Genomic DNA, 55,761 nt, shown 5'->3' on the forward strand with positions numbered 1-55,761 from the left:
CAGGTTGATACCGGTGGTAAAGACCTGATGGTGCTGGACGTGCTGGCCCTGATCAAAGAGCAGGACGAAGGTTTCTCCTATCGTCGCTCTTGCCGTGAAGGTGTTTGCGGTTCCGACGGCATGAACATCAACGGCAAAAACGGTCTGGCGTGCATCACGCCGCTGTCTGCCGTCGTAAAAGGTAACAAGCTGATCGTTCGTCCTCTTCCAGGTTTGCCGGTTATCCGTGACCTGGTCGTCGATATGAGCATCTTCTACAAGCAATACGAAAAGGTTAAGCCATACCTGCAGAACGACACGCCGGCTCCGGCCATCGAACGTCTGCAGTCCCCGGAAGAGCGTGAAAAGCTCGACGGTCTGTACGAGTGCATCCTGTGCGCTTGCTGCTCGACTTCGTGCCCGTCCTTCTGGTGGAACCCGGACAAGTTCCTGGGCCCGGCTGCCCTGCTGCAAGCGTACCGCTTCCTGGCAGACAGCCGCGACACCAAGACGTCCGAGCGTCTGGCTTCGCTGGATGACCCGTTCAGCGTTTTCCGCTGCCGGGGCATCATGAACTGCGTCAACGTTTGTCCGAAAGGCCTGAACCCGACTAAGGCTATCGGTCACATCCGTAACATGCTGCTGCAAAGCGGCGTGTGATTCAGCTGCTGTACCCGTAGAACCGCTGTACCCGTAGATGCTACGGCGCAGGCTTCAACCGGCGCCGTAGTTTTAACCTGAGCAGCAGCCCATAAGGCTGCGGCTCTTATTTTGAAGAAATGAGACAAGCAGGGGCATCCGGGCTGGTACCCGGACTATCAGCGTGATCCTAAGTGGCTTGTTTTAGTCGCTGCATTCGGACTTCTGCAAGTTTGCTCGGTGTCGACGCCGGTGGTGTTCCCCTAACCGAGGGTGACCAAGCATGCAAGAAAGCGTGATGCAGCGCATGTGGAACAGCGCCTACCTTTCCGGTAGTAACGCTGCCTATGTGGAAGAGCTCTACGAGCTCTACCTGCACGACCCTAACGCTGTGCCAGAAGAGTGGCGCACCTACTTCCAGAAGTTGCCTGCTGATGGCAACACTGCCACCGATGTTTCGCACTCCACAATTCGCGATCATTTCGTCTTGCTGGCAAAGAACCAGCGCCGCGCCCAACCGGTTTCCGCCGGCAGCGTGAGCAGTGAGCACGAGAAGAAGCAAGTTGAAGTGCTGCGATTGATCCAGGCCTACCGTATGCGTGGCCACCAGGCAGCCCAGCTTGACCCGCTGGGGCTGTGGCAGCGTCCTGCACCTGCAGACCTGTCAATCAATCATTACGGCTTGACCAATGCCGATCTTGATACGACCTTCCGTGCCGGCGACCTGTTCATCGGCAAAGAGGAGGCGAGCCTACGCGAAATTCACGAAGCGTTGCAGCAGACATATTGCCGCACCATCGGCGCTGAATTTACGCACATCGTCGATTCCGAGCAGCGCCAGTGGTTCCAGCAGCGTCTGGAAAGCGTGCGCGGCCGTCCGACGTACTCCGCCGACATCAAGAGCCATTTGCTTGAGCGCGTTACCGCCGCTGAAGGCCTGGAAAAATACCTGGGCACCAAATACCCGGGCACCAAGCGTTTCGGTCTGGAAGGTGGCGAGAGCCTGATTCCGCTGCTCGACGAGCTGATCCAGCGTTCCGGTTCCTACGGCACCAAGGAAATCGTGATCGGCATGGCCCACCGTGGCCGTCTGAACGTGCTGGTCAACACCTTCGGCAAGAACCCGCGCGAGTTGTTCGACGAGTTCGAAGGCAAGAAGAAGGTCGAGCTGGGTTCCGGTGACGTTAAATATCACCAGGGCTTCTCGTCCAACGTCATGACCACCGGCGGTGAAGTTCACCTGGCCATGGCTTTCAACCCGTCTCACCTGGAAATCGTTTCTCCAGTGGTCGAGGGTTCGGTTCGCGCCCGTCAGGATCGTCGTAACGACCCTACCGGCGAGAAGGTTCTGCCGATCTCCATCCACGGTGACGCGGCATTCGCCGGTCAGGGCGTGGTCATGGAAACCTTCCAGATGTCGCAGACCCGCGGCTTCAAGACTGGCGGCACGATCCACCTGGTGATCAACAACCAGGTCGGCTTCACCATCAGCAATCCGGAAGACTCGCGTTCCACCGAGTACTGCACCGACGTCGCGAAAATGATCCAGGCGCCGATCCTCCATGTGAATGGTGATGATCCGGAAGCCGTATTGTTCGTGACCCAGCTGGCCATCGACTACCGCATGCAGTACAAGCGCGACGTAGTGATCGATCTGGTCTGCTACCGTCGTCGCGGCCACAACGAGGCCGACGAGCCAAGCGGTACCCAGCCTCTAATGTATCAGCAGATTGCCAAACAGCGCACCACCCGTGAGCTGTATGCCGATCGTCTGACCCAGAGCGGTGTACTGGACGCAGAGCGTGTTCAGGCGAAAGTCGACGAATACCGCAACGCGCTGGACAACGGTCTGCATGTTGTAAAAAGCCTGGTCAAAGAGCCGAACAAAGAGTTGTTCGTGGACTGGCGTCCGTATCTGGGCCACGCCTGGACCGCGCGTCACGACACTCGCTTCGATCTGAAAACCTTGCAGGAACTGTCCGCCAAGCTGCTGGAAATTCCGGAAGGCTTCGTGGTTCAGCGCCAGGTCTCGAAAATCTACGAAGACCGTCAGAAGATGCAAGCCGGCGGCCTGCCGATCAACTGGGGTTACGCTGAAACCATGGCGTACGCGACCCTGGCGTTCGAAGGTCACCCGATTCGCATCACTGGCCAGGACGTAGGCCGCGGTACTTTCTCGCACCGTCATGCGGCGCTGCACAACCAGAAAGATGCCAGCACCTACATTCCGCTGCAGCACCTGTACAAAGGTCAGCCGCGCTTCGATCTGTACGACTCGCTGCTGTCCGAAGAAGCGGTTCTGGCGTTCGAATACGGTTATTCGACCACCGAGCCGAACGCTCTGGTTATCTGGGAAGCCCAGTTCGGCGACTTCGCCAACGGTGCCCAGGTGGTTGTCGACCAGTTCATCACCAGTGGCGAGCACAAGTGGGGCCGTCTCTGCGGTCTGACCATGCTGCTGCCGCACGGTTATGAAGGCCAGGGTCCTGAGCACTCCTCGGCTCGCCTGGAGCGTTACCTGCAGCTGTGCGCCGAGCACAACATTCAGGTAGCCGTGCCGACTACGCCGGCCCAGATCTACCACTTGCTGCGTCGTCAGGTGATTCGCCCGCTGCGCAAACCATTGGTAGTCCTGACTCCGAAGTCGTTGCTGCGTCACAAGCTGGCCATCTCGACCCTGGAAGATCTGGCCGAAGGTTCGTTCCAGACCGTGATCCCGGAAATCGATGCGCTTGATCCGAAAAAGGTCACTCGCATGATCCTGTGCAGCGGCAAGGTCTACTATGACCTGCTGGAAAAACGCCGTGCCGAAGGTCGTGAAGACATCGCCATCGTGCGTATCGAGCAGCTGTATCCGTTCCCTGAGGACGACCTGATGGAGGCGCTCGCCCCTTACACCAACCTCGAAAACGTGGTCTGGTGCCAGGAAGAGCCGATGAACCAGGGCGCCTGGTACAGCAGCCAGCATCACATGCGTCGCAGCCTGACCAACCACAAACAAGGCCTGGTCCTGGAATACGCTGGTCGTGAGGCGTCTGCCGCACCTGCCTGCGGTTACGCTTCGATGCACGCCGAGCAGCAGGAACAACTGCTGCAAGATGCTTTCACTGTTTAACGCCTTCGCGCACCTGAAACCGAATTTAAGGACCCACAGATAATGGCTATCGAAATCAAAGCCCCCACTTTCCCGGAATCGGTTGCCGATGGCACCGTTGCCACCTGGCACAAAAAGCCGGGCGACGCCGTCAAGCGTGACGAACTGATCGTCGACATCGAAACCGACAAAGTCGTACTGGAAGTTCTGGCCACCGCTGATGGCGTGCTGGGCGCGATCGTCAAGAACGAAGGCGACACCGTTCTGTCCGACGAAGTTCTGGGCTCCATCGGTGAGGGCGGTGCTGCTGCCGCTCCAGCCGCCGCTGCTGCACCTGCCGCTGCTGCCGCTGCTCCTGCCGAAGTAGGCGAAGACGATCCTGTTGCTGCACCGGCTGCTCGCAAGCTGGCTGAAGAAAACGGCATCAACATCGCTTCCGTTGCCGGCACTGGCAAAGGCGGTCGTGTGACCAAGGAAGACGTGGTAGCAGCTGTTGCCGCCAAGAAAGCCGCTCCGGCTGCTGCACCTGCCAAGGCTGCCGCACCGGCTGCTTCGGCTCCGGTATTCGCTGCTGGCGACCGCGTAGAAAAACGCGTTCCGATGACCCGTCTGCGTGCCAAGGTTGCCGAGCGTCTGGTTGAAGCTCAATCGAACATGGCCATGCTGACCACTTTCAACGAAGTCGACATGACCGAAGTCATGGCCCTGCGTTCGAAGTACAAGGACCTGTTCGAGAAGTCCCACAACGGCGTACGCCTGGGCTTCATGTCGTTCTTCGTGAAAGCGGCTACCGAAGCGCTGAAACGCTTCCCGGCTGTCAACGCGTCGATCGACGGTGCCGACATCGTTTACCACGGCTACGCCGACGTTGGTGTGGCTGTTTCCAGCGACCGCGGTCTGGTTGTACCGGTTCTGCGTAACGCCGAACTGATGAGCCTGGCTGAAATCGAAGGCGGCATCGCTACCTTCGGCAAGAAAGCCCGTGACGGCAAACTGTCGATGGAAGAAATGACCGGCGGCACGTTCACCATCACCAACGGCGGTACTTTCGGTTCGATGATGTCGACTCCGATCGTCAACCCGCCGCAGGCTGCGATTCTGGGTATGCACAACATCATCCAGCGCCCTATGGCGATCAACGGTCAAGTCGTTATCCGTCCGATGATGTACCTGGCGCTGTCCTACGATCACCGTCTGATCGATGGCAAAGAAGCTGTGACCTTCCTGGTGACCATCAAGAACCTGCTGGAAGACCCGGCTCGTTTGCTGCTGGATATCTGATTTCGTTGCACGGGCCGTTCAATGATGGACGGCCCTTCTGTAATGACCAGCTTCGTCCCACGACGGTCCTCAAAAGGGGCCGTCCGGTTTGATTCGAGAAGGAATGACACATGACTCAGAAATTCGACGTGGTAGTGATTGGCGCGGGCCCTGGCGGCTACGTGGCTGCCATTAAAGCAGCGCAACTGGGCCTCACCACTGCCTGCATCGAGAAATACACCGACAAGGAAGGCAAACTGGCCCTCGGCGGTACTTGCCTGAACGTCGGCTGCATTCCATCCAAGGCGCTGCTGGACAGCTCCTGGAAGTTTCACGAAGCGCAAGACGGCTTCGCGATCCACGGTATCAACCACGCTGGCGTGACCATGGACGTGCCAGCAATGGTCGGCCGTAAAGCCAACATCGTCAAAGGCCTGACCTCCGGCGTTGCAACGCTGTTCAAGGCTAACGGCGTCACTTCGATCCAGGGCCACGGCAAACTGCTGGCTGGCAAGAAAGTCGAAGTCACCAAGCCTGACGGTTCGGTTGAAGTCATCGAAGCCGAAAACGTCATCCTGGCTCCGGGCTCGCGTCCGATCGATATTCCACCGGCTCCGGTCGACCAGAATGTGATCGTTGACTCTACCGGCGCTCTGGAATTCCAATCCGTACCAAAACGCCTGGGTGTAATCGGCGCTGGTGTTATCGGTCTGGAACTGGGTTCGGTATGGTCCCGTCTGGGCGCCGAAGTCACCGTTCTCGAAGCACTGGATACCTTCCTGATGGCAGCGGACACCGCTGTTTCCAAGGAAGCGCTGAAAACCCTGACCAAACAGGGTCTGGACATCAAGCTGGGCGCTCGCGTGACCGGTTCCAAAGTGAACGGCGACGAAGTCGTTGTGAACTACACCGATGCCAACGGCGAACAGAACATCACTTTCGACAAGCTGATCGTAGCCGTTGGTCGCCGTCCGGTGACCACTGATCTGCTGGCTGCCGATTGCGGCGTGACCCTCGACGAGCGCGGTTTCGTGCACGTTGACGATCACTGCGCCACCACCGTACCGGGCGTTTACGCCATCGGTGACGTGGTTCGCGGCATGATGCTGGCTCACAAAGCCTCGGAAGAGGGCATCATGGTTGTCGAGCGCATCAAGGGCCACAAAGCCCAGATGAACTATGATCTGATCCCTTCGGTTATTTATACTCACCCGGAAATCGCGTGGGTCGGTAAAACCGAGCAGGCCTTGAAAGCTGAAGGCGTAGAAGTTAACGTCGGCACCTTCCCGTTCGCAGCCTCTGGCCGTGCCATGGCCGCCAACGATACCGGTGGTTTCGTCAAGGTCATCGCTGATGCCAAGACTGACCGCGTATTGGGCGTCCACGTGATTGGCCCGAGCGCAGCAGAACTGGTTCAGCAAGGCGCGATCGGCATGGAATTCGGCACCAGCGCTGAAGACCTGGGCATGATGGTTTTCTCCCATCCGACCCTGTCTGAAGCCTTGCACGAAGCAGCGTTGGCAGTGAATGGCGGCGCCATCCACATCGCCAACCGCAAGAAACGCTAAGCGGATAATAAGAAACCACGGCGGTACGGCCCGTCGTGAGCCTTGCGAGCAAGACTCACCGCGGAATGTCCGCTGGACGCAGTCTTGCGTAGCTGCACCGGGTACCCGGAAAGGTTACGCAAGCAGCAGTCACAGGTGGTGCGGCACTTGAATGAGTGCAGCACCGAATGCGCAGTACCTAACGAAGACGGTAATAAGCATGAATCTTCACGAGTATCAGGGTAAGCAGCTGTTCGCTGAGTACGGCCTRCCAGTATCCACCGGTTACGCGGTAGACACCCCGGAAGCAGCAGCAGAAGCTTGCGACAAAATCGGCGGCAGCGAATGGGTTGTCAAAGCCCAGGTTCACGCCGGTGGTCGCGGTAAAGCGGGCGGCGTAAAGCTGGTTCGCAGCAAAGAAGACGCTAAAGCATTCGCACAGCAGTGGCTGGGCAAGCGTCTGGTGACTTACCAGACTGACGCCAATGGTCAGCCAGTCACCAAAATCCTGGTTGAATCGTGCACTGATATCGCTAAAGAGCTGTACCTGGGCGCTGTCGTTGACCGTTCGAGCCGTCGCATCGTGTTCATGGCTTCCACCGAAGGTGGCGTGGACATCGAGAAAATCGCTCACGACACTCCAGAAAAAATTCTGAAAGCCACTATCGATCCACTGGTTGGCGCTCAGCCATTCCAGGGTCGCGAGCTGGCATTCCAGCTGGGTCTGGAAGGTAAGCAAGTTGCTCAGTTCGCCAAGATCTTCGTAGGTCTGGCCAAGCTGTTCAAGGATCACGACCTGGCTCTGCTGGAAGTGAACCCGCTGGTGATCAAGGCTGACGGCGATCTGCATTGCCTCGATGCCAAGATCAACATCGACGCCAACGCCATGTACCGTCAGCCTAAGCTGAAGACTTTCCACGATCCGTCGCAAGACGATCCGCGCGAAGCGCACGCTGCCAAGTTCGAACTGAACTACGTAGCGCTGGAAGGCAACATCGGTTGCATGGTCAACGGTGCTGGCCTGGCCATGGGTACCATGGACATCGTCAACCTGCATGGCGGCAAACCAGCCAACTTCCTCGACGTGGGCGGCGGCGCTACCAAAGAACGCGTAACCGAAGCGTTCAAGATCATCCTGTCCGACACTAACGTCGCTGCAGTACTGGTCAACATCTTCGGCGGCATCGTTCGTTGCGACATGATTGCCGAAGGCATCATCGGCGCTGTGAAAGAAGTCGGCGTGAAAATCCCGGTTGTTGTTCGCCTTGAAGGCAACAACGCTGAGCTGGGCGCTAAAGTACTGGCAGAAAGCGGTTTGAACATCATCGCTGCTACCAGCCTGACCGACGCTGCTCAACAAGTTGTCAAAGCTGCGGAGGGCAAATAATGAGCGTCCTGATCAATAAAGACACCAAAGTTATCTGCCAGGGTATTACCGGTTCGCAAGGTAGTTTCCACACCCAGCAAGCCATCGAATACGGCACCAAGATGGTTGGCGGCGTAACTCCAGGCAAAGGCGGCACCGAGCACCTGGGTCTGCCAGTGTTCAACACCGTGAAAGACGCTGTAGCTGCCACTGGCGCCACCGCCAGCGTGATCTACGTTCCAGCTCCTTTCTGCAAGGACTCCATCCTGGAAGCAGCTTTCGGCGGCATCAAGCTGATCGTTTGCATCACTGAAGGCATTCCTACCCTGGACATGCTGGATGCCAAGGTCAAGTGCGACGAGCTGGGCGTAGTCCTGATCGGTCCTAACTGCCCAGGCGTGATCACTCCAGGCGAATGCAAGATCGGCATCATGCCAGGTCACATTCACTTGCCAGGCAAGGTCGGTATCGTTTCCCGTTCCGGCACCCTGACCTACGAAGCTGTGAAGCAGACTACTGACGCCGGTTTCGGTCAGTCGACTTGCGTCGGCATCGGTGGTGACCCGATCCCGGGTTCCAACTTCATCGACATCCTGAAGCTGTTCCAGGAAGACCCGAAGACCGAGGCGATCGTGATGATCGGCGAGATCGGCGGTTCGGCTGAAGAAGAAGCGGCTGCCTACATCAAGGCACACGTGACCAAGCCGGTTGTTTCCTACATCGCTGGTGTGACTGCTCCTCCGGGCAAGCGCATGGGCCATGCTGGTGCAATCATCTCTGGCGGCAAAGGCACTGCAGACGAGAAATTCGCTGCGCTGCAAGACGCAGGCGTTAAAACCGTGCGTTCGCTGGCAGACATCGGCAAGGCCCTGGCCGAGCTGACCGGTTGGGCCGTCAAGTAAGCCTCGCGCTTAACTGACGCTTCACCAAACAAAGGCCACCTTCGGGTGGCCTTTGTCGTTTGTGCGGATCAAAAGATCGCAGCCTTCGGCAGCTCCTGCATGGAATCGCATTCACTGTAGGAGCTGCCGAAGGCTGCGATCTTTTGATCTTCAAGGAAAATTAGATAGGTAAACACGACATTGAAATGTCGCGTATCGGATAGTTCGCCCTGTAATAGTGCGTTTGGCGGGCAAATTCGTTAGGCTAGCCGCCATTTTTGCGTTTGCGGCTCACAAGGCTGCGGCGCGCTAAACGGGTCAGTCCTATACGGATCGACAGCATTTCCCTCACCCATAAGGGAAATCCCTCTCTAAATTCCGATTCAGTAGTGTGGTATTTCCTTAATGAAAGTGTTGAAAGGCCAGGACATCCTGGCATTGGGCTTCATGACATTTGCCCTGTTCGTCGGGGCTGGCAACATCATCTTCCCGCCTATCGTCGGTTTGCAGTCCGGGCCTAATGTCTGGATGGCGGCGCTGGGTTTCCTGATCACCGCAGTCGGTCTGCCGGTGATCACCGTTGTTGCCCTGGCCAAGGTCGGTGGTGCAATGGATACCTTGAGCGGCCCGATCGGTAAAATCGCCGGTGGCCTGCTGGCAGCCGCGTGCTACCTCGCTGTCGGCCCGCTGTTCGCCACGCCGCGCACTGCGACCGTGTCATTCGAGGTGGGTTTGGCGCCACTGACCGGCGAAAGCCCGTTGGCGCTGTTTCTCTATAGCTCGGTGTACTTCCTGGTGGTGTTCTTCATCTCGCTCTATCCGGGCCGTCTGCTGGACACCGTAGGACGGTTCCTCGCACCGCTGAAGATCATCGCCCTGGCCGTTCTCGGCATCGCAGCGTTCGCGTTGCCGGCCGGTGACGTCGGCGTGGCGACCCCTGAATACGTGGCGGCACCGTTCTCCCAGGGCTTTATCAATGGCTACCTGACCATGGATACCCTGGGCGCGCTGGTATTCGGCATTGTCATCGTCAACGCGATCCGCTCCCGTGGCGTGGAGTCGCCGGTGTTGATCACCCGTTACGCGATCATTGCCGGGCTGATTGCCGGTGTAGGCCTGGCGCTGGTTTACGTCAGCCTGTTCCGTCTCGGTTCGGGCAGCCATGAAGTGGCCGCCGGTGCCTCCAACGGCGCGGCGGTATTGCACGCCTACGTGCAGCACACCTTCGGTTCTCTGGGCAGTGGTTTCCTCGCGGTGCTGATCTCCCTGGCCTGCCTGGTGACAGCGGTCGGTCTGACCTGCGCCTGTGCCGAATACTTCAGCCGTGTGCTGCCACTGTCCTACAAGACCCTGGTGATCATCCTGGCTGCGTTTTCCCTGCTGGTGTCCAACCTGGGCCTCACCAAGCTGATTGCGTTCTCGATCCCGGTACTGACCGCCATCTACCCTCCGTGCATCGCTCTGGTGGCCCTGAGCTTCTGCAAGGACTTCTGGCATGAGCAGGGCCGCATCGTCGGTCCGGTGATGCTGGTGTCGTTCATTTTCGGCATGATCGACGCCCTCAAGGGCGCCGGTCTCGCCGACTGGATGCCGGCTCAACTGGCTCACCTGCCGCTGAGCGAGCAGGGCCTGGCGTGGCTGGTGCCGTCGGTCATGACCCTGGTGGTTGCCGTGGCTTGCGACCGCCTGCTGGGCAAGCGCGAAGAAGCGCTGGCTTAAGCCGCTTCATGACCCGCCACAAGCGGGCTTGAGCTACAAATGGAAATGCCCCGTATCAATCGATACGGGGCATTTTTTATGCGCGTGATGCAGTGTCTTTTTCCTTGGGTTAACGTCGAAGCACTATCCGCAGGTTTCATCATCGTCTACACATCACAAGGAACTGCATGTCGTTCATCCACGCCAATCTGATCCACATCCTCGCCGCGCTCTGGTTTGTCGTCTGCTGGGGTGGCTACACCCGTTACGCGACATGGAAGGGCCGTGACACCGCATGCCTGGCCAGTGTGCTGCACCTGTACCGCGAAGACTGGATGCGCCGCATGCTGTTGCGCGACAACCGCATCGCCGATGCCAGCGTGATCGGTAACCTGGAGCGCAACGCCTCGTTCTTTGCTTCCAGCACATTGATTATCCTGGCCGGTATTCTCACGGTGTTGGGTGCATCCGAAAGAGCCGTGTCGTTGCTTGCGGATATCCCGATGGTGCAACAGGCTTCCCAAGGCATGTCGGAGATCAAGTTGTTGTGCCTGGCGCTGGTGTTTGTCTATGCGTTCTTTACGTTCAGCTGGTGCATGCGTCAGTACAACTTTGCGGCCATTCTCGTGGGTTCGGCACCGATGATCGGTGAGCGGCATGTGTCCGAGCAAGAGCGTAACGCCTTTGCTTCCCGAGCCGCCCGTGTCATCTCCATGGCGGCCAACCAGTTCAACTTCGGTCTGCGTTCCTATTACTTCGGCATGAGCATGCTGGCGTGGTTTGTCAGCCCCTGGTTGTTCATGTTGATGAGCGCCGGTGTCGTGTTGGTATTGTATCGCCGCGAGTTTCACTCCGATGTTCTTGACGTGATGGTCTATACACCTACAGAGGCGCCATTGCCTGAGCTGAACAAAGAGGCGGCTTGATGAGTATTCCATTCTGGTGTGTGTTTATCAGTGCTTTGTTGATTTTCCTGGCAAAGATCCCGGTGGCCAAAGCCATGAACGAGCAGGGCGGTTACAACAATCACCTGCCGCGTCAACAACAGGCGCAACTTACCGGTTTCGGCGCTCGGGCATTGGCGGCCCACCAGAACAGCTTCGAGGCGTTCATTTTGTTTGCGGTAGGGGTGTTGATGGCGCACACCACGCAAACGGCGGGATGGCTGATCGATACACTGGCGATCATCTTCGTGATCGCGCGCGTTATCTACTTACTGTGTTATTGGGCTGATCTGGCCTGGCAGCGCAGCCTGGTGTGGTTCGTCGGATTAGTGTGTTCGTTGTTGCTGATGATTAGTCCGACTTTTAGGACAATTTTGCTCTAAGACTGCGTTGCGAACAAAAGCTGCAGATAAAAGAAAACCCGCACTTGGCGGGTTTTCTTTTATCACAAAAAAACGCTTTTAGTTTTTAGGTGCTTCCGGCGCGGCTTCTTTTGCCGCTGCTGCGTTCGATTCGGCCTGAGCTTTGGCAGCATCGGCGTTTTCTTTCGCTGCCTCGTTCACTTTATCCTGAGCTTCGCTCATTTTTTCCTGAGCTTGCTCACTATGTTTGGCGGCATCTTGAGCTTTGTCCTCGGATTTTTTATCGCAGGCAGCGAGACCGAGGGAAGCGGTCAACATCAAGGCAATAGCTAAAGTCTTACGCATGGGGTGTTTCTCCTGATGGAAAATATCTACTGGCCTTTCGAGCACAGCGATCAGGGTTAAGTTCCTCAAATCACTCAGATATATAAGTTTGTTTTGCCACGGAACTTTTGCCCTTTAGCCTGCTACTTTGCCCGGACACTAAGGAGCGCTTTATCAAATGGCCGAAAACCCCGTTTTTGAGCGTGCGACGCGATTCCTGTCGGCGTTGCGCCATTGTCAGGTACTCGGCATGCGCGTTCACAGCGCCAGCGGCGAAGGGCTGACGGTAATTCTCCCGTACAGCCGGCAGATCGTCGGCAACCCGCAAACCGGGGTGATTCATGGCGGTGCGCTGACCTCGTTGATGGACACCGCCTGCGGCATGGCCACCCTCTGTGTGCTGCCCGAGTTCGAGGTCTGCCCGACGCTCGACTTGCGCATCGATTACATGCACGCCGCCGAGCCGCACAAGGACGTGTTCGGCTTCGCCCAATGCTACCGAGTGACCACTGACGTGATCTTCGCACGCGGTTTTGCCTATCAGGACGACCCCGAACAGCCCATCGCCCACGTGGTGGGCACCTTCATGCGCATGGGCAAGGGCGTCAAAGGTACTAAAAGCTTTGGCGGTGTCATTGCCGGAGGTACGAAATGACCGACACGTTTAAGGAACAGCTTCAACAGGCTCATGCGCAGAGGGACTACGCCGCGCTGCTGCAGCTGATTCCTTACGCCGAGCTGATCGGCGTCGAATGTTCGCGGGTAGGAGATGAGCTGCTGTTTCGTCTGCCGGCCAACAAAGACAACATTGGTAACCCTTTACTGCCGGCGATTCATGGCGGGGTGATTGCCGGGTTCATGGAGCTCTCGGCAGCGCTGCACCTGTTGATTTTCACCGGCTCGCCCGGCGTACCGAAGATTATCGACTTCTCCCTCGACTACCTGCGCGTGGGGCAGTTTCGCGATACCTGGGCTCGTTGCCAGGTTTGCCGGCAGGGGCGGCGGGTGGCAAACGTGGCGATTACCGCCTGGCAAAGCACTGAAGCCGAGCCCATTGCCATGGCCCGGGCGCACTTCAAAATCGAAGAGCCCTTGAAATCCTGATCTCAGCCCCCAACTCTGAGGACAACCCGCCGCCGACCCTCAAGGTCGCGGCCACTGCCATCTGATTGGAGTTTGATGACCATGAGTGTGGAAACTCAAAAGGAAACCCTGGGCTTCCAGACCGAGGTGAAGCAGCTGCTGCACCTCATGATCCATTCGCTGTATTCCAACAAGGAAATCTTCCTTCGCGAATTGATCTCGAACGCCTCTGACGCTGTCGATAAATTACGTTTTGAAGCGCTGGCCAAGCCTGAATTGCTGGAAGGCGGCGCTGAACTGAAAATCCGTGTGAGCTTCGACAAGGACGCTAAAACCGTCACCCTCGAAGACAACGGCATCGGCATGAGCCGTGAAGATGCGGTCACTCACCTGGGCACCATCGCCAAGTCCGGTACCGCCGATTTCATGAAGCACCTGTCTGGCGATCAGAAAAAAGACTCGCACCTGATCGGTCAGTTCGGTGTCGGTTTCTACTCGGCGTTCATCGTCGCCGATAAAGTTGACGTATTCAGCCGCCGTGCCGGCCTCGCTGCCAGCGAAGGTGTGCACTGGTCGTCCAAGGGCGAAGGCGAATTTGAAATCGCCACCGTCGAGAAAGCTGATCGCGGCACCCGTATCGTCCTGCACCTGAAGTCCGGTGAAGACGAATTCGCCGATGGCTGGCGTCTGCGCAACATCATCAAGAAGTATTCCGACCACATCGCTTTGCCGATCGAGTTGCCGAAAGAAGTGGCAGCCGCCGAGGGTGAAGAAAAGCCTGCCGTTGAATGGGAAACCGTCAACCGCGCCAGCGCCCTGTGGACTCGCCCTCGCACTGAAGTGAAGGACGAGGAATACCAGGAGTTCTACAAGCACGTCGCTCACGATTTCGAGAATCCGCTGAGCTGGAGCCACAACAAGGTCGAAGGCAAGCTCGAGTACACCTCGCTGCTTTATGTGCCGGCCCGTGCTCCGTTCGATCTGTACCAGCGTGAAGCGCCGAAAGGCCTGAAGCTGTACGTGCAGCGCGTGTTCGTCATGGATCAGGCCGAGTCGTTCCTGCCGCTGTATCTGCGCTTCATCAAAGGCGTGGTCGATTCCAACGACCTGTCGCTGAACGTGTCGCGGGAAATCCTGCAGAAAGACCCGATCATCGACTCCATGAAGTCGGCGCTGACCAAGCGCGTTCTGGACATGCTGGAAAAACTGGCGAAGAACGAGCCTGAGCAATACAAGGGCTTCTGGAAGAACTTCGGTCAGGTCATGAAAGAAGGCCCGGCAGAAGACTTCGCCAACAAAGAAAAAATTGCCGGTCTGCTGCGTTTCGCCTCCACTCAGGGCGACGACGGTGAGCAGGTTGTAGGTCTGGCCGACTACCTGACCCGTGCCAAGGAAGGTCAGGACAAGATCTACTACCTGACCGGCGAAACCTACGCGCAAGTCAAAAACAGCCCGCACCTGGAAGTCTTCCGCAAGAAAGGCATCGAAGTGCTGCTGCTGACCGACCGTATCGACGAGTGGCTGATGAGCTACCTCAATGACTTCGACGGCAAGAGCTTTGTCGACGTGGCACGCGGTGACCTGGACCTCGGCAACCTGGATTCGGAAGAAGACAAGAAAGCCGCGGAAGAAGTCGCCAAGTCCAAAGAAGGCCTGGTTGAGCGTCTGAAGACCGCTTTGGGTGAGTCCGTTGCTGAAGTGCGGGTTTCCCACCGCTTGACCGATTCCCCGGCGATTCTGGCCATCGGCGAGCAAGACCTGGGCCTGCAAATGCGTCAGATCCTGGAAGCCAGCGGTCAGAAGGTTCCGGATTCGAAGCCAATCTTCGAATTCAACCCGGCTCACCCGCTGATCGAGAAGCTCGACAACGAGCAGAGCGACGAGCGCTTCGGCGACTTGTCGCACATTCTGTTCGATCAGGCGGCCCTGGCGGCCGGCGACAGCTTGAAAGACCCGGCCGCTTATGTGCGCCGTCTGAACAAGCTGTTGGTTGAACTGTCGGTTTAACCACGTTGTATAAAAACCCGCTTCGGCGGGTTTTTTCATTCTGGTGCTTTTTTACTGGGAGTCAGTCATGAGCCAAATCACTGTTCGATCCGTCGCCTATCAGATCGACGGCCAATCGTATGAAAGCCGTCTGGCCTTCGATGCCGACCATAAAGGCCCGCGTCCGGGTCTGTTGATGGCGCCGAACTGGATGGGCGTCAGCGTCGGTGCCGAGGAGATTGCCAAATCGGTGGCATCCAAGGGTTATGTGGTGCTGATCGCGGATCTGTACGGGCAATCGGTTCGTCCGCAGAACGGCGACGAGGCAGGCGCGGCGATGATGCCGCTGAAGAATGATCGCGCCGTACTGCGCAAACGCATGCAGGCCGCCTTCGAACAACTGCAAGGGCAGGGCGAGGCGGCGGTCGATACCTCGAAACTGGCGACTTTTGGTTTCTGCTTCGGTGGTTGCTGCGCGCTGGAGCTGGCGCGTAGCGGTGCGCCGGTGAAGGCTGCGGTGTCGTTCCACGGCACGCTGGATACGCCGAATGTGAACGATGCGAAAAGCATCAAGGGTTCGGTGCTGGTGCTGCATGGCGCTGCCGATCCGTTGGTGCCGAAAGAGCAACTGCCAGCGTTTGAAGCTGAGATGGATGCCGCCGGTGTGGATTGGCAATTGCTGAGCTATGGCGGCGCGGTGCATTCGTTCACCGACCCGCATGCCAACGTGCCGGGCATGATGATGTATGACGCGAAAACCGCGGCTCGCGCGTTCACGTCGATGCATAACTTGCTGGATGAAGTGTTCAAGGGCTGATAGCTGCCCTCGGTCCGGACACTGATCGTTCCCACGTTCTGCGTGGGAATGCCTCCAGGGAAGCTCGCGGTGTGGAAACGATCAGACGATCAGTTACAGGGGCGTTGGCGGGCTTCGGTGTTTCGGCAACTCAATCCGCTCACTTTCCCCCGGCACCGTCGGCCAATCCCCGGCCGCCCAGCGCCGACGTGCTTCATCAATCAATGCCGGATCACTGGCCACGAAGTTCCAGTTGATCCGTCGTGGCCCGTCCAGTGGTGCTCCGCCAAACAGCACGGCATGGCAGTCACTCTCGGCGGACAGCGTCATCTCTTCCCCGGCCGGCAGCACCACTAGCGTGTAGGGCTCCAGCAGCTCGCCGTCAAGCTGCGCCTCGCCGCTCAACACATACAGCGCCCGTTCTTCATGCTCGGTGGGAATCAGCAGCGTCGTCGCCGTTTGCAGGTTCAATTCGGCATATAGCGTAGGAGAAAGCACCGGGACCGGTGATTCAAGGCAAAAGCCCGTCCCGGCGATCATTCGTATCTTCACGCCAAGGTTTTCGCTGACGGGCAGCGTGGCTGCTGGATGGTGGCTGTAGTGTCCTGGACCGTGCTCACGGTCCTTGGGCGAAGCCAGCCAGATCTGTAAGCCGTGCATCGTACCGCCACTGTTCTTCAAGGCTTCGGGCGTGCGTTCGACGTGGGCAATCGCACTGCCGGCGGTCATCCAGCTGACATCGCCGGCATTCACCACCTGATCGGAACCGAGGCTGTCCTTGTGCTGGATTTGCCCTTCGAACAGGTAGGTGAGGGTGGACAGGCCGATGTGCGGATGCTGACGGATGTTCATGCCTTTGCCTGGTGGATAACGGGTTTCGAGCATGTGGTCGAAAAACACGAAAGGCCCGACATTGCGGCATTTGGCTGACGGCAAAGGGCGAAGGATCGGCTGGCCTTCGACATCTTCGGCGCGGGGGCGGATCACGAGCGGAGTGTTCATGGTGCATTCCAGGCTGAGCGGGTGACGCAGGGAGCATAACCCGCTTGCGCAGCCGTTGCCGCTATTGGCTGAAGGCGCCTTCGGACAGATGAGTCTCGATGCTGACTTCAGAGGTGGTCATCAGCTTGTGTACCGGGCAGCGGTCGGCCACGCGGTGCAGCTCGTCGCGCTGGGCGTCGGTGAGCACGCCCTTGAGCGTGAGTTTGACGTGCAGGACATATTTGCCTTTCTGTTCTTCACTGTTGTCGCGCTTGACCTCGACCCCGACGCCGGTCAGTGGGATGCCCTTCTTCTTCGCATACAGTTTCAGGGTCAGGGCCTTGCAGGTGCCGAGGGCCGCGTCGAAATAGTCATGGGGCTCTGGCGCGGTGCCTTCGCCGCCGGACGACTTGGGAACATCGGCAAACAGTTCATGGTCATCGATCTGGACGCTGTGACGAAAACCTTCGGCGGAGACAGTATTGACGGTAACAGTCATGGGAAACCTCGCAGGGATCAGGAAAAGTCATTCGATCAAAAAAGACCCTGAATTTATAGAGTATTCCTCAAGTCGGGCGTTCCACTTTTTGATCCCTTTGGCGTTTCATGGTGTTCCAGAGTGATCGTCTACTGGCCCAGCAACGTTTTACTGTGCGCTGATCGCTCCAGCCCAACGAAACACCAGACGAAAAAAAGCCCCGCGTTTGCGGGGCTTTCATGTCGATCCGGATCAGCTGCCTTTGACCGTCTTGCCGTTGACCGTACCGTCGAGGAGCATGATGTTGTACTCCTTGCCGTCGGTTTCGACCTGTTGCAGACGGACCAGCAGGTAATCCCAATCCTTGGCGAACCACAGCACGGTGATGCGCTTGCTTTGTGTCGGATCGCGCACGCGCTCGACCTTGATCGCATCGATCTGGCCTGCCTTGGTGTCGACTTTCTCCGAACCCAGCACGCGGAAGTCATAGGTATCGACTTCGCCGGCATCGACGACCTGATAGCTCATGCTTTTCTTGCCGGAGGCCACGTCATGCTGCAGCGCCAGTTGATAGGTGGACTTGTCGACCATGCCGCGGTTGAGCGGGAGCTTGACGGCGTCACCGCGATCGGTGCCGGTGACCATCTTGTTGGTCCAGTCGAAGTCCAGATCAGCCTTCTTGGCTTTGCCCAGGCCACCGCGTTCGAAGTGGTAGGACTGAGGCAGCAGCGTGTCCTTGTCCAGGGTCAGCGTGCTTTCTTCGGTCAGGCTGGCGATCATCATCGACGCCTTGAAGCTGAGTTTCCAGACGCCGTTGGCTTCCTTGGTCAGGCTGCGTTCGGCGGTGCCGCTCATGGGCAGTTGCTTCCAGTCGGCGGTGTAGCTGGCGGAGAAGGGGTGAAGGTCCGCGGCCTGCGCAAACGGCAGGGCGAGCAGAGCGCAAGCGAAGAGCAGGGCACGACGCATAAAATCTCCTAGGTTCGAATCAAGTGGCCGCTGGCCGCGAGTAACTGTCCGTCCAGTAAAGCACCTTGTTCGCCGAGTGATAAACGGCCTTCGGCAAACCAGCGTACGGCCATCGGGTAGATCAGGTGTTCCTGGGTATGGACTCGCTGCGCCAGACTCTGCGGCGAATCGTGCAACTCTACCGGTATTACTGCCTGTACGACCAGTGGTCCGCCATCGAGTTCCTCGGTGACGAAGTGCACGGAGCAGCCGTGTTCCGTATCGCCGGCCTCCAGCGCGCGCTGATGAGTGTGTAACCCTTTGTATTTGGGCAGCAGCGAGGGATGGATATTGAGCAGGCGACCCTGGTAATGGCGCACGAAGTCAGCGCTGAGAATGCGCATGAAGCCGGCCAATACCACGAGTTTGGGGTTGAAGGCGTCGATCAGTTCGATCAGCGCGGCATCGAAGGCCTCGCGGCCCTCGAAAGCCTTGTGATCCAGGGTGCGGGTGTCGATACCCGCGTCCCTGGCGCGTTGCAGGCCGTAGGCGTCGGCGCGGTTGGAAATCACCGCAGCAATGCGGGCCGGGCTGTCGCCGGTCCGCGTGCTGTCGATCAAGGCCTGCAAGTTACTGCCGGTGCCGGACAGCAGCACCACAACATCACAGGTCTGGGACATTAATGAGCCTTGAGGTTCTTCAGTTCGACCTGAGCTGCGCCTTCGGCAGCGGTGGCGATCTGACCGATGACCCATGGCTGCTCGCCAGCTTCACGCAGGACGTTCAGCGCGGTTTCAACGTGCTCCTGGGCAACGCAGATGACCATGCCGACGCCGCAGTTCAGCACGCGGTGCATTTCGGTTTCGTCGACGTTGCCTTTCTCTTGCAGCCAGTCGAACACCGCAGGGCGAGTCCAGCTCGCGACGTCAACTACCGCTTGAGCGCCTTTTGGCAGTACGCGCGGGATGTTGTCCAGCAGGCCGCCGCCGGTGATGTGGGCCATGGCCTTGACGGCGCCGGTGTCCTTGATCAGCTTGAGCAACGGCTTCACGTAGATACGGGTCGGAGCCATCAGCAGGTCGGTCAGCGGTTTTCCGTCGAGCTGGATGTTCTCGATGTCGGAACCCGACACTTCGATGATCTTGCGGATCAGCGAGTAGCCGTTGGAGTGCGGGCCGGAAGACGGCAGGGCGAGCAGGGCATCGCCGGCAGCGACTTTCGAACCGTCGATGATTTCGGATTTTTCCACGACGCCGACGCAGAAGCCGGCCAGGTCGTAGTCTTCACCTTCATACATGCCAGGCATTTCAGCGGTTTCGCCGCCGACCAGGGAGCAGCCGGACAGTTCACAGCCGGCGCCGATGCCGGTCACAACCTGAGCGGCGGTGTCGACGTTCAGTTTGCCGGTGGCGTAGTAGTCGAGGAAGAACAGCGGCTCAGCGCCGCAGACCACCAGGTCGTTCACGCACATGGCCACCAGGTCGATGCCGATGCTGTCGTGCTTGTTCAGGTTCAGCGCCAGGCGCAGCTTGGTGCCGACGCCGTCAGTGCCCGATACCAGCACCGGTTGTTTGTAACCGGCCGGGATTTCGCAGAGGGCGCCGAAACCGCCCAGGCCGCCCATGACTTCCGGGCGCGCAGTGCGCTTGGCGACGCTCTTGATGCGTTCGACCAATGCTTCACCGGCGTCGATGTCTACACCGGCGTCCTTGTAGCTCAGGGAGGGTTGCTTGCTCATGATCCAGGCCTTTAGGGGGGATTCAGGGGTAACGACCGAGCTCAGCGGGTCTGTCGAAATTGATGAGGCAATAGCCTCACGCGCTATTTCGACACTACCCGGCTGTAGCCGGTCTGCGAAGGCGCGCGATTTTATCAGGCTTGAGGGGCAGCGGCCATCCTCGTGCCGACGGGCAGGGGCATATCGCGTTAAAAAAACTGATATTGCCCGTGTTGGCGGCGTCCCACATGGCTGTATAAGGTACGACGTTAACCGTCTATCGTTATGACAGTGCGAAAACTTACCGCGATCGCGTGAATGTTTTGCTTGGGCGTGTGGTCACAGCCCTGGCTCAATCGTCTTCATGCGGTCTGTTCCAGCCGCTCTTGTCGTCAGGAATCTTTCATGCGTTTTCTTAAATTCTTGTTCGTGGGCTGTTTATCCGTGGTCAGCCTGGCCAGCCATGCCGAAACAGTCAAAGGCCTCTATCAAGTGCGCCAACCGGTCACCGGCCAGACACCGGAGGAGCGCGATCAGGCGACTCAGCAGGCGCTGGAAACGCTGGTGTTGCGCTTGACCGGCGATCCCAAGGCGGCGCAAAGCCCAGGCCTTGCGGCCGTGCGCAAAGACCCTCAGCAGATCATCAGTCAGTTCGGCTACGACGCCGGGCCGCCGCAAGTGCTGAAAGTCGATTTCGATCCGGCCACCACCGAGCAGGCCTTGCGTCGTGCCGGGTTGGCCGTGTGGGGCGCCAATCGGCCATCGATCCTCGGCTGGTGGTTGAACGATTCCGCCGAAGGTTCGAGCCTGGTCGGCGATGGTCAGGCCAGCGCTGCGCCCCTGCGTCGGGCGGCTCAGCACCGGGGCCTGCCGCTGCGTTTGCCGCTGGCTGACCTGAATGAACAGATCGTCGCCACGGCACCGAATCTGGAAGGTGCCGACCCTGCGCCACTGCGCAGTGCCTCCGATCGTTACAATGCCGATGCCTTGCTGGCGGTGCATGCCCGTGAAGAAGGGGGGCAATGGCAAGCCAAGTGGCGACTGTGGCTGGGCGATCAGAAAGAGGCCGGTAGCGTGCAGGGCGCCGATACCGCCGCCGTGGCCGATGCGGTGATGCTGGCGGTCAGCGAGCGTCTGGCGTCGCGTTTCGTCGCCAAGCCAGGTGCGTCGGGCGAGCAATTGTTGGAAGTGCAGGGCATGAATCTGGAGCGTTATGCGACGCTTGGGCGTTTGTTGGAGCCTTTTGGCGCGCGTCTGCAAAGTGTCGATGGCGACCGCGTGCTTTATCGCGTCAACGGCAGCGCCGATCAGCTGCGAGCTCAGTTGTCCCTGGCGCAATTGCAGGAAGTTCCGGCCGGTCAGGCGCCGGCACCTGTTCAGCCCGTGACTGCGGGTTCGGCGCCGGCCGCAGCGCCAGCACCTGCCCCGACGCCGCAGTTGCGTTTCCGTTGGTGAGTTTTTTCTTTATATAGAAGCAGGAGTGGTACATGGCCGATACGCGGCGTTGGTTCTGGCTCGGTGGGGTGGCCCTGCTTTGCGCGTTTGTTTACCTGTTGCATCCGATCTTGACGCCGTTCCTGGTGGCGCTGTTGCTGGCCTATCTGTTCGATCCGCTGGTGGATCGGCTGGAGACGCTCGGTTTGTCGCGGACGTGGGGCGTGGTGGCGGTGTTCGCGTTATTCACCATGATCCTCACCACGCTGTTGTTGGTGTTGGTGCCGATGCTCGCCAAGCAGCTGTTTCGCTTGTATGAACTGGCGCCGCAGATGCTCGACTGGTTGCAGCACACCGCGTTGCCGTGGGCGCAATCGAAGTTGGGCTTGTCCGAGGGCTTCTGGAAGTTCGACAAGCTCAAGGCGGCGATCAGCGAGCACATGGGCCAGACCACCGATATTGTCGGCGTGGTGCTGAGTCAGGCGACGGCTTCAGGCCTTGCGCTGATTGGTTGGCTGGCCAATCTGGTGCTGATCCCGGTGGTGAGTTTTTATCTGTTGCGCGACTGGGACCTGATGATGGCCAAGATCCGCAGCCTGCTGCCCCGTGATCGTGAAGAGCGTGTCATGATCCTGGCCGGGGAATGCCATGAAGTGCTTGGGGCGTTCGTGCGCGGGCAGTTGCTGGTGATGCTGGCGCTGGGTGTGATTTACGCCGCGGGCTTGATGATGATAGGGCTGGAGCTGGGACTGTTGATCGGTCTGATTGCCGGTCTGGCGGCGATCGTGCCGTACATGGGATTTGTCATCGGGATTGGTGCGGCGTTGATCGCCGGCCTGTTCCAGTTCGGTGGCGATCTGTATCCCATGATCGGTATCGTCGCGGTGTTCATGGTCGGCCAGGCACTGGAAGGCATGGTTCTGACGCCGTTGCTGGTGGGGGACCGGATCGGCCTGCACCCGGTAGCGGTGATCTTTGCGATTCTGGCCGGCGGCGAGCTGTTCGGTTTTACCGGTGTGCTGCTGGCATTGCCGGTGGCGGCGGTGATCATGGTCCTGGTGCGCCACATGCATGATTTGTATAAGGATTCGGATATCTACAGCGGTAGCGACGAGCCTAAGCTGTAATGGATTTTGATCGCTCATGACAGGCAATCTGGTTTCATGCCAGGTTTGCCTGTCCCTTGCACGGCTGTCACATGCACCGCCAAAGAAACTGTCATAAAACCAGGACGTTAACGCAAACCTTTGATTTTGCTTGTGGTCTGTCGCATTGTGCGGTCAGCTTCACGGGTATAAACTTCGCAAACTTTACACAGAGGCCACTAACGGTTCCTTTGGAACTGTTCAGTCAGCATGAAACCGATTCAGCTGCCCCTAGGTGTGCGTCTGCGTGATGACGCCACCTTTATCAATTACTACCCAGGCGCCAATGCCGCTGCACTCGGCTATGTCGAGCGGCTGTGCGAAGCCGACGCCGGCTGGACGGAAAGCCTGATTTACCTCTGGGGCAAGCACGGGGTAGGGCGCACGCATTTGTTGCAGGCGGCTTGCCTGCGTTTCGAGCAGATGGGTGAACCGGCGGTGTACCTGCCGCTGGCCGAGTTGATGGACCGTGGCATCGAAATCCTCGACAACCTCGAACAATACGAACTGGTTTGCCTGGATGATCTGCAGGCGGTCGCCGGCAAGGCGGATTGGGAAGAGGCGTTGTTCCATCTGTTCAATCGTCTGCGTGACAGCGGTCGGCGTCTGCTGATCGCTGCGTCGACATCCCCGCGCGAACTGCCGGTGAAGCTGGCGGACCTCAAGTCGCGGCTGACACTGGCGCTCATCTTCCAGATGCGTCCGCTCTCCGACGAAGACAAATTGCGTGCCTTGCAGTTGCGTGCCTCCCGTCGTGGCCTGCACCTGACTGACGAAGTCGGGCATTTTATTTTGACTCGCGGTACCCGCAGCATGAGTGCGCTTTTCGAGCTGCTTGAACGCCTCGATCAGGCCTCCCTTCAAGCTCAGCGCAAGCTGACAATCCCGTTCCTGAAAGAGACGTTGGGCTGGTAAAAGCCAGGTTTTTCGCGGGTTCCGGCATATTCCAGGCGTCAACAAATCCGCTTTCCTGCAGGGGAGCAGGCTGCGCAAAGGTTCAAAATGGGCTTAAGCGCTTAGATGGAAACGAGAAACCGATAAGTCACATAAAGATCGATTGAATTTGCAAATGAGATCGATAGCGGGCATAGTCTCGGCTTCTTTACAACTATCAGCCACGGTCGTGCCCATGCTAAATCGCTTCGCACCCCTCGTGCCTCTCGCACTCGTCACCCTGTTGTTCGGTTGCGCTGCTCACTCTCCAGTGTCCCAGCAAGAGCCACAACAACAGGTTTCAAATTCAGTTACCGCGCAGTCTTCTTCCATTCTTTTCCAGGAAGAGCTAGCAACCAATAAAGAACTGGCAGACTTCGCCGGCGGCAAGTCGTACCAGCTTCCGGTTCTGGCTGACAGCATCCTCGAACGTGGCATGTCCCTGATCGGTACCCGTTACCGTTTCGGCGGCACCTCCGAGGCTGGCTTCGACTGCAGCGGCTTCATCGGTTATCTGTTTCGTGAAGAGGCTGGCATGAACCTGCCGCGCTCCACTCGCGAAATGATCAACGTTGACGCTCCGTTGGTGGCTCGCAGCGCCCTCAAGCCGGGTGACCTGCTGTTCTTCGCCACCAATGGCCGTCGCGGTCGTGTCAGTCACGCCGGGATCTACGTGGGTGACAACCAGTTCATCCACTCCAGCAGCCGCAAAAGCGGTGGTGTCCGGGTCGATAGCCTGGGCGACAGCTACTGGAGCAAGACCTTCATCGAAGCCAAGCGTGCACTCGCAATGGCACCGGCTGCAGCGCCTATCGTCACTGCGCGCAAATAAGCGGACAGTTTATAAGGCGAACTTAAAGTCTTACTTGAAGTTTGCCGCGTAGCCGCTAGAATCCTGATCTATTATTGATGGCAAACCGCCTGCGTTCTGCGCAGGCGGTTTTCTTTTCTGTCTTTGTGGCAGAAAAAAGCCGCAGCCAGATCAGGATGTTCTGTTTATGACGATGTCGGCCCGCCTCGCACTCATGTTCTTCGCAGCGCTGCTCAGCGCCTGCGCCAGCCGCACACCGCCACCTGCGCCGGTGGTTCGCGCACCGATTGTTTTCGGTTCTCCCCAAGCCTTTTCCCCTGCGGCAGAAGACGTGATGTTTCGCGCGCTCGGTCTGGTGGGGACGCCTTATCGTTGGGGCGGCAACACGCCGGATTCCGGGTTCGATTGCAGCGGTTTGATCGGTTACGTCTATCGCGATGTCGCAGGCATTTCCTTGCCGCGGTCCACACGCGAGATGATCGGCATGCAGGCTCCCAACGTCGGCAAGGAAGGCCTGCAAACCGGCGACCTGATTTTCTTCGCCACCAATGGCGGCTCCCAGGTTAGCCATGCCGGGATCTATGTCGGCGAAGGGCGCTTCGTCCATGCACCAGCCACGGGCGGTACGGTCAAGCTGGACAGCTTGTCCAAGGCTTACTGGCAGAAAGCCTACCTGAGCGCCAAGCGCGTCCTGCAGCCCGAGCACTTGGCACATAACCCATAGCGTAGGCGCCTGTTGAATAAAGATCGCGGCCTTCGGCAGCTCCTACATTGGATGACGTAGACCCTGTAGGAGCTGCCGAAGGCTGCGATCTTTTGACGTTTATTTAGCCGCGGAAACGCGCCACACCTTGTTCCCCACATCATCCGCCACCAACAAGCCGCCCTGCTGATCGATCACCACGCCCACCGGCCGACCCATGGCTTTTCCCTCGTCGTTGAGGAAGCCGGTAAGCACATCCAGCGGCTGGCCGCTCGGTTTGCCGGCACTGAACGGCACGAAAATCACTTTGTAGCCGCTGTGCGGTTTACGGTTCCACGAGCCATGCTGGCCGATGAATGCCCCTTGGGTGAACGGCGCGGGCAACTTGCTGCCTTCGGCGAACGTCAGGCCCAGCGACGCGGTATGGGGCCCCACCGCGTAGTCTGGAGTAATGGCCTTGGCGACCAGATCAGGGTTTTGTGGCTCGACGCGAACATCGACATGTTGCCCGTAATAGCTGTAAGGCCAGCCATAGAACCCGCCGTCCTTCACTGACGTGATGTAGTCCGGCACCAGGTCGCTGCCGATTTCGTCACGCTCGTTGACTGCGGTCCATAAAGCGCCGCTCTGAGGCTCCCAGGCCAGGCCGTTCGGGTTGCGAATCCCCGAGGCGAAGATTCGATGGTTGCCGGTGGCGCGATCCACTTCCCAGATCGCCGCGCGACCTTCCTCCTGATCCATGCCGTTTTCACCGACGTTGCTGTTCGAACCCACGGTGACGTACAGCTTGCTGCCGTCCTTGCTGGCGATGACGTTTTTGGTCCAATGGTGATTCAGTGTGCCGCCCGGCAAATCGACCACTTTGATCGGCTGCGACTTGATCGCCGTCTCGCTGTTTTCATAGTGGAAACGCAGCAAGCGGTCGGTGTCGGCGACGTACAGGTCTTTGCCGACCAAGGTCATGCCGAAGGGCGAGTTGAGGGTTTCCAGGAACACCGTGCGGGTTTCGGCGACGCCGTCGTGGTCCTTGTCCCGCAGCAGAGTGATGCGATTCGGGCTGGGAACGCCGGCCCCGGCACGGCCCATGACTTTGCCCATGACCCAGCCGCGAATGCCTTTGCCGTCGTCGGGTTTGGGCGGCGAGTTGGTTTCGGCCACCAGCACATCGCCGTTGGGCAATACGTAGAGCCAGCGGGGATGATCGAGGCCTTCGGCAAACGCCGCCACCTGAGTCCCTGGCGCGGCAGTGGGTTTTTTACCTTGAGGCCAGCCGATCGCCGGGGCGATGTTCACCGTCGGGATCAGGGTTTTGTTCGGTTCCGGCAGCTTGGGCGACGGTCCGGTGCCGTCCGAGACTTGCAGGCTGGAGGTTTCACCACAGGCGGCGAGCCCTCCGGCGAGCGCGATGATGAAAACGAGTTGGGGTTTGCGCATTACTGATCTTCCCTATGAATGCATTGACGTAATCATAGAGAAGCGTAGACACCCGATGGTTCAACCAGTCAGCCGCGGGCTTCCTTGAACAGCACGGCGATACCCGGGTGGTAGTTGCCGGCTTCATTGCGCAACTTGCGGTAGGCGTAAGGGAAATACCAGGCCACCGCACAGGTGTGTTCCTTTTGCAGGTCGTCGAGCATGTCCTGGAGTTCTTCCGGGGTGGCGCTGTGCTGGGCTTTTTGTGGAGCGACAAACAGGCAGCCGAGTTTCAGGTCGCTGGCGTAGCTGATGCGCTTCGCGTCGCTGGTGATGTCCGCCAGTGCCTGGGTCAGGTTCAAACTATTGACCCGCGGCCAGCGCTGAGTGGCCTGCAGGTACGCGCGTTCTTCGCTGGTGGCGATAAACAGATCGGCGCGGGCGTTGCGTTCGCCTTCTTCGGTCTGTTTGCGCGTCGGTGTTTGCTGCAGCGTGACCATTTCCGCCATCCAGGCTGCGGCAGAGAGCAGGCCGAGGTTGGCGTTTTCGTCGTACCAGTAAGGCGTATCGTTATCGCCGCGCACGGCGTTGTAGCGGTCGATACAGTCAAACCAGCGTTCCAGCACCGGGCGCAGGAATTCCAGCTTCGGATTGCTGATGATCATGCCTTGCATGTGGCTCACCCTTGTTATTGTGTTATGAGGTTGTGGCTCTTTGATATCACTGCTGGCAGTGTGGCACAAGATTGGCGTCAGATAATTGATCGGCGGCAGTTATTCGCCGGAAGGCGTCCCGTCTTTAATTGACGCTCCACCCCCAACCCTCTAACCTTCGCGGCTTGTTTCAGGTGCTCTGTGGCCTTGGTCGACAGAGTGAAACAGGGAAGCCGGTGAGTGAGTTTCTTCCAGCGAAGAACGATCGCGATCCCGGCGCTGCCCCCGCAACGGTAAATGAGTGAAGACTGCGCCTTGAGCCACTGTGTCGACGATTGACATGGGAAGGCGCGCAGTCGGGCCAAGTGCCGCTCATGAGCCCGGAGACCGGCCTGATCCATTCAGCGGCATCACGGTGGGCGATGCCAGGCTTCTTGCCGTCTATTCTTGTGCCTGCCCGCCGTTATCCAGCCTCAACGGAGAGCTCCCCCATGACTGATACCCCCGATCGTGACGAACGCCATCTGGCGCGCATGCTGCGCAAAAAAGCCGTGATCGACGAACGCATCGCCAACTCGCCGAATGAATGCGGCCTGCTGCTGGTGCTGAGCGGCAACGGCAAAGGCAAGAGCAGTTCGGCGTTCGGCATGCTTGCGCGCTCCATGGGCCACGGCATGCAATGCGGCGTGGTGCAGTTCATCAAGGGGCGCAGCAGCACCGGCGAGGAGTTGTTCTTCCGGCGCTTTCCGGAGCAGGTGCGTTTTCATGTGATGGGCGAGGGCTTCACCTGGGAAACCCAGGACCGCCAGCGTGACATCGCCGCCGCCGAAGCTGCGTGGGCGGTGTCCCGCGAACTGCTGAGCGATCCGTCGATTGGCTTGGTGGTACTCGATGAATTGAACATCGCCCTCAAGCACGGTTACCTCGATCTCGATCAGGTGCTCAGCGACTTGCAGGCCCGTCCACCGATGCAGCATGTGGTGGTCACTGGCCGTGGCGCCAAACCGGAGATGATCGAACTGGCTGACACCGTCACCGAAATGGGCATGATCAAGCACGCCTTCCAGGCCGGGATCAAGGCGCAAAAAGGCGTCGAGTTGTGAGTCAACCACGTCAATGCCCGGCGGTACTGATTGCCGCGCCGGCCTCCGGTCAGGGCAAGACCACCGTCACCGCCGCGCTCGCCCGGTTGCATCGCAATCAGGGGCGCAAGGTGCGCGTGTTCAAATGCGGCCCGGACTTTCTCGACCCGATGATTCTCGAGCGCGCCAGCGGTGCGCCAGTTTATCAACTGGACATGTGGATGGTCGGCGAGCAGGAAAGTCGTCGTCTGTTGTGGGAAGCCGCTGGCGAAGCCGATCTGATCCTCATCGAAGGCGTCATGGGGCTGTTTGACGGTACGCCGTCCAGTGCCGACCTGGCGCGGCATTTTGGTGTGCCGGTGCTCGGCGTGATTGACGGCACCGCGATGGCGCAGACCTTTGGCGCGCTGGCCTTGGGCTTGGCGCGCTATCAGCCGGATTTGCCGTTTGCCGGTGTGTTGGCCAACCGGGTTGGCACCCTGCGTCATGCGCAATTGCTCGAAGGCAGCCTGACAGAAGGCTTGCGTTGGTACGGCGCGTTGTCCCGGGAAACCGGCATCGAATTGCCGAGTCGGCATCTTGGCCTGGTACAGGCCAGTGAGCTGAATGACTTAGATCTGCGCCTCGATGCCGCCGCCGCCTCGCTGGCCAGCAGTTGCGACGTGGCGTTACCACCTGTCGTGGAATTCGCCGCGCCTGAAATGATTGCGGCCGAACCGTTGCTGGCCGGTGTGCGGATTGCTGTGGCTCGGGACGAAGCCTTCGCGTTTACCTACGGCGCGAGCCTGGATCTGCTGCGGGCCATGGGCGCCGAATTGTCTTTCTTCTCGCCGATCCGCGACAGCGGGTTACCAGAGGCAGACAGCCTTTATCTGCCGGGCGGTTACCCTGAATTGCACCATGTGGCGTTGTCACAAAACACGCCAATGCTGACCGCCATCCGCGCTCACCACGCGGCGGGAAAACCGTTGCTGGCCGAGTGTGGCGGCATGTTGTACCTGCTGGACTCGTTGACCGATGTCGAGGGTGCTCGCGCCGAGCTGGTTGGCTTGTTGACCGGTAATGCGGTGATGCAGAAGCGTCTGGCGGCGTTGGCCTTGCAGGCGGTGGAATTGCCCGAAGGTTTGCTGCGCGGGCACACCTATCACCACTCGCTGACCAGCACCGAGCTTGAGCCGATTGCACGTGGCCTGAGCCCCAATGGCGGGCGAGGGGCGGAGGCGGTTTATCGTGAGGGGCGGATGACGGCCTCTTATGTGCACTTTTATTTTCCGTCCAATCCGGCGGCGATTGCTGCGTTGTTGGCGCCCGATCGTGAAGCCGTCATCGCGAGCAGGCCATGACAGAAAACGCCTTTTCCGAAGCCGAACGCGATGCGGTCTACCGAGCCATCGGTGAACGCCGTGACATGCGCCACTTCAGTGGCGGCACAGTCGAGCCCGAGTTACTGAGACGCCTGCTCGAAGCCGCGCACCAGGCGCCGAGCGTCGGCCTGATGCAGCCCTGGCGGTTCATCCGCATCAGCGACCGGGCGCTGCGCGGCAAGATCCAGCAACTGGTGGAGGAAGAACGCGTCCGCACCGCCGAAGCCCTCGGCGAGCGCTCCGACGAATTCATGAAGCTCAAGGTCGAAGGCATCCAAGACTGCGCCGAAGTGCTGGTCGCTGCGCTGATGGACGATCGCGAACGGCATATCTTCGGCCGTCGTACGTTGCCGGAAATGGACATGGCCTCGCTGTCCTGTGCCATCCAGAACCTGTGGCTGGCGTCCCGCGCCGAAGGCCTGGGCATGGGCTGGGTGTCGCTGTTCGAGCCGCAAGCCTTGGCGAACCTGTTGGGTTTGCCGGCCGGGGCCAAGCCTTTGGCCGTTCTTTGCCTGGGGCCGGTCAAGGAATTCTATCCGGCGCCGATGCTGATACTCGAAGGCTGGGCGCAAGCGCGTCCGCTCAACGAGTTGCTGTATGAAAATTATTGGGGAGTGAGTCAATGAGTGTGGCGTTGTTGAGTGTCGCCGCGGTCGCGCTGGATGCGCTGCTGGGTGAACCCAAACGCTGGCATCCGCTGGTGGCGTTCGGTCGTTTTGCCGATCGCATCGAACAACGTTTCAACTCCGCTGGCCGCGGCTGGCGCAGTCACGGGGTGACGGCCTGGGTGATGGCGGTCGTGCCGCTGACCTTGCTGGTCACCGCGCTGTCCTGGGCACCTTACGTTGGCTGGGTCGTCGAGATTCTCGCGCTCTATTGCGCCCTTGGCATGCGCAGCCTCGGCGAGCATGTCGAGCCGGTGGCCAAGGCCCTGCGCAGCGATGATTTGGTTGAGGCGCGCACACGTGTCGGTTATCTGGTCAGCCGCCAGACCAGCGAACTGGACAAAACCGAAGTCGCCCGCGCCGCCACCGAATCGGTGTTGGAAAACGGCAGCGATGCAGTATTCGCCGCGCTGTTCTGGTTTGCTGTGGCGGGTGCGCCCGGTGTGGTGCTCTATCGTCTGAGCAACACCCTGGATGCGATGTGGGGTTATCGCAATGAGCGCTTCGAGCGTTTCGGCTGGGCTGCCGCAAAGATCGACGATGTCCTGAACTACATTCCTGCACGCCTGGTGGCGTTGACCTACGCACTGTTGGGCAAAACCCGACTGGCGCTGAAATGCTGGCGCACCCAGGGGCCGACCTGGGACAGCCCGAATGCCGGGCCGGTGATGGCGGCTGGTGCCGGCGCGTTGGGTGTCGAGTTGGGCGGGGCGGCGATTTATCACGGCGAACTGCATCAGCGTCCGCAGTTGGGCGAAGGCGTGCCGGCGGATGCCGATTCCATCGACCGTGGCTGGCAATTGGTCCAGCGCGGGGTATGGTTATGGCTGCTGATTCTCTGCGTGGGGGCTGAATTCTATGCTTGAACACGGTGGCCGGTTGCGCAAGGCAGCACTTGAATACGGTATCGCCGAAGCCGATTGGCTCGACCTGTCCAGTGGTCTTGCGCCCTGGCCATTCCCGGTTCCGGATATCCCGCTGCGGGCCTGGGCACGTCTGCCGGAAACCGATGACGGTCTGGAGCAAGCCGCCTGCGACTATTACGGTGCGGCCCAGGTGTTGCCCGTGGCCGGTTCGCAAATGGCGATTCAGTTGCTGCCGCGTTTGCGCAGGGCCGGCAAGGTCGGCGTGCTGTCGCCGTGTTACGCCGAGCACGCCGAAGCCTGGCGCCGCAACGGTTATGTCGTGCGTGAGGTCCTGGAGTCGGAAGTCGATTTCTTTCTCGACAACCTGGACGTGCTGGTGGTGGTCAATCCGAACAATCCCACTGGCCTGAGCCTGACCCCGGCCCGTCTGCTGGATTGGCATGCGCGGCTGGCCCAGCGCGGTGGCTGGTTGGTGGTGGACGAGGCGTTCATGGACAACACACCGCATTTGAGTCTGGCGCCGTTCACCAACCAGATCGGCTTGATCGTGCTGCGTTCCTTCGGCAAGTTTTTCGGCCTGGCCGGTGTGCGGCTAGGGTTTGTACTGGCCGAGCGCAAGTTGCTCAAACTGCTGGCCGAGCAAGTCGGGCCCTGGGCGGTCAGTGGGCCGACCCGCGTACTGGGCCAGGCTTGCCTGACGGATACGGACGGGCACACCCGACAGCGCATTCGCACTGACGAGGCTGGCGAGCGTCTGGCGCTGCTGCTTGAGCAGTATGGTTTCAAGCCTCAGGGCGGTTGCGCGTTGTTCCAGTGGCTGATCACCGAGCGCGCCGAAGCGCTGCATGAGTTCATGGCCCGGCGCGGCATTCTGCTGCGGTTGTTCACCCACAACAGCAGCCTGCGTTTTGGTTTACCTGCGGATAAAACGGACTGGTCGCGCCTCGAACAAGCCCTGCAAATCTATGCCAAGGAAAACCCATGACAACGTTGATGGTGCAAGGCACCACCTCCGACGCCGGTAAAAGCACACTGGTGACGGCGCTGTGTCGCTGGGTCACGCGCCAAGGCGTGAGGGTGGTGCCATTCAAGCCGCAGAACATGGCCCTCAACAGTGCGGTGACCGCCGACGGTGGCGAGATCGGTCGCGCTCAGGCGGTGCAGGCCCAGGCTTCAAACCTTGAGCCGCACACCGACATGAACCCGGTGCTGCTTAAACCCAACAGTGATACCGGCGCCCAAGTGATCATCCATGGTCGCGCCGTCACCACCATGAATGCTGTCGCGTATCACGACTACAAAGCCATCGCCATGCAGGCGGTGCTGGCCTCCCATGAACGGCTGAGCGCGGCGTATCCGCTGGTGATGGTTGAAGGGGCGGGCTCGCCGGCCGAGATCAACCTGCGTGCCGGCGACATCGCCAACATGGGGTTTGCCGAGGCGGTGGACTGCCCGGTGGTGCTGATTGCCGACATCAATCGCGGCGGGGTTTTCGCGCATTTGGTCGGTACGCTGGAGCTGCTGTCGCCCAGCGAACAGGCGCGGGTCAAAGGCTTCATCATCAACCGTTTTCGCGGCGACATCGCCTTGCTGCAACCGGGGCTGGACTGGCTGGAAGCGCGCACCGGCAAACCGGTGATCGGCGTGTTGCCTTATGTGATGGACCTGCATCTTGAGGCCGAGGACGGCCTCGATCAGCGCCAGACCGACAAGGCCGATCAAGTGCTCAACGTGGTGGTGCCGGTGCTGCCGCGCATCAGCAACCACACCGATTTCGATCCACTGCGCCTGCATCCGCAAGTGGACCTGCAATTCATCGGCCCCGGCCAGGCAATTCCGCCGGCCGACCTGATAATTCTCCCTGGCTCGAAAAGCGTGCGCAGCGACCTCGCGTACCTGCGGAGCAATGGCTGGGACTCGGCGATCGCACGGCACTTGCGCTACGGCGGCAAAGTGCTGGGAATCTGCGGCGGCCTGCAAATGCTCGGCGAGCAGGTGCATGACCCGCTGGGCCTCGAAGGCGCGCCGGGTTCCAGTGCCGGTTTGGGTTTGCTGGCGTTCGAAACGCAGCTCGAAGAAGAGAAGCAGTTGCGCAACGTACGTGGGCGTCTGGGGCTGGAAGATGCGCAGGTCAGCGGCTATGAAATTCATGCCGGCGTGACCACCGGGCCGGCGCTGGAAAACGCCGCCGTGCAGCTGGACGACGGTCGCTGCGATGGTGCGCAAAGTGCCGATGGGCAGATTTTCGGTACGTACCTGCATGGCCTGTTCGAATCACCGGAGGCGTGCAGTGCACTGTTGCGCTGGGCTGGTTTGCAGGAGGTGCAGGAGGTGGATTACCACGGGTTGCGCGAGCGCGATATCGAGCGGTTGGCGGATCTGGTGGAGAAGCATCTGGATACCTCGCTGTTGCGTGAGCTCTGCGGGTTTTGAGGTGGCTGCACTGGCCTCATCGAAGACTTTAAGGAATGAACCATGCTGCAACTGATCCTCGGCGGCGCCCGCTCCGGCAAAAGTCGTCTGGCTGAAAAGCTGGCGACTGACAGTCAGCTCCACGTCACTTACATCGCCACCAGCCAACCCCTGGACGGTGAAATGAACGAGCGGGTGGCCCATCACCGTGCCCGTCGTCCGGCCGAATGGGCGTTGATCGAGGAACCGCTGGAGCTGGCTCGCGTACTGCGCGAAAGCGCCGGCGTCGACCGCTGCCTGCTGGTGGATTGCCTGACGCTGTGGCTGACCAATCTGCTGATGCTCGACGACGCCGAGCGCCTGTCGGCCGAGCGCGAAGCCCTGCTGGACTGCCTGGCGTCGTTGCCGGGTGAAATCATTTTTGTCAGCAACGAGACCGGAATGGGTGTCGTGCCGCTGGGCGAATTGACTCGCCGCTATGTCGATGAAGCCGGTTGGCTGCATCAAGCCTTGGCCGAGCGCTGCCAACGTGTCGTCCTGACCGTCGCCGGCCTGCCCCTGACTTTGAAAGGAACTGCGTTATGACTCACACCTGGTGGCTGAACCCGTGCAAGCCAATCGATGCGCAAGTGGTCGAACAGGCGCAGGCGCGTCAACAGCAACTGACCAAGCCTGCCGGTTCCCTCGGCCAGCTCGAAGCGGTGGCGGTGCAACTGGCCGGGTTGCAGGGGCAGGTCAAGCCGACCCTCGATCAGCTGTGGATCGCGATTTTTGCCGGTGACCATGGCGTGGTCGCCGAAGGGGTGTCGGCGTTTCCGCAGGAAGTCACCGGGCAGATGCTGCACAACTTCGTCAGCGGCGGCGCGGCGATCAGCGTGTTGGCGCGGCAGTTGGGCGCGTCCCTTGAAGTGGTCGACCTCGGCACCGTTACGCCGTCGTTGAATCTGCCGGGTGTGCGGCATCTGAGCATCGGCCCGGGCACGGTGAATTTCGTCCAGGGCCCGGCGATGACTCAGGCCCAGGGCGAACTCGCCTTGCAGGCAGGTCGCGACAGTGTGCAACGCGCCATCGCAGCAGGCGCGCAGTTGTTCATCGGTGGCGAAATGGGCATCGGCAACACCACGGCGGCCAGCGCCTTGGCTTGTGCCTTGCTCGATTGTCCGGTGGTGCACCTGGCCGGGCCGGGCACTGGCCTGAACGCGGCGGGTGTCAGCCATAAAGCCCAGGTCATCGAACGCGCCTTGGCGTTGCATGGCGCTCAGCGTGGCGATGCGCTGCAAACCTTGTTCAACCTCGGCGGTTTCGAAATCGCTGCGCTGGTCGGCGCGTACCTGGCTTGTGCTCAGGAAGGTGTCGCGGTGTTGGTCGACGGGTTTATTTGCAGCGTTGCCGCGCTGGTGGCGGTGCGTCTGAATCCGGCCTGTCGTGAGTGGTTGCTGTTCGGTCATCGTGGTGCCGAGCCGGGTCATCGCCATGTGCTGGAAACCCTGAACGCTGAACCGTTGCTGGACCTCGGTCTGCGGTTGGGCGAGGGCAGTGGTGCGGCGTTGGCCGTGCCATTGCTGCGCCTGGCCTGCGACCTGCACGGGCAGATGGCAACATTCGCCGAAGCCGCAGTGGCGGATCGCCCGGCATGACCTTGCGCCTGGACCTGTTGCGTCATGGCGAAACCGAGCTCGGTGGCGGCCTGCGCGGCAGTCTCGACGACGCGCTGACCGGCAAGGGCTGGGAGCAGATGCGCGCCGCGGTGGTCGAGCAGGGGCCTTGGGATCGCTTGGTCAGCTCGCCGTTGCAGCGTTGTGCACGCTTTGCCGAAGAACTTGGAGTGCAGCTGGGGCTGCCGGTGCAGCTGGAAAAGGATCTGCAAGAGCTGCACTTCGGCGCCTGGGAAGGGCAGAGCGCCGGGGCGCTGATGGAAACCAGTGCCGAGGCATTGGGCTTGTTCTGGGCCGATCCCTACTCGTTCACGCCGCCTGATGGTGAGCCGGTTGCCGACTTTTCGACGCGGGTGTTGGCGGCCATTGAGCGGTTGCACGCGGCCTATTCGGGTGAGCGGGTCCTGCTGATCAGCCATGGCGGCGTCATGCGATTGTTGCTGGCGCAAGCGCGCGGATTGCCGCGTGAGCAGTTGCTCAACGTTGAGGTCGGCCATGGCGCGTTGTTCTCGTTGACGGTTGAATCCGGCGCCTTGCTAAGGGAAGCGATCTGACCATGTTGCCGTTCTGGATCGCCCTGCAATTTCTGAGCAGCCTGCCGATTCGTCTGCCGGGCATGCCGACGCCCGAGGAGTTGGGCCGGTCATTGTTGTTTTATCCGCTGGTCGGCGTGCTGTTCGGTGCCATTCTGTGGGCGCTGAACGGGCTGTTGCTGGGCGCGCCGTCGTTGCTTCACGCGGCGTTGCTGCTGACCGTTTGGGTCGTGCTCAGCGGGGCGTTGCACCTGGATGGCCTGGCCGATAGCGCCGATGCGTGGCTCGGCGGTTATGGCGACCGTGAGCGCACTCTCACGATCATGAAAGACCCACGCAGTGGGCCGATCGCGGTGGTGACGCTGGTGCTGGTGTTGCTACTCAAGTTCGCCGCATTGCTGGCGTTGATCGAGCAGCAGCACAGCGTAGTGCTGATCATCGTTCCACTGATTGCTCGCAGCGCGCTGTTGGGATTATTCCTGACCACACCTTACGTGCGTCCCGGTGGATTGGGGCAGGCGCTGGCCGATCATCTGCCACGTTCGGCCGGGAAACAGGTGTTGGTGATCAGTGCGGTGGCCTGTGTGTTGATCGCGGGCCTCAGCGGTGTGTGGGCGCTTGCGCTGGCAGCTGTGGTGTTTGTCGGGTTGCGGCAAGTCATGATGCGGCGATTGGGCGGGACGACTGGCGACACTGCCGGGGCGTTGCTGGAATTGCTGGAAGTGGCGTTGCTGGTGGGATTGGTGCTGCTCTGAATTCCTGTGGGGGGGGCGGGCAAGTCGGTTCGCTGCACTGCTCGTTCTTACAGGTAAAATGTGTCGAAATATTTGCTTTCATTTAACCGCGGGTATATACACGCACCATGCTTCCTTCTCAATGTTTGTGCACTAACCTGCGTCGCGCCGCTCGTGGCGTCAGCAGGCATTACGACGGCGCGCTCGACGGCTTCGGGATCAACGTTGCCCAGTATTCTCTGCTGTGCAACCTGCAGCGGCTGGATCAACCGAGCATCTCGACACTGGCCGAGGCCATGGGCCTGGATCGCAGCACCCTGGGGCGCAATCTACGGGTGCTGGAAGGTGAAGGTCTGGTGACGCTGGTCGAGGGCGAAGACATGCGCAATCGCATCGTCCTGCTCACCGAGACAGGGCGCGAACGTCTGGCAGCAGCCTTGCCGGCTTGGGAAGCGGCGCAACAGCGGTTGATCGACCGTCTGGGTGCCGAGAAGCGTGAAACCTTGCTGAAACTGCTGGACGAACTGGCGTGAGGCCAGTTTTTTCGATCTTAAGCGGGTATATACCCGCTACCGGAGAACAACAATGACATCGATGTGGCGTACGTGCGGTTGGGTGCTGTTGGGCAGTGCGCTGATTTTGGCGTTGTCCCTGGGGGTGCGCCACGGCTTTGGGCTGTTTCTGGCGCCGATGAGTGCCGAATTCGGCTGGGGCCGCGAAGTGTTTGCCTTCGCCATTGCCCTGCAGAACCTGATCTGGGGCCTGGCGCAGCCATTCACCGGCGCATTGGCCGACCGCTTTGGCGCCGCGAAGGTGGTGTTGATCGGTGGTGTTCTGTACGCCCTGGGTCTGGTGTTCATGGGGTTGTCCGATTCGGCGCTGACCTTGTCCTTGAGCGCCGGGTTGTTGATCGGTATCGGTCTGTCCGGCACCTCGTTCTCGGTGATCCTCGGCGTGGTCGGCCGTGCCGTACCACCGGAAAAACGCAGCATGGGCATGGGGATCGCCAGTGCTGCCGGTTCCTTCGGTCAATTCGCCATGTTGCCCGGCACGCTGGGGCTGATCGGCTGGCTGGGCTGGTCTGCGGCATTGCTGGTGCTGGGTCTGCTGGTGGCGCTGATCGTGCCGCTGGTGAGCATGCTTAAAGACAAGCCGTTGCCGGTGCTCGGGCATGAGCAAACCCTCTCTGAAGCGCTACACGAAGCCTGCTCCCATTCAGGGTTCTGGTTGTTGGCGTTCGGCTTTTTTGTCTGCGGTTTTCAAGTGGTGTTCATCGGTGTGCACCTGCCGGCGTATCTGGTGGATCAACACTTGCCAGCCTCAGTCGGCACCACGGTATTGGCGCTGATCGGGCTGTTCAATATCTTCGGTACCTATACTGCAGGCTGGCTTGGTGGACGGATGTCCAAGCCGCGTTTGCTGACCGGTTTGTATCTGTTGCGGGCGGTGGTGATTGCGCTGTTCCTCTGGGCGCCGGTCACTCAGGTCACGGCGTATTTGTTCGGCATGGCGATGGGCTTTCTCTGGTTGTCGACGGTGCCCTTGACCAACGGCACGGTGGCAACCTTGTTCGGCGTCCGAAATCTGTCCATGCTGGGTGGGATTGTTTTCCTGTTCCACCAGCTGGGCTCGTTCCTCGGCGGCTGGTTGGGTGGCGTGGTGTATGACCGAACCGGGAGCTACGACTTGATCTGGCAGGTGGCGATTCTCTTGAGTCTGATGGCCGCAGCCCTGAACTGGCCGGTGCGCGAGCAGCCGGTGGCGCGCCTGCAAACCCAAGTGAGTGCCGCATGAACAGTCTTTGGCCGCGGATGGCAGCCATCGCCGTCGGCGTATTGCTGCTGGCCCTGGTTTGGTGGGGCTGGCATCAGGGTGGGCTGGCATTGATGCAGCTGGGCATGGGTGCTTGCTAGCGAGCTGCTTGCTAGGGAGCTGCTTGCTAGCGAGCTGCTTGCCAGCGAGCGGCGAAGGCGAGTAGTTTCGCGTTCTGACGTTTGCTCAAGGATGCACCGACATGCCGATGCGCTGGCTTGCAGTTCCTGCGTTGCTGATGGTTTTTTCCGGGCTGGCTCAGGCAGCGGAATGCCCGGAGCTGTTGCAAGGCTCATTGCCGAAGCTGCGCGCCAAGGAATCCATTGATTTGTGCCAGCGATTCGCCGGCAAGCCGCTGGTGGTGGTCAATACCGCAAGCTTCTGTGGCTTCGCCCCGCAGTTCAAAGGTCTTGAGGCGCTGTATCAGCGCTACAAGGATCAAGGGCTTGAGGTGGTGGGTGTTCCGTCCAATGACTTCAGGCAAGAGGCCAAGGATGGCGCAGAGACTGCCAAGGTCTGTTACGTGAATTATGGCGTGACCTTCACCATGACCGAGCCGCAGAAAGTCCGCGGCGATGACGCCACGCATTTGTTCAAGGTTCTTGCGAAGCAAAGCAGTTCGCCGAAGTGGAATTTCTACAAATACGTGGTCGATCGCCAAGGCAACGTGATCGCCAATTTTTCCAGCCTGACCAAACCTGACAATCCCGAGTTCATCGAGGCGGTGGAGAAAGCCCTGGCCTCGCAACCCTGATCGACGCGCACTAAAAAGCCCCGCCTCTGTACAAGAGTGCGGGGCTTTTTCAATTCAGGTGGCGATGCAGTCAAACTCGCCGTGAATCATCAGAAACGGTAGGTCGCGCCTACACCGAAACCGTTCGCATAGTTTTCATACTCGGCGCTGTAGTTCTGGCGGCCGTTGCTGTTGTTGATCTTGACCGACTCTTCACGCAGGTACGAGTACGCCACGTCAATGGTCAGATCGTCGGTCGGGCTCCAGCCAGCGCCCAGGCTGAAAATCTTGCGATCGCCGGTCGGGATGCGTGGGGAGCGGTTGACGTTGTTGGTCGGTGCCTGGTCGACGGACAGGCCGGTACGCAGAACCCATTGTTTGTTCAACTGGTACGAAGCGCCAATGGCGTGAGCCCAGGTGTCATGCCAGTTCTGTTCTTCGGTGATGGTACCGAAGCGGCTGTTCAGGGCGGCAGGAACGCCACTGTTCTCAACGGAGATTTCTTTCAGGCGGCTCCAGCGAGTCCAGGTGCTGCCTGCGTAGAGAGTCCATTTGTCGTCCAGCTGGTGAGTAACCGAGAAGTCGACCGACTCAGGCGTGGTGATGTCCAGCGACGCGTCGTACTTCTGGCTCGGGTTCTGACCAAGGGCTCCCAGGAGGTTGTAGTTGACCTTGGTGTCACCTTCGAGCTTGTACTTCACTTTCGAGTGATAAGTCAGGCCGAGGCGAGTGCTTTCGAGGGCTTGAACCATGATGCCGATGTTGTAGCCCAGCGCGGTGTCGTCACCCTTGATCTTGACGTTACCGTCCGCTGCGCGAGGGTTTAGCGACAGGTTCGATTCCAGGGTGCCGTCAATGCGGTTGATGGTCGGACCGAAACCGATCGATACCTTGTCGTTGAAGGCGTAGCTGACGGTTGGCTGCAGGGTTACGATTTTTACTTCGCTCTTGCTGCCGAAGTAACGGCCGGCAAAGCCGTTCTCGTAGTCCGTCACCAGGCCGAACGGGGCGTACATGCCGATACCGAATGCCCAATGGTCATCGATTGGCTTGACGTAGTAACCCATCGGCACGGCGACCATGGGAACCATGTCGCCATCGTTGCTGCCGCTGTTCGGGCGGGAGCTGGCGTGGCTGATGTCGGTGTGTGCGTCGAGCAGCGCAACGCCGCCGGTCACTTGTTCGCGCTTGAGGCGGGACATGCCGGCAGGGTTGCCGAAAATGGTGCTTGCGTCGTCGGYAGCGGAAGATCGCCCGGCAAAACCTGTACCCATCCCGCTGATGCTTTGTTCGTTGAGGGCAAAGCCACTGGCGAAGATCTGGGTGGATGCCAAGGCAACGGCGAGGCTAAGGGTGGTTTTGAGCATTACTTTTTTCATTATTAGAACTCCTGGTGATCACCGGGGCGAAAATTACCAACATTTTCGTCCGGGCGCCATAGCCTGTATTGCTTGATTTAGAGCGGTTTTGTAGGACAATCCGACCAAATCGCGACATGTTGCGCGATCTTCTCAAGCGGGGGTGGGTCAGCAGGCGACCTGATTCAACGATGAAACACAGGTTTGCCAGGCGTAGGTGAAGTCTCGCAAACGACCTTGGGGCTGGAAGGTCTGGCGCCAGATTCGGGCCATTCCCAGCAAGTCATCGGAGGCGGGGAGGGGAGTGTTCTGTTCTTCTACCAGCAGCCAGGCGATGGCTGTGGCGTAACGAAGGTTGACGGTCAATTCCAGGTGCGGTCCGCTGAGAAAAGCATGCTGGCTGGCCAGGCCGCGAACCAGGCTCGCCCGTTCCGGGTCCAGGGCCAGGTAGTGATCCCAGAGGGCCTGGTGGCGGGGTTCGGCGATCCGGTACAAGCCGTGTCCACGGCGGTCATGCAGGGCTGAACCAAGGGCTGACTGACTGGCGGCGATGCCCAGTAGCAGGGATTCGGCAGTCGCGCTATGGCGTCCGAGGTAGATCAATGTCGGACGGATCACATAACGGCACAGTTCGCTGGCAGCGATACCCATAACGCCCTCGAAACATCAAGTGGTCGGCGAAACCTGAAGGGGGCCTTGGCAGCTGTGGATCGAATCAGGCTCGCCGGAAGCGGATCAAGCCGCTTGAGTTGAAGTGTAGTGTCATTATTTTGCTGTAAAGGACTGTTTTTAAAATATTTCCGGCTTCGAGTTATAACTGTTATATCGGTTAGTGCTTAGGCAATAGGGACTAAAAGAGAAATATCGGGCAATAAAAAGCCCCGCTTTTCAGCAGGGCTCTTGAGGTTTTCAGCCTTTCTGGCGTCTCAGGCAACCAGTGCCTGGCGAGTACGCTCGATCACAGCCTGCAGCGGCTCGGCGCTGGAGTATTGATCAGGGTACAGGCGTTCGCTGTGACGAGCGATGCCATGTTCGTTGACCAGGGTAAAGCTGAAGCAGCCTTTGCGAGCGGCCATGATCAGGCAGTTCATTGGAGCAAAAGCGTTGGTTAGGGTGCGAATGGCATCCTGAGTGTGGATTTGAGTAGACATAATCGGGTGTTCCTACAAGCGACACGGATAAGAACCGTGCAAAATTAAAACGTTCCAGTGACGACGACCACCGTTGGTCGAACGAAGAACCCGACTGGAACAAAGCAGCCAGTTTGAAGCGCTATAAATTGGCGCGCTTGGGCTGGCAGGTAGGTACTTAGGAGGGCAGGCAACACATCAAGGGCAAAGGTTCTGGGCCCGGGGTGAAGATCCTGATCAATTTGCAGGTTGGTTCGGTCAGAGTAAGTGAACTTCGCAACACCCTTTGCTTTCGATTCAAAGGCTGTGTTGGCGCAAGATTTACCTGGAAACCATCGAGGTGGTCGATCCCGCTTTGTCGGTGAAGGCTTCTCTCAGGGAAGGCTGACCGGGGGGATTTGTTCGACCAGAATTGACTTTCAGCTTGGTACTAACGCCGCGGATACTAACGGATTGAATGGCCGAAGGGAAGCCTGTTCGCAAAAAAAACACTGGAGTGCCGGCCGGCCACATCCACAAGTGCTGTCGGAAAATGTCATCGGCCGACACGTGCCCCGCAATAGCCCAAAAAACGGCCGTTGATCCGAGAGGGCGATCGAGCCAGGATCAATCTGTGGCGCGGGTTGCCGGGTTTATCCCCTGGCGTTACCGGAAAAACGCGCCGAAAAAGCGCACCGATATAACCGCCTCGCCGGTACTTGTGCACATTAGTTGCGCGGACTGTCATCCCACTGTCATCCTCGCTTCATCGAGGGTGGGTGCCTGTAACGAAAATTTAAGTCAATGAAAAACATCGCTTTTTTTTACTGGTGAAAAAATCGTCAGTTTGACTGCGAGCCCCATTCCATACGGCTTTGCGCGACTTCAGGGGCGGTTGTCCACTGAGTTATCCACAGCTTCTGTGGATTGTCCCGAGCGCTTGCTCTAGGACGGGCGTGCAGGCTTTTTTCGACTTTACCTGTGCGAAAAATAGAGTAGAGTGGCGCGCCTTCCGATCTGCCCCACAGTGCTTTATGAAGTTTCGCTCAGTACCAGTCTCTGCTGCCTCAACACCCTCCAGCATTAACCCACCCAAGCGGTTTTCGATGCGTGTGGCCGAGTGGCTACTGGACAGCCCGCGCCTGGGCGAAAACCCCAACGTCAAACACTTCGCCGGACGTTTACTCAAGCAACCTGCCCGTGAAGGCGTAGTGGCCGCGCAAAGCCGCCTCGGCCAGTTGATGTGCCGCGAATGCGGGAACGCCCGGGATCGTCGTATTGGCCAGGACCTGTTGCGCCAGGCTGCGCGCGCCGGGGACCGACGCGCCCAGCAGGAACTCGGCCTGATCGAAGACTGAGCTGTCCAAGACCTGACGCCTTGGTTAACCTTCACGCTTTATCTAATCGGCAGGAGTGGCTATGGCGATGGACTTGACCAGCGCATTGCTGGGGCTGGCGGGCGCTGCACTGCCGTTGCTGGTACTGGCCTGGCAACTTCAGCGTCGGGCGAGTACGGGGCAGGCTGAACTGGCATTGCTGGAAGAGCGCCTGGCCATGGCCCAGCTGACGCAGGATGGCTTGAACGCCCAGCTCGACACCTGCCGTGATGAAGTCGCTGACCTGAGCCAGGCCAACGCCGCCAAACAGGCCGATCTGGCCGCCCTGCGCCGTGAAGTCGAATTGCTGCAGATCGAACGCGACGATGCCCGCGACGCAGCCCACGCCTGGAACATCGAACGTGCCGGCAAAGAAGCTGAGTTGCGTCGCCTGGACGCCCAAGCCGCGTCCCTCAACGCCGAGTTGCGTGAACAGCAGGAAAGCCATCAGCAGCGCCTCAACGACCTGCAAGGCTCGCGAGACGAGTTGCGAGCGCAGTTTGCCGAGCTGGCGGGCAAGATCTTTGACGAGCGCGAGCAGCGTTTTGCCGAAACCAGTCAACAGCGTCTGGGGCAGTTGCTCGATCCGTTGAAGGAGCGCATCCAGTCATTCGAAAAGCGCGTCGAGGAAAGTTACCAGGCCGAAGCCCGCGAGCGCTTTTCCCTGGCCAAGGAACTGGAGCGTCTGCAACAACTGAACCTGCGCCTGAGCGACGAAGCCACCAACCTCACCCGCGCCTTGAAAGGGCAGAAAACCCAAGGCAATTGGGGTGAACTGATTCTTGAACGGGTGCTTGAACACGCGGGCCTGGAGAAGGGGCGCGAGTACCAGACCCAGGTCAATCTAAAGGGGCCGGACGGCGAGCGATTCCAGCCGGATGTGATTATTTACCTGCCCGGCGACAAGCAGGTCGTGGTCGATTCCAAGGTCAGCCTCACGGCTTATCAGCAATATGTGGCCGCCGAAGACGATGGCATCGGCCAGATCGCCATCAAGCAGCACGTGCTGTCCCTGCGCAATCATGTCAAAGGCCTGGCCGGCAAGGACTACAAGCGGCTCGACGGGTTGCACAGCCTGGATTTCGTCCTGCTTTTCGTCCCGATCGAAGCGGCGTTTTCCGCGGCGTTACAGGCTGAGCCGACGTTGTTTCAGGAGGCTTTCGACCGCAACATCGTGATCGTCAGCCCGACCACGTTGCTGGCCACTTTGCGGGTCATCGACAGTCTGTGGAAGCAGGAACGCCAGAGCCAGAACGCTCGGGAAATCGCCGAGCGCGCCGGGTGGCTGTACGACAAGTTCGTGTTGTTCATTCAGGATCTGGATGAGGTCGGCAATCGCTTGCAGCAACTGGACAAGGCCTACAGCTCTGCCCGCAATAAGCTGACAGAGGGCCGTGGCAACCTGGTCAGTCGCAGCGAACAGCTCAAATTGCTTGGCGCGCGGGCCAGCAAGAGCTTGCCGGCGGACCTGCTGGAGCGGGCGATGACGGATGTCGATGGCTTGGCCGAGCTGCCGGAATAAAGAGCAAAAGATCACGCGGTCACTGTAGGAGCTGCCGAAGGCTGCGATCTTTTCAAGGCGACACAAACTTCAATCATCACGCTACAACGGCAAATGCCGACTCAACAACGCCCGCAACGCCGCCGGCTTCACCGGTTTGGCCAGGTAATCCAGGCCCGCTGCGTGCACCTGGGCCACGGTCTCCGGCCGCCCATCGGCGCTGATCACCACCCCCGGCACCGGCTCGCCCAATTGCGTGCGCAACCACGCCATCAAGTCGGTTCCGGTCTCGCCATCGTCCAGGTGGTAATCCACCAGCGCCAACTGCGGGCGCATCCCGTCGTTGAGCAGCGTCGCGCATTCATCACGGTTGCGCGCGGTCCAGACCTGGCAACCCCAACGCGTGAGCAGGCTGTTCATGCCGATCAGGATGCTGTCCTCGTTATCGATGCACAGCACCTGCGCGCCGCCGAGTAAATGGCCATTGAGTTCGGCAACCTTGGCCGGCACCGCGGCTTGTGCCCGAGCCAACGGCACGCTGACACTGAATACACTGCCGCGCCCCGGCCAGGAGCGTACGCGCAAAGTGTGACCCAGCACGCGACACAACCCATCGGCAATCGCCAGTCCCAGGCCCAGGCCTTTCTCGGCCCGGGTCTGGTGGCTGTCGAGGCGTTTGAACTCTTCGAAAATCACCTGTTGTTTGTCTTTCGGAATGCCCGGTCCACGGTCCCAGACCTCCAGGCACAGCTCGCCGTGGCGCCGGCGAACGCCGAGCAGCACGGGGCCTTTGGCGTAGCGGAAGGCATTGGTCAGGAAGTTCTGCAAGATCCGTCGCAGCAGTTTGATGTCGCTGTCGACCCGTAGCGCGCTGCCCCGGACGCGGAATTTCAGCCCCTGCTCCTGAGCCAGTGCCTTGAACTCGGCACCCAGTGTGTCAAACAACTCATTGAGCACGAAGGGCTTGCGATCAGGGTTGATCTTGCCGCTTTCCAGCCGGGAAATATCCAGCAGATCACTGATCAGGTCTTCGGCCGAACGCAGTGAGCTGTCCAGGTGATGAACCAGCTTCTGCGCTTCGGTGGACAAACCCTCTTCCTGATGGGAGAGGGCGGCGGAGAACAGCCGCGCGGCGTTCAGCGGTTGCATCAAGTCATGGCTGACGGCGGCCAGGAAACGGGTTTTCGACTGGTTGGCCGATTCGGCGGTGCCCTTGGCTTCGGTCAGGGCAAGGTTGAGTTGCGACAGTTCGTGGGTCCGTTCGGCGACCCGCCGCTCAAGGCCTTCATTGGCTTCGGTCAGCGCCTGCTCGGCTTCGCGGAACGCGGTAATGTCGGTGAAACTCATGACGAAACCGCCGCCGGGCATCGGGTTGCCGATCAGCTCGATCACTCGGCCGTTGGGGAACAGTCGCTCGGAGGTATGGGCGCGGCCCTGACGCATCCAGTGCAAGCGGCGGGCGACATGCACTTCCGCTTCGCCGGGGCCACACAAGCCGCGTTCGGCGTTGTAGCGAATGATGTCGGCAATCGGCCGGCCGACGCTGATCAAACCGTCGGGGTAGTTGAACAGCTCCAGGTAGCGCCGGTTCCAGGCCACCAGTTTCAGCGACTGGTCGATCACGCTGATGCCCTGGGTGATGTTCTCGATGGCGCCTTGCAGCAGGGCGCGGTTGAATTGCAGCACTTCCGAGGTTTCGTCGGCGATCCGTACGACGTCCTCCAGTTGCATTTCCCGACCTTCGATGGCGGCTTTTACCACCGCCCGAGTCGAAGAGGCGCCGAGTACACCTGCCAGCAAGCGTTCGGTATGGGCGATCCATTCGCCGTCGGCGTTCTGGTTCGGGTTGAAGCCTTTGCCCTGGCGGTAGGCGAAACGGATGAAGCTCTGACGGGCCCGTTCTTCGCCGACAAACCGGGCAGCCAGTTGCAGCAAATCGTCGATCTGTACCGCCAGCATCGAGCGGGCGCTGGGGCGGGGGCTGATTTCCTGGCCGATGAAACGACCGGCCTGCCAGTGCTCCGATACCCGCGTGCGTGACAGCACCGAGACCCAGGCGAACAGGGTGAAGTTACCCGCCAGGGACAACACCACGCCTTGAGTCAGCGGCGTGATCGGCAGGTTCAGCGGATTGCTTTGCAGCCAGGCCAGGCCCGGAAAACTGCTCAAGGGCAAGCCGAGGCTGTTGGCGGCAACCGGCAACACCAGGGTGTAGAACCAGAGGAATGTCCCGGTGGCCAGTCCGGCGAACACGCCACGGCGGTTAGCCTGTTTCCAGTACAGCGCGCCGAGCATGGCTGGGGCCAGTTGGGTCACGGCGGCGAAGGCGATCTGGCCGATGGTCGCCAGGCTCGCGGTCGAGCCCAGCAGGCGATAGCTGACGTAGGCCAGCAGCAGAATGACCACAATGCTCACCCGGCGCACCGAAAGCATCCACTGGCGGAACACTTCGAATGGCCGTTCGGCGTTGTTGCGCCGCAACAACCATGGCAGCAGCATGTCGTTGGAGAGCATGGTCGACAGCGCCACGCTGGCGACGATCACCATGCCGGTCGCCGCCGAAGCGCCGCCGATAAACGCCAGCATCGCCAGGGCAGGGTGAGATTGGGCCAGAGGCAGGCTGATAACGAATGAGTCCGGCAGCACCGAACTGGGCAGCAACATCTGACCGGCCAGTGCAATCGGCACCACAAACAGCGCCGCCAGCGCCAGATACGTCGGGAACACCCACTTGGCCAGGCGCAAATCCTGGGGGTCGATGTTTTCCACCACGGTCACGTGGAACTGCCGGGGCAGGCAGATGATCGCCATCATCGCCACACCGGTCTGCACCACCATGGACGGCCAGTTGATGGTTTCCTTCCAGTACTCTTCCAGGCGCGGGGCGAGCATGGCCTGGTCGAACAGGTCGTCGAAACCGTCGTACAGGCCATAGGTCACGAACGCGCCGACCGCGAGAAAAGCGAACAGCTTGACCAGCGATTCAAAGGCAATCGCCAGCACCATGCCGCGGTGGTGTTCCGTGGCGTCGAGGTTGCGGGTACCGAAAACGATGGTGAACAGCGCCAGTACCAGGGAGACGATCAGCGCCGTGTCCTGCGCGCGCGTGCCCATGGCGTCGGCGCCGGCGCCGATCAACAGGTTCACGCCCAGCACGATGCCCTTGAGCTGCAAAGCGATGTAGGGCAGCACGCCGACCAGGCAAATCAGCGCAACGACTACCGCCAGGGACTGGGATTTTCCGTAGCGGGCGGCGATGAAGTCGGCGATGGAGGTGATGTTCTCCTGTTTGCTGATCATCACCATTTTTTGCAGGACCCACGGCGCGCACACCAGCAACAGGATCGGCCCGAGGTAGATCGGCAGGAATGACCAGAGTTGTTCGGCTGCCTGCCCCACGGCGCCAAAGAACGTCCAGCTGGTGCAATAAACCGCCAGCGACAGGCTGTACACCCAGGCACGCACCCGTGGCGGCAACGGCGTGCTGCGACGGTCGCCGTAGAAGGCGATGGCGAACAGGATGGCCATATAGGCCAGGGCGACAATGGCGATCAGCCCGGTGGACAGCGACATGGTAACTCCAGACAAAAGACATCCGGGACTGCGCCCGATCCAGACAGTCTCGCATGACCGCCTGAGTTAGTCAGTGTCGACCAAGGTCGTGGCGTGGCGGGGTGTCGCAGGTTGTGTATCCGTCAGATCCTAGTCGTCATTGCGGGAGCGAGGCTTGCCTGCGAAGGCGGGGTTACTGATTCAACGCAATATCGATCAGCTGATGCAACTCTTCAACCTCCAGCGCCTGCGCCGCAAACAGGATGCGAAACACCGTTGGTGCCACCACCATATTGATCAGCCGGTCGACACTTGGCCGTGATTGATCGGGATAGCGATCCAGAATCGTCTGCAACTGCCCGCCAATGATCGTCACGCAATAGCCCGGCGTGGCGCTGGATTGCACGTCGCGCATCATGTTGCGCCCGGGTTCGGAACTCATTTCATCCAGGTACTGCTCCGCCCAGGCTCGCACGTCCCCGCGCAAGCTGCCGGTATTGGCCGGCTCACTGTCGGGACGCATGCGGGCGAGGGCGACATCGGCCAGCAGTGCCGACAAATCACCCCAGCGCCGGTAAATGGTCGACGGCGTCACTCCGGCCCGTGCAGCAATCTGCGGCACAGTCACGCAGGCGCGGTCCTGCTCTTCGAGGAGCGCGCGGACAGCCGAATGAATCGACTCTTGAACCCTGGCACTTCTGCCACCGGGGCGTAAACCTTCTTTAATAGCCATGCGGCGGACCTTAACACAAAGAATTTGCTTTAAGCGCTGACCAGTAGCAGACTCCGCAAAAGCAAAAAATTAGCTTTTGCGGAGTGTGCTCATGTCTCTTCCAGCGACAAATCGTTCCAGCCTGTGGTTTCTGGCGATCACCTTACTCAGTTTTCTCGCCGCTTCCACCGCGCCGACCCCGTTGTATCACCTCTATCAGGAGCACCTGCAGTTCTCGGCCGCGACCCTGACCCTGATTTTCGGTGTCTACGCCCTCAGCTTGCTGGCGGCGCTGCTCACGGTCGGTTCGCTGTCGGATTATCTGGGGCGCAAACCGGTGATTTTTACCGCCGTGTTGCTGAATATGCTGGCGATGTTGCTGTTCATCAACGCCGACAGCGTCGCCTGGTTGATCGGTGCGCGAGTACTTCAGGGGTTTGCGACGGGAATGGCCACCGCCGTCTTGAGTGCGGCGTTGCTGGACACCAATCGCCAGCAAGGGCCGATGGTCAACAGTGTTGCGCCGTTGCTGGGCATGGCGCTGGGGGCCATGGGCTGCGGATTATTGGCCGAGTTTGCGCCCCTGCCGCTGCAATTGACCTATTGGGTGTTGTTCGCGCTGTTTTTGATGCAAGCGCTGTACGTCTGGCGCCTGCCGGAAAGCGTCAGTCGACAACCGGGTGCCTGGGCCTCGCTGCGCCCGACCCTGCATGTGCCGATTCAGGCGCGGCGAATGTTGTGGCGGGTGCTGCCGATAGACCTCGCGGTGTGGGCGCTTGGCGGCTTTTTCGCCTCCCTGGCGCCGTCCCTGGTGCGGACGGCCACCGGGTCCACGTCGAACCTGATTGGCGGTGCGACGGTGGCCGTGTTGACGGTGACCGGTGCCTCGATGATCTACACCTTGCGCAATCGGCCGGCCGACAAGGTCTTGCTGCTGGGCGCGAGCTTGCTACCCGCAGGCGTTGCGCTGATTCTGCTGGCGGTCCACAGCGCCAGCCTGCCATTGTTTTTCTTCGGCACGCTGGTGGCGGGCAGCGGATTCGGTACGGGTTTCCTTGGCGCCTTGCGCAGCATCGTGCCGCTGGCCTTGCCTCATGAGCGGGCCGGGTTGATGTCGGCGTTTTATGTGCTCAGTTATCTGGCGTTTTGCTTGCCGTCGTTGCTGGCCGGTAATCTGACCCGCAGCTTTGGGCTGGTGGCGACCACCGACGGTTACGGCGCGGTACTGATCATCCTGTCGCTCGGTGCGCTGATCGGGTTGCTTCGTGAGCGGTCTGTCAAAGTCTGTGGCGTCGATGTCAGATGACCGTTAGCCTTGGCACCGCCATTCATTTCGACGGACCGACCCATGAAGATCATCCGCAGCAAATCCTTCACCGGTGACCGCGCCTGGGCGGCGCTGGACATCGCCAACATGAACGGTATCACCACCCGTTTGCACTGGACCGATCAGCCGTATAAATGGCACGTCAACGATGGCCAGGAAGTGTTCGTGGTGCTCGACGGTCAGGTGCAGATGCGTTATCGCGAAGCAGGCCTCGAAAAGGAAACCCTGCTGGAGGTCGGCGATATTTTTTATGCCTCGGTGGGCACCGAACATGTGGCTCATCCGCAGGGCGTGGCGAGGATATTGGTGATCGAGACTGAAGGCAGCGTCTGATGCTATATCTGCAAATCAGATAACAGTTAGAGATATTACCCGTTATATCGATATTCTATTCGGATCTATCATGAGCGCCTACCTCATTAGAGGACAGGAGTTCGCCATGACCTGCACCCGTAGCGTTAAACCCGGTATCAAACCGCTCAGTCATCTGCAGCACCCAAGAGAAGCCGTCCGCCAATTCACCCCGAACTGGTTCGCGGCGACCATGGGCACTGGTGTATTGGCGCTTGCGCTTGCGCAACTGCCGGTGTCGACTCCCGGTCTGCATGCATTGGCCGAAGGCTTGTGGCTATTAAATATTGGCCTGTTTGTGTTGTTCACGGCTATGTATGCCGCGCGTTGGGTCATGTTCTTCGACGAGGCGCGGCGGATTTTCGGCCACTCCACGGTTTCGATGTTTTTTGGCACCATTCCCATGGGCCTTGCGACCATCATCAATGGCTTTCTGTTGTTCGGCTTGCCGCGCTGGGGCGACAGTGTGATTCATGTCGCCAAAGTGCTGTGGTGGCTGGACGTGGCGATGTCGCTGGCCTGCGGCGTACTGATTCCCTACATGATGTTCACCCGCCAAGAACACAGCATCGACCAGATGACCGCCGTCTGGCTGTTGCCGGTGGTGGCTGCGGAAGTGGCGGCTGCCAGTGGTGGCTTGTTGGCGCCGCACCTGGCCGATGCTCATTCGCAGTTAGTGGTGCTGGTGACCAGCTACGTGCTCTGGGCTTTTTCCCTGCCGGTGGCGTTCAGCATTCTGACTATCCTGTTGCTGCGCATGGCGTTGCATAAATTACCCCACGAAAACATGGCCGCCTCGAGCTGGCTGGCGCTTGGGCCGATTGGCACGGGTGCGCTGGGCATGTTGTTGATGGGCGCCGACGCGCCGGCGATCTTTGCCGCCAACAGTCTGCCGGGGATCGGTGAAATAGCTGAGGGGCTTGGGCTGGTGGCCGGGATCACGCTGTGGGGCTTCGGGCTTTGGTGGATGCTGATAGCGCTGCTGATCACCGTGCGTTACTTGCGCGCCGGTATCCCGTTCAATCTCGGCTGGTGGGGTTTCACGTTCCCGCTGGGTGTCTATTCCCTGACTACGCTGAAACTGGCCAGCATCTTGAACCTGACGTTTTTCAGTGTCTTTGGTTGTATGTTGGTGGCCATGCTGGCGGTGATGTGGCTGATCGTTGCCAAACGCACGCTACAGGGCGCGTGGCGGGGTGAGTTGTTTGTCTCGCCGTGCATCGCAGGATTAAAGAAATAACCGGCAAAGATTAGGTAATGTGTGTGGCCTGGATCGACGTTCGACATTCCAATAACAGTATTCACGCCGCTCTCTACCCAAAATCAGCTACCCAATATCAGGGACACATGGAAGATGAGTCACCCCTCGCAGTTCACCTTGCTTCGCACTCGGCGCTTCCTGCCTTTTTTTGTCACGCAGTCCCTTGGGGCCTTTAACGACAACATCTTCAAGCAGTCGCTGATCCTCGCCATTCTTTACAAGCTGACCATCGAGGGTGACCGTTCGATCTGGGTCAACCTGTGTGCGTTGCTGTTTATCCTGCCGTTCTTCCTGTTCTCGGCGCTGGCCGGGCAGTTCGGGGAGAAGTTCGCCAAGGACGCGCTGATCCGTCTGATCAAGCTCGGGGAAATCGTCATCATGACGGTGGGCGCGGTCGGTTTCATGTTCGATCACCTGTCGCTGATGCTGTTGGCGCTGTTTGCCATGGGTACCCACTCGGCGCTGTTCGGGCCGGTGAAGTACTCGATCCTGCCCCAGGCCTTGCGCGAAGAAGAGCTGGTGGGTGGCAACGGCCTGGTGGAAATGGGCACCTTCCTGGCAATTCTCGCCGGGACGATTGGCGCCGGCATCATGATGTCCGCCAGCAACTACGCGCCGGTGGTGTCCACGGCAATCATCGGCATTGCGGTGCTCGGTTACCTGGCCAGCCGCAACATTCCCCGGGCCGCGGCGGCATCGCCGCAAATGCGCCTGAACTGGAATATCTTCAGTCAGTCCTGGGCCACGTTGAAGCTGGGCCTGGGGCAAACCCCTGCGGTCTCGCGTTCGATTGTCGGCAACTCATGGTTCTGGTTTGTCGGGGCGATTTATCTGACGCAAATCCCGGCGTATGCCAAGGAGTGGATGCACGGCGACGAAACCGTGGTGACGCTGATTCTTACCGTGTTCTCGGTCGGCATCGCACTGGGTTCGATGCTCTGCGAGAAACTCTCCGGGCGTAAAGTCGAGATCGGTCTGGTGCCGTTCGGCTCATTCGGCCTGACGGTATTTGGCCTGTTGCTGTGGTGGCATTCCGGTGGAATTCCGGACAGCGTTACCGGCCATGGCTGGATAGAAATCCTTGGGTTCGGTCACACCTGGCTGGTGTTGATCGACATCCTCGGGCTGGGAGTCTTTGGCGGTTTCTACATCGTGCCGTTGTATGCGCTGATCCAGTCCCGCACCGTCGAGAACGAACGGGCCCGAGTGATCGCCGCCAACAACATTCTCAACGCCCTGTTCATGGTGGTGTCGGCGATTGTGTCGATCGTCTTGCTGAGCATCGCCAAACTGTCGATCCCGCAGCTGTTCCTGGTGGTGTCGCTGCTGAACATCGGCGTTAACGCGTACATCTTCAAAATCGTCCCGGAATTCAGCATGCGCTTCATGATCTGGCTGCTCGGCCATTCCATGTACCGCGTCGAGCATCGCAACCTGGAGCTGATTCCCGATGAGGGCGCTGCGCTGCTGGTTTGCAACCATGTGTCGTTCGTTGATGCGTTACTGATTGGTGGGGCCGTGCGTCGGCCGATTCGCTTTGTGATGTATTACAAAATCTACAACCTGCCGGTGCTGAATTTCATCTTCCGCACGGCCGGCACGATTCCGATTGCCGGGCGCCAGGAAGACATTCAAATCTACGAAAAGGCCTTCACCCGGATCGCCCAGTATCTGAAGGATGGCGAGTTGGTGTGCATTTTCCCTGAAGGCAAGTTGACCGCTGATGGCGAGATCAACGAGTTCAAGGGTGGGCTGACGCGGATTCTCGAAGAAACGCCGGTGCCGGTGATTCCGCTGGCGTTGCAGGGGTTGTGGGGGAGTTTCTTCAGCCGCGATCCGAACAAGGGGATGTTCCGTCGGTTGTGGTCGCGGGTGACCTTGGTGGCAGGGCCGGCGGTGGCGGTCGAGGTGGCGGAGCCGGCGAAGTTGCAGGTGTTGGTGGGGGATTTGCGGGGGACTGTCAGGTAGTCGGTGACTTTGCGGGCGTCATCGCGGGCTTGCCCGCGAAGACGTGTCAGTGGTTTAAGCGCTGACCTTGAGCCCGACCAACCCGGTAATGATCAGCGCCACACTGGCCAGCCGAAACAGCGCCATGGATTCACCAAACAGAATGATCCCGGCAATCACCGTGCCCACCGCACCCACGCCGGTCCAGATCGCATAGGCCGTGCCTAGCGGCAATTCCTTCATGGCAAGGCCGAGCAGGCCAAGGCTGATGGCCATGGCGGCAACGGTCAATGCGGTGGGAAGAGGGCGGCTGAAGCCGTCGGTGTATTTCAGGCCTACGGCCCAGCCGACTTCGAACAGGCCGGCAAAAAACAGAATGATCCAGGACATTGGAGACCTCCATCGATGGATGGGGTCGTCCCCGGACTAATGACTCGAACGAGCCGCGAGGTCGTCCCCGCGTTGCGCAATAGAGTGCCCATCATTAACCCGAGGATCAAGTTTTCGGCTTAGTCAGCCACCTGCTGAGCAGCGATTTTCCGATCCTCTTTCTCGCTCATGCGACGGAAATAGGTGGAGAGCAGCGCCCCGGAAATGTTGTGCCAGACGCTGAACAACGCGCTCGGCACCGCCGCCAGTGGCGAGAAGTGCGCACTGGCCAGCGCCGCACCCAGGCCGGAGTTCTGCATGCCGACTTCCAGTGCCAGGGATTTGCGCTGGGCCAGCGGCAGGTTGAACAGGCGCCCGGTGAAGTAACCCAGCACGTAGCCGAAGCTGTTGTGCAACATCACCACGGCCATGATCAGCAGCCCGGATTCGGCAATCTTCGCCTGACTGGCAGCCACCACGGCCGTGACGATGATCACGATGCTCACCACTGACACCAGCGGCAACACCTCTACCGCGTGACGAACCCGATCACCGAGCACGCGTTGGGCAATCACGCCAAGTACGATCGGCAACAGCACGACTTGCAGGATCGACCAGAACAGCTCCATGAACGACACCGGCAACCAGGCCGAGGCCAGCAGCCAGATCAGCGCCGGTGTCAGCAATGGTGCGAGGAGGGTGGTGACGGCGGCAATGGCCACCGACAACGCCAGGTCGCCGCGAGCCAGCCAGGTCATCACGTTCGACGAGGTGCCGCTCGGGCAACAGCCGACCAGAATCACCCCGACGGCGATCTCTGGTGGCAGGTGGAACACCTGGCAAAGCAACCACGCCATACCGGGCATGATCACGAAATGGGCGACCACGCCCAAGGCCACGCGCCACGGATGGCGAGCGACTTCGGCGAAGTCTTCGAGCTTGAGGGTCAGGCCCATGCCGAACATCACCAGCCCCAGCAGCGGCACAATGGCGCCTTTCAAACCGATGAACCAAGCCGGCTGCAGAAACGCCACGATGGCGAAAATCAGTACCCAGTAAGCGAAGGTGTTGCCGACAAAACGACTCAATGCAGCGAGTGCGCGCATGGCCTGATCCTTGTTATGTGTTTAAAAGCGGGTAGGGCTTGGAACTTGGGTTGCCTGCAAAAAGATCGCAGCCTTCGGCAGCTCCTGCATTTGAAATGCGATCCTCTGGAGCTGCCGAAGGCTGCGATCTTTTCTTACCAGGCGCCGCCGATCAAGGCCGGCGCCCTAAGGCAATCAGATACCCTGTGGGGTCTCTTCACCGCCCAACGCTTCAACCAGTGCCGGCAGGAAGTCGCCGAAGGTCAGCATCATCAGGGTGAAGCTGGCATCCAGTTGACCCAGTGCTTCGTCGCCACCGTCCTGTTCCGCCTGATCTTGCAGCAGGTCTTCGAACTTCAGGCGCTTGACCACCATTTTGTCGTCGAGCACGAACGACAGTTTGTCCTGCCAGGCCAGCGACAGTTGAGTGACCACTTTGCCGGTGCTCAGGTGCAGCTGGATTTCTTCGCTGGTCAGGTCCTGACGCTTGCAACGCACGATGCCGCCGTCTTCGTGGGTGTCGCGCAGTTCGCACTCGTCCAGCACAAAGAAATCGTCTGCGGCTTTCTGGGTGGTAACCCACTCGGTCATGGTCGCGGTCGGCGACATCTTCACCGTCAGCGGACGTACCGGCAGCGAGCCGATCACTTCCCGCAGGGTGGACAGCAGGTCTTCGGCACGCTTCGGACTGGCCGAGTTAACCAGGATCAGGCCCTGTTTCGGCGCGATGGCGGCGAAGGTCGACGAGCGACGGATAAAGGCGCGGGGCAGGAAGGCCTGGATGA

At 59.8% G+C, this 55,761-nt stretch carries 54 protein-coding genes and 1 riboswitch (1 of these 55 only partly in view); of the genes, 38 read left to right on the plus strand and 16 right to left on the minus strand.

What is annotated here, in order from left to right:
- From AC1D2Q_RS16165 to AC1D2Q_RS16205, 9 genes are all read left to right on the plus strand, one after another.
- On the plus strand, positions 1-639 hold a 639-nt coding region (locus AC1D2Q_RS16165; protein ID WP_477813835.1), incomplete at its 5' end, for a succinate dehydrogenase iron-sulfur subunit.
- Between the two features lie 262 nt (positions 640-901).
- A complete protein-coding gene (locus AC1D2Q_RS16170) occupies positions 902-3,733 on the plus strand; it encodes a 2-oxoglutarate dehydrogenase E1 component (RefSeq protein WP_477813836.1) in 2,832 nt (943 codons plus the stop codon).
- Between the two features lie 42 nt (positions 3,734-3,775).
- Positions 3,776-4,993: a 2-oxoglutarate dehydrogenase complex dihydrolipoyllysine-residue succinyltransferase gene (gene odhB, locus AC1D2Q_RS16175; protein ID WP_477813837.1), complete on the plus strand. Its 1,218-nt coding sequence runs from the start codon at positions 3,776-3,778 to the stop codon at positions 4,991-4,993.
- A 110-nt stretch (positions 4,994-5,103) separates the two neighbouring features.
- On the plus strand, positions 5,104-6,540 hold the full coding sequence (lpdA, locus tag AC1D2Q_RS16180; protein WP_018925110.1) for a dihydrolipoyl dehydrogenase: 1,437 nt from the start codon (positions 5,104-5,106) through the stop codon (positions 6,538-6,540).
- 199 nt (positions 6,541-6,739) lie between these two features.
- Positions 6,740-7,906 (plus strand): ADP-forming succinate--CoA ligase subunit beta, encoded by a 1,167-nt coding sequence (gene sucC / locus AC1D2Q_RS16185; protein WP_007919879.1) that lies wholly within the window; start codon positions 6,740-6,742, stop codon positions 7,904-7,906.
- A complete protein-coding gene (gene sucD / locus AC1D2Q_RS16190; protein WP_007919877.1) occupies positions 7,906-8,787 on the plus strand; it encodes a succinate--CoA ligase subunit alpha in 882 nt (293 codons plus the stop codon). The genes sucC and sucD overlap by 1 nt, the downstream gene beginning before the upstream one ends.
- Before the next feature lie 384 nt (positions 8,788-9,171).
- Complete coding sequence (gene brnQ, locus AC1D2Q_RS16195; protein WP_477813838.1) at positions 9,172-10,485, plus strand: branched-chain amino acid transport system II carrier protein; 1,314 nt, start codon at positions 9,172-9,174, stop codon at positions 10,483-10,485.
- A gap of 167 nt (positions 10,486-10,652) precedes the next feature.
- The gene (locus tag AC1D2Q_RS16200; protein WP_018925112.1) at positions 10,653-11,390 is read left to right on the plus strand and encodes a DUF599 domain-containing protein; all 738 of its coding nucleotides are present in this window, start codon (positions 10,653-10,655) and stop codon (positions 11,388-11,390) included.
- Positions 11,390-11,791 (plus strand): MAPEG family protein, encoded by a 402-nt coding sequence (locus AC1D2Q_RS16205; protein WP_477813839.1) that lies wholly within the window; start codon positions 11,390-11,392, stop codon positions 11,789-11,791. Before AC1D2Q_RS16200 ends, AC1D2Q_RS16205 begins: the two co-directional genes overlap by 1 nt.
- Positions 11,792-11,869: 78 nt before the next feature.
- On the opposite strand, the gene AC1D2Q_RS16210 is transcribed toward AC1D2Q_RS16205, so the two are convergent.
- On the minus strand, positions 11,870-12,115 hold the full coding sequence (locus AC1D2Q_RS16210; RefSeq protein ID WP_138866808.1) for a hypothetical protein: 246 nt from the start codon (positions 12,113-12,115) through the stop codon (positions 11,870-11,872).
- Positions 12,116-12,272: 157 nt separating this feature from the next.
- Here AC1D2Q_RS16210 and AC1D2Q_RS16215 point away from each other — a divergent pair, with 157 nt between their 5' ends.
- From AC1D2Q_RS16215 to AC1D2Q_RS16230, 4 genes are all read left to right on the plus strand, one after another.
- A complete protein-coding gene (locus tag AC1D2Q_RS16215) occupies positions 12,273-12,749 on the plus strand; it encodes a PaaI family thioesterase (protein ID WP_477813840.1) in 477 nt (158 codons plus the stop codon).
- Positions 12,746-13,198: a PaaI family thioesterase gene (locus tag AC1D2Q_RS16220; protein ID WP_477813841.1), complete on the plus strand. Its 453-nt coding sequence runs from the start codon at positions 12,746-12,748 to the stop codon at positions 13,196-13,198. Before AC1D2Q_RS16215 ends, AC1D2Q_RS16220 begins: the two co-directional genes overlap by 4 nt.
- A gap of 81 nt (positions 13,199-13,279) precedes the next feature.
- The gene (gene htpG / locus AC1D2Q_RS16225; protein ID WP_477813842.1) at positions 13,280-15,184 is read left to right on the plus strand and encodes a molecular chaperone HtpG; all 1,905 of its coding nucleotides are present in this window, start codon (positions 13,280-13,282) and stop codon (positions 15,182-15,184) included.
- A 67-nt stretch (positions 15,185-15,251) separates the two neighbouring features.
- Positions 15,252-15,980 (plus strand): dienelactone hydrolase family protein, encoded by a 729-nt coding sequence (locus AC1D2Q_RS16230; protein WP_477813843.1) that lies wholly within the window; start codon positions 15,252-15,254, stop codon positions 15,978-15,980.
- Positions 15,981-16,073: 93 nt separating this feature from the next.
- Here AC1D2Q_RS16230 and AC1D2Q_RS16235 read toward each other — a convergent pair whose 3' ends face one another.
- The 5 genes from AC1D2Q_RS16235 to purM all read right to left on the minus strand — a co-directional run bounded on the left by AC1D2Q_RS16235 (position 16,074) and on the right by purM (position 20,101).
- Positions 16,074-16,961, minus strand: a complete 888-nt coding sequence (locus tag AC1D2Q_RS16235) for a pirin family protein (protein WP_477813844.1) — start codon at positions 16,959-16,961, stop codon at positions 16,074-16,076.
- A gap of 61 nt (positions 16,962-17,022) precedes the next feature.
- The gene (locus AC1D2Q_RS16240) at positions 17,023-17,439 is read right to left on the minus strand and encodes an OsmC family protein (RefSeq protein WP_477813845.1); all 417 of its coding nucleotides are present in this window, start codon (positions 17,437-17,439) and stop codon (positions 17,023-17,025) included.
- Between the two features lie 231 nt (positions 17,440-17,670).
- Entirely contained in the window at positions 17,671-18,384 is a 714-nt protein-coding gene (locus tag AC1D2Q_RS16245) for a DUF3108 domain-containing protein (RefSeq protein ID WP_477813846.1), read from the minus strand.
- Between the two features lie 8 nt (positions 18,385-18,392).
- Positions 18,393-19,043 carry a phosphoribosylglycinamide formyltransferase gene (gene purN, locus AC1D2Q_RS16250; RefSeq protein ID WP_018925121.1) on the minus strand — a complete coding sequence of 217 codons (651 nt, stop codon included), beginning with the start codon at positions 19,041-19,043 and terminating at the stop codon, positions 18,393-18,395.
- The gene (gene purM, locus AC1D2Q_RS16255; protein WP_007936066.1) at positions 19,043-20,101 is read right to left on the minus strand and encodes a phosphoribosylformylglycinamidine cyclo-ligase; all 1,059 of its coding nucleotides are present in this window, start codon (positions 20,099-20,101) and stop codon (positions 19,043-19,045) included. Before purM ends, purN begins: the two co-directional genes overlap by 1 nt.
- Positions 20,102-20,485: 384 nt before the next feature.
- On the opposite strand from purM, the gene AC1D2Q_RS16260 reads away from it, so the two are divergent.
- From AC1D2Q_RS16260 to AC1D2Q_RS16280, 5 genes are all read left to right on the plus strand, one after another.
- Positions 20,486-21,535, plus strand: a complete 1,050-nt coding sequence (locus AC1D2Q_RS16260) for a DUF2066 domain-containing protein (protein ID WP_477813847.1) — start codon at positions 20,486-20,488, stop codon at positions 21,533-21,535.
- A 32-nt stretch (positions 21,536-21,567) separates the two neighbouring features.
- Positions 21,568-22,641 carry an AI-2E family transporter gene (locus tag AC1D2Q_RS16265; protein WP_477813848.1) on the plus strand — a complete coding sequence of 358 codons (1,074 nt, stop codon included), beginning with the start codon at positions 21,568-21,570 and terminating at the stop codon, positions 22,639-22,641.
- 228 nt (positions 22,642-22,869) lie between these two features.
- Positions 22,870-23,574 (plus strand): DnaA regulatory inactivator Hda, encoded by a 705-nt coding sequence (hda, locus tag AC1D2Q_RS16270; RefSeq protein WP_007936072.1) that lies wholly within the window; start codon positions 22,870-22,872, stop codon positions 23,572-23,574.
- 214 nt (positions 23,575-23,788) lie between these two features.
- A complete protein-coding gene (locus tag AC1D2Q_RS16275; RefSeq protein ID WP_477746421.1) occupies positions 23,789-24,424 on the plus strand; it encodes a C40 family peptidase in 636 nt (211 codons plus the stop codon).
- 166 nt (positions 24,425-24,590) lie between these two features.
- The gene (locus AC1D2Q_RS16280; RefSeq protein WP_477813849.1) at positions 24,591-25,127 is read left to right on the plus strand and encodes a C40 family peptidase; all 537 of its coding nucleotides are present in this window, start codon (positions 24,591-24,593) and stop codon (positions 25,125-25,127) included.
- Between the two features lie 99 nt (positions 25,128-25,226).
- Here the strand turns inward: AC1D2Q_RS16280 and AC1D2Q_RS16285 are convergent, their stop codons facing one another.
- Together AC1D2Q_RS16285 and AC1D2Q_RS16290 are read right to left on the minus strand one after the other, a co-directional pair.
- A complete protein-coding gene (locus AC1D2Q_RS16285) occupies positions 25,227-26,540 on the minus strand; it encodes a PQQ-dependent sugar dehydrogenase (protein WP_477813850.1) in 1,314 nt (437 codons plus the stop codon).
- 68 nt (positions 26,541-26,608) lie between these two features.
- Complete coding sequence (locus tag AC1D2Q_RS16290; protein WP_477746419.1) at positions 26,609-27,193, minus strand: hypothetical protein; 585 nt, start codon at positions 27,191-27,193, stop codon at positions 26,609-26,611.
- A gap of 154 nt (positions 27,194-27,347) precedes the next feature.
- Positions 27,348-27,582: riboswitch (cobalamin riboswitch) on the plus strand.
- An 81-nt stretch (positions 27,583-27,663) separates the two neighbouring features.
- Between AC1D2Q_RS16290 and cobO the strand changes: the two genes are divergently transcribed.
- The 14 genes from cobO to AC1D2Q_RS16360 all read left to right on the plus strand — a co-directional run bounded on the left by cobO (position 27,664) and on the right by AC1D2Q_RS16360 (position 39,049).
- Positions 27,664-28,275 (plus strand): cob(I)yrinic acid a,c-diamide adenosyltransferase, encoded by a 612-nt coding sequence (gene cobO, locus AC1D2Q_RS16295; RefSeq protein WP_007936078.1) that lies wholly within the window; start codon positions 27,664-27,666, stop codon positions 28,273-28,275.
- Complete coding sequence (locus AC1D2Q_RS16300) at positions 28,272-29,597, plus strand: cobyrinate a,c-diamide synthase (RefSeq protein ID WP_477813851.1); 1,326 nt, start codon at positions 28,272-28,274, stop codon at positions 29,595-29,597. Before cobO ends, AC1D2Q_RS16300 begins: the two co-directional genes overlap by 4 nt.
- Positions 29,594-30,244, plus strand: a complete 651-nt coding sequence (gene bluB, locus AC1D2Q_RS16305) for a 5,6-dimethylbenzimidazole synthase (RefSeq protein WP_477813852.1) — start codon at positions 29,594-29,596, stop codon at positions 30,242-30,244. The genes AC1D2Q_RS16300 and bluB overlap by 4 nt, the downstream gene beginning before the upstream one ends.
- Complete coding sequence (gene cbiB / locus AC1D2Q_RS16310; RefSeq protein WP_477813853.1) at positions 30,241-31,149, plus strand: adenosylcobinamide-phosphate synthase CbiB; 909 nt, start codon at positions 30,241-30,243, stop codon at positions 31,147-31,149. Before bluB ends, cbiB begins: the two co-directional genes overlap by 4 nt.
- The gene (gene cobD / locus AC1D2Q_RS16315; protein WP_477813854.1) at positions 31,142-32,134 is read left to right on the plus strand and encodes a threonine-phosphate decarboxylase CobD; all 993 of its coding nucleotides are present in this window, start codon (positions 31,142-31,144) and stop codon (positions 32,132-32,134) included. Before cbiB ends, cobD begins: the two co-directional genes overlap by 8 nt.
- Positions 32,131-33,582 carry a cobyric acid synthase gene (locus AC1D2Q_RS16320; protein ID WP_477813855.1) on the plus strand — a complete coding sequence of 484 codons (1,452 nt, stop codon included), beginning with the start codon at positions 32,131-32,133 and terminating at the stop codon, positions 33,580-33,582. Before cobD ends, AC1D2Q_RS16320 begins: the two co-directional genes overlap by 4 nt.
- 42 nt (positions 33,583-33,624) lie before the next feature.
- Entirely contained in the window at positions 33,625-34,146 is a 522-nt protein-coding gene (gene cobU / locus AC1D2Q_RS16325; RefSeq protein WP_111454366.1) for a bifunctional adenosylcobinamide kinase/adenosylcobinamide-phosphate guanylyltransferase, read from the plus strand.
- On the plus strand, positions 34,143-35,198 hold the full coding sequence (gene cobT / locus AC1D2Q_RS16330) for a nicotinate-nucleotide--dimethylbenzimidazole phosphoribosyltransferase (RefSeq protein WP_477813856.1): 1,056 nt from the start codon (positions 34,143-34,145) through the stop codon (positions 35,196-35,198). The genes cobU and cobT overlap by 4 nt, the downstream gene beginning before the upstream one ends.
- Positions 35,195-35,770, plus strand: coding sequence for an alpha-ribazole phosphatase family protein (gene cobC / locus AC1D2Q_RS16335; protein ID WP_477813857.1), 576 nt, complete (start codon positions 35,195-35,197; stop codon positions 35,768-35,770). Before cobT ends, cobC begins: the two co-directional genes overlap by 4 nt.
- A gap of 2 nt (positions 35,771-35,772) precedes the next feature.
- Positions 35,773-36,504 carry an adenosylcobinamide-GDP ribazoletransferase gene (locus tag AC1D2Q_RS16340; RefSeq protein ID WP_477813858.1) on the plus strand — a complete coding sequence of 244 codons (732 nt, stop codon included), beginning with the start codon at positions 35,773-35,775 and terminating at the stop codon, positions 36,502-36,504.
- A gap of 107 nt (positions 36,505-36,611) precedes the next feature.
- Positions 36,612-37,016 (plus strand): MarR family winged helix-turn-helix transcriptional regulator, encoded by a 405-nt coding sequence (locus AC1D2Q_RS16345; RefSeq protein WP_007898923.1) that lies wholly within the window; start codon positions 36,612-36,614, stop codon positions 37,014-37,016.
- 52 nt (positions 37,017-37,068) lie between these two features.
- Positions 37,069-38,277 carry an MFS transporter gene (locus tag AC1D2Q_RS16350; protein ID WP_477813859.1) on the plus strand — a complete coding sequence of 403 codons (1,209 nt, stop codon included), beginning with the start codon at positions 37,069-37,071 and terminating at the stop codon, positions 38,275-38,277.
- Entirely contained in the window at positions 38,274-38,396 is a 123-nt protein-coding gene (locus AC1D2Q_RS16355) for a hypothetical protein (RefSeq protein WP_007936107.1), read from the plus strand. Before AC1D2Q_RS16350 ends, AC1D2Q_RS16355 begins: the two co-directional genes overlap by 4 nt.
- A gap of 101 nt (positions 38,397-38,497) precedes the next feature.
- The gene (locus AC1D2Q_RS16360; RefSeq protein ID WP_477813860.1) at positions 38,498-39,049 is read left to right on the plus strand and encodes a glutathione peroxidase; all 552 of its coding nucleotides are present in this window, start codon (positions 38,498-38,500) and stop codon (positions 39,047-39,049) included.
- 89 nt (positions 39,050-39,138) lie between these two features.
- Here AC1D2Q_RS16360 and AC1D2Q_RS16365 read toward each other — a convergent pair whose 3' ends face one another.
- From AC1D2Q_RS16365 to AC1D2Q_RS16375, 3 genes are all read right to left on the minus strand, one after another.
- On the minus strand, positions 39,139-40,407 hold the full coding sequence (locus AC1D2Q_RS16365) for an OmpP1/FadL family transporter (protein ID WP_477813861.1): 1,269 nt from the start codon (positions 40,405-40,407) through the stop codon (positions 39,139-39,141).
- A gap of 147 nt (positions 40,408-40,554) precedes the next feature.
- Positions 40,555-41,037: a hypothetical protein gene (locus AC1D2Q_RS16370; protein WP_007936111.1), complete on the minus strand. Its 483-nt coding sequence runs from the start codon at positions 41,035-41,037 to the stop codon at positions 40,555-40,557.
- A gap of 275 nt (positions 41,038-41,312) precedes the next feature.
- Complete coding sequence (locus AC1D2Q_RS16375; RefSeq protein ID WP_007898912.1) at positions 41,313-41,537, minus strand: hypothetical protein; 225 nt, start codon at positions 41,535-41,537, stop codon at positions 41,313-41,315.
- A 992-nt stretch (positions 41,538-42,529) separates the two neighbouring features.
- On the opposite strand from AC1D2Q_RS16375, the gene AC1D2Q_RS16380 reads away from it, so the two are divergent.
- Together AC1D2Q_RS16380 and AC1D2Q_RS16385 are read left to right on the plus strand one after the other, a co-directional pair.
- Positions 42,530-42,853 (plus strand): sel1 repeat family protein, encoded by a 324-nt coding sequence (locus AC1D2Q_RS16380; protein ID WP_477813862.1) that lies wholly within the window; start codon positions 42,530-42,532, stop codon positions 42,851-42,853.
- Between the two features lie 175 nt (positions 42,854-43,028).
- Positions 43,029-44,393 carry a DNA recombination protein RmuC gene (locus AC1D2Q_RS16385; RefSeq protein WP_169342498.1) on the plus strand — a complete coding sequence of 455 codons (1,365 nt, stop codon included), beginning with the start codon at positions 43,029-43,031 and terminating at the stop codon, positions 44,391-44,393.
- A gap of 81 nt (positions 44,394-44,474) precedes the next feature.
- On the opposite strand, the gene AC1D2Q_RS16390 is transcribed toward AC1D2Q_RS16385, so the two are convergent.
- Entirely contained in the window at positions 44,475-47,945 is a 3,471-nt protein-coding gene (locus tag AC1D2Q_RS16390; protein ID WP_477813863.1) for a hybrid sensor histidine kinase/response regulator, read from the minus strand.
- Positions 47,946-48,117: 172 nt separating this feature from the next.
- Positions 48,118-48,657, minus strand: a complete 540-nt coding sequence (locus tag AC1D2Q_RS16395; RefSeq protein WP_477813864.1) for a TetR/AcrR family transcriptional regulator — start codon at positions 48,655-48,657, stop codon at positions 48,118-48,120.
- Positions 48,658-48,748: 91 nt separating this feature from the next.
- Here AC1D2Q_RS16395 and AC1D2Q_RS16400 point away from each other — a divergent pair, with 91 nt between their 5' ends.
- From AC1D2Q_RS16400 to AC1D2Q_RS16415, 4 genes are all read left to right on the plus strand, one after another.
- A complete protein-coding gene (locus AC1D2Q_RS16400) occupies positions 48,749-49,942 on the plus strand; it encodes an MFS transporter (RefSeq protein WP_477813865.1) in 1,194 nt (397 codons plus the stop codon).
- Positions 49,943-49,984: 42 nt separating this feature from the next.
- Positions 49,985-50,296 (plus strand): cupin domain-containing protein, encoded by a 312-nt coding sequence (locus AC1D2Q_RS16405; protein WP_007936125.1) that lies wholly within the window; start codon positions 49,985-49,987, stop codon positions 50,294-50,296.
- A gap of 106 nt (positions 50,297-50,402) precedes the next feature.
- Complete coding sequence (locus AC1D2Q_RS16410; protein WP_477813866.1) at positions 50,403-51,554, plus strand: TDT family transporter; 1,152 nt, start codon at positions 50,403-50,405, stop codon at positions 51,552-51,554.
- A gap of 114 nt (positions 51,555-51,668) precedes the next feature.
- On the plus strand, positions 51,669-53,543 hold the full coding sequence (locus AC1D2Q_RS16415; protein WP_477813867.1) for an MFS transporter: 1,875 nt from the start codon (positions 51,669-51,671) through the stop codon (positions 53,541-53,543).
- A 54-nt stretch (positions 53,544-53,597) separates the two neighbouring features.
- On the opposite strand, the gene sugE is transcribed toward AC1D2Q_RS16415, so the two are convergent.
- The 3 genes from sugE to rdgC form a co-directional block, all read right to left on the minus strand.
- On the minus strand, positions 53,598-53,912 hold the full coding sequence (gene sugE, locus AC1D2Q_RS16420) for a quaternary ammonium compound efflux SMR transporter SugE (RefSeq protein ID WP_018925158.1): 315 nt from the start codon (positions 53,910-53,912) through the stop codon (positions 53,598-53,600).
- 119 nt (positions 53,913-54,031) lie between these two features.
- Positions 54,032-54,997, minus strand: a complete 966-nt coding sequence (locus tag AC1D2Q_RS16425) for a bile acid:sodium symporter family protein (RefSeq protein ID WP_477813868.1) — start codon at positions 54,995-54,997, stop codon at positions 54,032-54,034.
- 174 nt (positions 54,998-55,171) lie between these two features.
- Positions 55,172-55,761, minus strand: the 3' portion of a protein-coding gene (gene rdgC, locus AC1D2Q_RS16430; RefSeq protein ID WP_007936132.1) for a recombination-associated protein RdgC. 331 nt of this gene lie beyond the right edge of the window; only the last 590 of its 921 coding nucleotides appear in the window; its start codon lies off the right edge, out of view — the gene reads right to left on this strand; the stop codon is at positions 55,172-55,174.

The sequence above is a fragment of the Pseudomonas sp. P1_A1 genome, from assembly GCF_056406935.1.

Excerpts from the sequence above, each read along its gene's own strand:
- AC1D2Q_RS16210 (WP_138866808.1), bottom strand. The coding sequence starts at position 12,115 with ATGCGTAAGACTTTAGCTATTGCCTTGATGTTGACCGCTTCCCTCGGT.
- AC1D2Q_RS16370 (WP_007936111.1), bottom strand. The coding sequence starts at position 41,037 with ATGGGTATCGCTGCCAGCGAACTGTGCCGTTATGTGATCCGTCCGACA.
- AC1D2Q_RS16280 (WP_477813849.1), top strand. The coding sequence starts at position 24,591 with ATGACGATGTCGGCCCGCCTCGCACTCATGTTCTTCGCAGCGCTGCTC.
- AC1D2Q_RS16230 (WP_477813843.1), top strand. The coding sequence starts at position 15,252 with ATGAGCCAAATCACTGTTCGATCCGTCGCCTATCAGATCGACGGCCAA.
- AC1D2Q_RS16410 (WP_477813866.1), top strand. The coding sequence starts at position 50,403 with ATGACCTGCACCCGTAGCGTTAAACCCGGTATCAAACCGCTCAGTCAT.
- odhB (WP_477813837.1), top strand. The coding sequence starts at position 3,776 with ATGGCTATCGAAATCAAAGCCCCCACTTTCCCGGAATCGGTTGCCGAT.
- sugE (WP_018925158.1), bottom strand. The coding sequence starts at position 53,912 with ATGTCCTGGATCATTCTGTTTTTTGCCGGCCTGTTCGAAGTCGGCTGG.
- AC1D2Q_RS16235 (WP_477813844.1), bottom strand. The coding sequence starts at position 16,961 with ATGAACACTCCGCTCGTGATCCGCCCCCGCGCCGAAGATGTCGAAGGC.
- sucD (WP_007919877.1), top strand. The coding sequence starts at position 7,906 with ATGAGCGTCCTGATCAATAAAGACACCAAAGTTATCTGCCAGGGTATT.
- AC1D2Q_RS16405 (WP_007936125.1), top strand. The coding sequence starts at position 49,985 with ATGAAGATCATCCGCAGCAAATCCTTCACCGGTGACCGCGCCTGGGCG.
- AC1D2Q_RS16245 (WP_477813846.1), bottom strand. The coding sequence starts at position 18,384 with ATGCGTCGTGCCCTGCTCTTCGCTTGCGCTCTGCTCGCCCTGCCGTTT.
- cobO (WP_007936078.1), top strand. The coding sequence starts at position 27,664 with ATGACTGATACCCCCGATCGTGACGAACGCCATCTGGCGCGCATGCTG.
- AC1D2Q_RS16415 (WP_477813867.1), top strand. The coding sequence starts at position 51,669 with ATGAGTCACCCCTCGCAGTTCACCTTGCTTCGCACTCGGCGCTTCCTG.
- purN (WP_018925121.1), bottom strand. The coding sequence starts at position 19,043 with ATGTCCCAGACCTGTGATGTTGTGGTGCTGCTGTCCGGCACCGGCAGT.
- AC1D2Q_RS16285 (WP_477813850.1), bottom strand. The coding sequence starts at position 26,540 with ATGCGCAAACCCCAACTCGTTTTCATCATCGCGCTCGCCGGAGGGCTC.
- cobU (WP_111454366.1), top strand. The coding sequence starts at position 33,625 with ATGCTGCAACTGATCCTCGGCGGCGCCCGCTCCGGCAAAAGTCGTCTG.
- AC1D2Q_RS16170 (WP_477813836.1), top strand. The coding sequence starts at position 902 with ATGCAAGAAAGCGTGATGCAGCGCATGTGGAACAGCGCCTACCTTTCC.
- htpG (WP_477813842.1), top strand. The coding sequence starts at position 13,280 with ATGAGTGTGGAAACTCAAAAGGAAACCCTGGGCTTCCAGACCGAGGTG.
- AC1D2Q_RS16205 (WP_477813839.1), top strand. The coding sequence starts at position 11,390 with ATGAGTATTCCATTCTGGTGTGTGTTTATCAGTGCTTTGTTGATTTTC.
- lpdA (WP_018925110.1), top strand. The coding sequence starts at position 5,104 with ATGACTCAGAAATTCGACGTGGTAGTGATTGGCGCGGGCCCTGGCGGC.
- AC1D2Q_RS16290 (WP_477746419.1), bottom strand. The coding sequence starts at position 27,193 with ATGCAAGGCATGATCATCAGCAATCCGAAGCTGGAATTCCTGCGCCCG.
- AC1D2Q_RS16215 (WP_477813840.1), top strand. The coding sequence starts at position 12,273 with ATGGCCGAAAACCCCGTTTTTGAGCGTGCGACGCGATTCCTGTCGGCG.
- AC1D2Q_RS16345 (WP_007898923.1), top strand. The coding sequence starts at position 36,612 with ATGCTTCCTTCTCAATGTTTGTGCACTAACCTGCGTCGCGCCGCTCGT.
- AC1D2Q_RS16220 (WP_477813841.1), top strand. The coding sequence starts at position 12,746 with ATGACCGACACGTTTAAGGAACAGCTTCAACAGGCTCATGCGCAGAGG.
- AC1D2Q_RS16390 (WP_477813863.1), bottom strand. The coding sequence starts at position 47,945 with ATGTCGCTGTCCACCGGGCTGATCGCCATTGTCGCCCTGGCCTATATG.
- AC1D2Q_RS16425 (WP_477813868.1), bottom strand. The coding sequence starts at position 54,997 with ATGCGCGCACTCGCTGCATTGAGTCGTTTTGTCGGCAACACCTTCGCT.
- AC1D2Q_RS16395 (WP_477813864.1), bottom strand. The coding sequence starts at position 48,657 with ATGGCTATTAAAGAAGGTTTACGCCCCGGTGGCAGAAGTGCCAGGGTT.
- AC1D2Q_RS16240 (WP_477813845.1), bottom strand. The coding sequence starts at position 17,439 with ATGACTGTTACCGTCAATACTGTCTCCGCCGAAGGTTTTCGTCACAGC.
- AC1D2Q_RS16355 (WP_007936107.1), top strand. The coding sequence starts at position 38,274 with ATGAACAGTCTTTGGCCGCGGATGGCAGCCATCGCCGTCGGCGTATTG.
- AC1D2Q_RS16400 (WP_477813865.1), top strand. The coding sequence starts at position 48,749 with ATGTCTCTTCCAGCGACAAATCGTTCCAGCCTGTGGTTTCTGGCGATC.
- purM (WP_007936066.1), bottom strand. The coding sequence starts at position 20,101 with ATGAGCAAGCAACCCTCCCTGAGCTACAAGGACGCCGGTGTAGACATC.
- AC1D2Q_RS16200 (WP_018925112.1), top strand. The coding sequence starts at position 10,653 with ATGTCGTTCATCCACGCCAATCTGATCCACATCCTCGCCGCGCTCTGG.
- hda (WP_007936072.1), top strand. The coding sequence starts at position 22,870 with ATGAAACCGATTCAGCTGCCCCTAGGTGTGCGTCTGCGTGATGACGCC.
- cobC (WP_477813857.1), top strand. The coding sequence starts at position 35,195 with ATGACCTTGCGCCTGGACCTGTTGCGTCATGGCGAAACCGAGCTCGGT.
- AC1D2Q_RS16360 (WP_477813860.1), top strand. The coding sequence starts at position 38,498 with ATGCCGATGCGCTGGCTTGCAGTTCCTGCGTTGCTGATGGTTTTTTCC.
- AC1D2Q_RS16320 (WP_477813855.1), top strand. The coding sequence starts at position 32,131 with ATGACAACGTTGATGGTGCAAGGCACCACCTCCGACGCCGGTAAAAGC.
- AC1D2Q_RS16350 (WP_477813859.1), top strand. The coding sequence starts at position 37,069 with ATGACATCGATGTGGCGTACGTGCGGTTGGGTGCTGTTGGGCAGTGCG.
- AC1D2Q_RS16340 (WP_477813858.1), top strand. The coding sequence starts at position 35,773 with ATGTTGCCGTTCTGGATCGCCCTGCAATTTCTGAGCAGCCTGCCGATT.
- AC1D2Q_RS16260 (WP_477813847.1), top strand. The coding sequence starts at position 20,486 with ATGCGTTTTCTTAAATTCTTGTTCGTGGGCTGTTTATCCGTGGTCAGC.
- AC1D2Q_RS16275 (WP_477746421.1), top strand. The coding sequence starts at position 23,789 with ATGCTAAATCGCTTCGCACCCCTCGTGCCTCTCGCACTCGTCACCCTG.
- AC1D2Q_RS16380 (WP_477813862.1), top strand. The coding sequence starts at position 42,530 with ATGAAGTTTCGCTCAGTACCAGTCTCTGCTGCCTCAACACCCTCCAGC.
- cobT (WP_477813856.1), top strand. The coding sequence starts at position 34,143 with ATGACTCACACCTGGTGGCTGAACCCGTGCAAGCCAATCGATGCGCAA.
- cobD (WP_477813854.1), top strand. The coding sequence starts at position 31,142 with ATGCTTGAACACGGTGGCCGGTTGCGCAAGGCAGCACTTGAATACGGT.
- bluB (WP_477813852.1), top strand. The coding sequence starts at position 29,594 with ATGACAGAAAACGCCTTTTCCGAAGCCGAACGCGATGCGGTCTACCGA.
- brnQ (WP_477813838.1), top strand. The coding sequence starts at position 9,172 with ATGAAAGTGTTGAAAGGCCAGGACATCCTGGCATTGGGCTTCATGACA.
- AC1D2Q_RS16375 (WP_007898912.1), bottom strand. The coding sequence starts at position 41,537 with ATGTCTACTCAAATCCACACTCAGGATGCCATTCGCACCCTAACCAAC.
- AC1D2Q_RS16265 (WP_477813848.1), top strand. The coding sequence starts at position 21,568 with ATGGCCGATACGCGGCGTTGGTTCTGGCTCGGTGGGGTGGCCCTGCTT.
- cbiB (WP_477813853.1), top strand. The coding sequence starts at position 30,241 with ATGAGTGTGGCGTTGTTGAGTGTCGCCGCGGTCGCGCTGGATGCGCTG.